Raw genomic sequence first — 57,671 nt, 5'->3', positions numbered from 1 at the left:
AAGCCTCGCAGAAAATTGCAACTTTGTCGCATCGCACGAAGCCGATCTTCCAGCGTCCCTTCGTACACGCGATCTTCGATTTCAACGCACACTGGCCCGTTGTAACCGGTGTCGGTCAAGGCACCAAAGAACTGTCCCCAATCCACCTGCCCCATCCCCGGTAGCTTTGGCGTATGCCACAAGTTTGGGTTGGCCAGCACACCAACTCGATCCAAACGATCCTGGTCCACACGCACGTCCTTGGCATGCACATGAAACAGCTTGTCGGCAAACTCACTCATCGGAGCCAGATAGTCCATCTGCTGGAAAATCATGTGCGACGGGTCGTAATTCAGCCCGAAATGATCGCTAGGAAGATCGTTAAACATCCGCTGCCAGATGTCGGGACTGTGCGCCAAATTCTTTCCACCTGGCCATTCATCATCGGTGAAGAACATCGGACAGTTCTCGATTCCGACTTTGACGTTGCGCTGCTCCGCCAGTTCAATCAACGGCTTCCAGACATCCAAGAACCGCGGCCAATTCGCATCCACGGTCTTTGTCCAGTCACGACCGACAAAGGTATTGACCACGCGAATCCCTAATCGGTCCGCGGCTTTGATCAGAACCTGCAAATGATCAATGGCCTGCTGGGACTCCGCCTGATCGGGCGACAAAGCGTTGGGGTAATAACCCAGCCCGCTGATCGAGACCCCGGTCTCCTCTTTCAACTGCTCAAGCGATTCGATCTGCTCTTGATCAAGATTGGCCACATCCAAGTGCGTCACCCCGGCATAGCGGCGTGTTGCCTTGCCAACGGGCCAACACATCACTTCCACACAGTCGTACCCAGACTGCGCGGCACTTTCCATCACGAACTTCAAATCCTGTTCTGGCAAGATCGCGCTGACATAACCTAATTGCATGATGATTGCATTCCTTCGTATGCTGAATAATTCGTATGCTGAATCAATGGACCCAACGCCTGGCAGGCAAAAGACTCCGCTGAGAGACCGCGTAAAGTCACTCCGTTGCCAGCGGAACAACGCTCAACCGGCGCCACGTCCCTCCGGCCCCTTTTTTTCCCATTTGGGCTGACGATACTTGGTGTGGGCGGGCCCCAATTTTGCTTTACTTTCCAACAGCCGCATTTGATCGGCGGGATAAAGATTGGGCACCAACTGATCCCCTCGTCTTAAGCGATATAAGATACAGCCTTTTCTCTGGATGTAATACATGCCCCAGATCGTGGCCACAAAACGCTCGCGTTCCAATCCCACGCCAACGGTTTCAACACGATCATCGATGTCGAAACCTTCATGAGAGACCTGCAACCACATCGCCGGCCGCAATCGAAATCCCAACGGCCCATAGCGGTAGTGATAATAGGTGCCATCAAATTGCGTCCGCTTCAAAACTCTGGGACTGGGCATCAACCGCCGGACGGTCGCCATGTCTTCGGGATGAATGAAGCCATGCCCATTTTCTGGCCACCGCAAGAAGCATCCGTAATCGGGAAATTGAGGCCATTGCATAACAAATCATCAGTCGCCAGAAAAGAATCAAACCAGAACCGACACGCGTGCTCCGTTCACCCACCACAAACCTCAGTCTGGATGCCGCAGCCGTGACAGGGACAGGCAGCAAGCGGAAAGGAGCCTGAAGCCTCAGCCGCGACAGCCAGCACGGGCTGACGCAGCGGCGGACGATTGAGACCGTTTGGCTGGGTGACAAACACCCCGCCCACAGCTGACATGAACCTATCTTTAGGTGGTTCGATCACCGTTCGAGGTGGTGCAATTTTAACGGATAAGACACTTCAACTGGGGCCTGATCAAGGCACTGAAGTCTTTCTTTTCGGCTTCCCGCCTAGCGAGGACAATGAAGCGGCGAATCCCCGGCGTTTTGGAGTACAATTGAGCCCCAAATGGCGTTCCCGAACGAAGTGTAATTTTCGATCACCGTGTTCGGTCACTGTACACTCACACAGTGCACTCATTCTTCACAGCGTCTCGGTCTTCACAGCGTCTTGTTTTGCGACAATCGATCACGTTGCAGACCTCAGATTGCCTCTTATCACAAACTCATGTCTGATTCAAAAAAACACCCTGCCATCGGCATTGACCTAGGAACCACCTTCTCTGCAGTTGCCTACTTGGGCCCCGATGGCCGTCCAGAAACGGTCCGCAATGCAGAGGGAGACCTGACCACGCCCAGCGCTGTGTTTTTCGATCATAAGCACCCGATTGTGGGCATCGAAGCGGTTGAGGCGGGACTGCTGGAACCAGACCGTTTGGCTCAGTTTGCCAAACGAGACATCGGCGAATCGTATTATGAAAAACGAATCTGTGGCAAACACTTGCCCGCCGAAGTGATCCAGGCGCTGATCTTGCGCAAACTAAAAGAAGACACCGAACTGACCCTTGGCGATGTCCAGCAAGCCGTCGTCACGGTCCCAGCCTTTTTCAATGAGCCCTGCCGGAAAGCCACTCAAGACGCAGGCCGATTGGCCGGGTTGGATGTCTTGGACATCATCAATGAACCCACTGCGGCGGCAATCTGCTACGGCGTGCAGCAGGGATTCCTTTCGCCTAGCGGTGAAAGTGAACATACCGAGACCGTCCTGGTTTACGACCTGGGCGGTGGCACCTTTGACGTCACCGTCATGAAAATCGAAGGGGGGCGATTCAACACCATCGCCACCGCAGGTGATGTTTACCTGGGAGGGATTGACTGGGACAAACGCATCGTTGACTTCATTGCCGAAACATTCCAAGAACAGCACGGTGTCGATCCGCGTGAAGACGTTCAAGCCATGCCAGAACTGATGCGCAAAGCCAACCAAACCAAGCATGCATTGACACAGCGCGAATCGGTGACAGTAGCCTTTGCCCATGAAGGCATGCGAATGCGTACCGAGTTGTCCCAGCAGGCATTCAGCGACCGCTGCATGGATCTGGTGGACCGAACCATCATGACCGTTCAATTGGTGCTCGATGATGCTGGGATCACATGGAAAGACCTGACCCGTTTAATTCTGGTTGGCGGCTCCACTCGCATGCCAATGATTCGCAGCGAGCTCGAATCCTGCAGCTCGATGGCACTGGACCGATCACTGTCACCCGATGAAGCAGTCAGCCACGGCGCTGCACTGTATGCCGGAATGCTGCTAAACGGGCAACAAGGCCAACCCGGTGCGATCTCGGTCAGCAACGTCAACTCACATGATTTGGGCGTTTTGGCAATTGATCCCAAAACTGGCGAGCCTCGTCGGCAGATCATGATCCCCCGCAATAGCTCTCTGCCCGCGCGGAAAACAGTTCGCTTCCGAACTCACTCAGACAATCAAGCGAACGTCAAGATTGAAATCGTCGAAGGCGGTGATGATCGCGGCACCAATGCAACCAAGATTGGGAAATGTGTTGTCGACGACCTGCCGCGCGGAACTCGCAAAGGCACCAACGTTGATGTGCAGTTCGATTATGCCACCGATGGGCGACTGAGGGTGCGAGCTGCACTGCCGGAGGTCGATCGCAAAATCTCCATGACGCTCAACCGAGCCGCTGGCCTGAGCGATGACGAAGTGGAATCCTGGATCAACGTCCTGGACACTGGATTCAGTGACGCAGCCTTGGCGGAACTGCCAGAGCTGGATCAAGCCTTTACAGACAGCGAGATCGAATCGAGCGACAAGGATCTTCCCGGCGACACGAGCCCCAGTGACACCATTCCTACCGAATTGGAAAGCGATCCCTTCGGCGGCGGTCTCCCCGAAACGGGTACCGCTACCGCCGCTGCGATCCCCTTCATCGAACTGGGAGATCCCGTCAAGAAGGAAACCGCGGCCCCACAAATCAATGTTGCTGGCAGTGCTGTTGCCGGCAGTGCTGTTGCCGGCAGTGCTGTTGCTGGCAGTGCTGTTGCTGAGACTCCCGCCTCCCCGGTTGAACTCCAGCCGCTCGATGCGTCACCGCCTGGCACACTGGGCACGATTCCGGCGGCACAAATCTTGCCAGAACCCGACAGCTCGCAGATCAATTCCGTGCTGGACTTCACTCCTGTCGACGACGCTGCGGCTGCCCCAATCCCAGCGACGCCAATCCCAGCGACGCCAATCCCAGCGACGCCAATCCCAGCGACGCCAATCCCAGCTGTCAAACAGGCACCTGCGGTAGCGCCAATGATTCAGCCGGCGGGTAAACAACCGCCGCCAGCAAAAGCTGCTCCACTCGGCGACGCCCCGTTACCGGATTTCATGGCGACCAAAAAGCCCGCGACCAGCACGGGACCAGCGATCAGCATTGGCGAAGAGACCAGCAAACCGAAGGCAAACTCATCCGACATTGCGGCACTGGCTTCACTCGGTGACGGGCAACCTCAAGTCAAGGCATCCGCTCCGGTGATTTTGACCGACTCAGGTGCTGCACCTGCGAAGAAAGCCAACGCAGCGCCAGTGATCTCGATTTCGGATGCCCCTCCGAGCGGCAAGAAAAAATCGGGTGGGCTGTTCGGCAAGAAGAAAAAGTAATCGCGGTCAATCCGCTTCAGGAACCGATGCAATGCAGCTTTGTTGATCGCAGGATCCGTGAGGCACGCGTGCTTTGACATTCCTTTTACAAAGTTTTGAACGCAATTCGACCATTGAATTGCCGTTTTATCGTTTACTTAGTGACAGGCAAGAGAGCCGGCGAAAAGGATTCGATACGCAATTGTGTGTATCACGCCTTTCTCTTGCAGTAAACACAACGTCCTAAGGGGAAAGAACGATGAGCGTAGCGATCGATGGCAGAAACTCTTCTCGCCGACTACTAGGCAAATTTCGAAACCGTTTGTTTCGAACGCTCGCCGCAAGCCTAGCGCTGACGAGCGCACTTGTCTCTAGCGGTTCAGCTCCAGCCCAAGCCGAACAACTGACACTGAAGGTTGGCGTTTCCAGCCCGACCATGCTCAGTGACGCCAAGAACCTCAACCACATTCGGGTTGCCTTGACCGGCTTCGCGATGCCGGGAACGGAGGCTCGCCCGCCGGTCAATACATCCATCGTGATTGACAAGAGCGGTTCGATGGGCGGCCAAAAGATCGTCCAAGCTCGTGAAGCGGCCATCGCAGCGATCCGTCGACTCAATGACAACGACATTGTCTCGGTGGTTCTGTACGCTGATTCTGCTACGGTTTTGGTTCCCGCCACCAAGGCGACCGATCGAGAAGCGATCATTGAAAAGATTCGCTCGGTCAATGCCGGTGGCAGCACGGCCCTCTTTGCTGGCGTCAGCAAAGGAGCCGCAGAGGTTCGCAAGTTCATGAACGAAGACTCCGTCAACCGCGTGATCTTGCTCTCTGATGGACAAGCCAACGTTGGACCTCAATCACCCAACGAACTGGAACAGCTCGGTGCCTCGCTGGTCAAGGAAGGCATCAGCGTTAGCACTCTTGGCCTCGGACTGGGCTACAACGAAGACCTCATGAGTCGCTTGGCGGCCGCGGGCAGCGGTAACCACATTTTCATCGAACGCGCCCAAGACTTGATGGCCGTGTTCCAAAAGGAATTCAATGATCTGCTGAGCGTCATTGCCAAGGACTTTGACATTCGCGTCAAAGTCGCCGACGGCATTCGCCCCGTGCGAGTTTTGAACTCGAAAGCTGACATCAGCGGAAAAGAAATCAAGATCCCGCTGGCACAGCTGTATGCTCAACAAGAGCGTTACTTCGTCATCGAAGTCGAAGTCCCAGCCAGTGAATCGGGCCAAACCCGTGACTTGGCTGCAGTCTCAGTGAAGTATCGCAACATGTTCAGCGAAACAAACGACCTGCTACAGAACTCGATTCAAGTTCGCTTCAGTGACGACCCCAAGAAGGTTGCCAAAGATCGAGATCCAGAAACCTATGCTTACTGCTCCATCCAGTTGGCAAACTCGCTTAACTGCATGGCAACCGAATTGCGTGACGCCGGAAAGGTTGACGAAGCACAGAAACTACTGCGTGGCAACACCGCCCGCTTGGCAGAAGTCGAAGATTCTTACGGTGCAGTTCTCCCTGCTGGGCTGACCAAAGAACTCAAACGCAATGTGTCGCTGAACAAACAACAAGCGACGATCATCAAAGATCCCAAGCAATGGGCTTATGGACGCAAAGCAATGCGTTATGAACAAGCCAAGAATGCCGCTCAACAACAAGCGGACTGATTGCCGGTCCTAGCTCGACGAGGACTTGCAGACAACGAATGATGACTCCAAAAGTGTGCGGCGTTGGGGCAAACGTCGCACACTTCTTGTGTTAAGATCATCGTTCACCTGCAGACCACTCGATTTTACATCTGGATTCAATCCATGCCACGCCGACTGCTACTTGCCTTGATCTTGCTGGTAGCTGCACCGTTGGTGTCGCTGGCATGGATCAGTGCCACAGCGGCCAAAGCTCAAGAGGTCCAGGCCCGCGAACGACTGGCCGAAACGCTTAGCAAACAACTTGCCACCGCTCGCGAACCGATCGACGAATTGTTTGCCGACTATCAAAAGCAACTGGACCGCGAGATCACTGATCCCAGTCTGACCGCTGAGTCTCTCAAACGCATGCGTCGCACGTTGCCTTTGGTCCGTCAGTGCATCTTTATCAACTCCACCGGACAACTGATCTATCCCGGTGCTGCAGACTTGGTTGACGATGAAGCCTTACAGTTACTGACCGGCTTGGTCGGCTTGGTCGATTCTCGGCCGGCAACGATTCGCAATCGACAGGTTCGACGTGAAGCAGCCAATGCTCCCAGCTCGGCGCCGCAAACTCCCAGCTCGGCGCCGCAAACTCCCAGCTCGGCGCCGCAAACTCCCAGCTCGGCGACCAATGCGCAGCAAAACGACATGCCACCCAATGATCCACGCCAACAAACCACCAACGTTCAGCGGTTGCCGATTCAATTACAGATTCAGCCTCCCGTCCAACAAACGCCCACACAATCGACTCCAGCTCCGCAATCACGATTGCAGCAATCGTTCATCCAACAGGCCCCTGCCCCACCGTCGCAACAAGCCGAAGCACTCCCTCAGCGGGCCTCCAGACAAAGCCGCCAAGTAACCCAAACGCCGGCGCCGACTCTCGAACCTGCCAACGCGATCGATACCAATGTGGGGCAACCACCCGACGCGGCGCTGTCATCTGCGAGCAACGCTTGGCAGCAGTGGTTCATGGCTGGAGGCGTACAACTGGTGTATTGGCGATCCTTGCCAGATGGTCGGGCAGTGGGTGTCTTGCTGCAACGTGGCCGCTGGATGTCGGACCTCTTGGCTGCTCTACCCGATTCTTCGGGCACGATCAGCCTGCAGAAAAATTCGTTGGGCTCGGCCCCGATGAAAACGGCGGCGATCGGTGGAATTGCCTTGGTCGATGAATCGGACCATTTGGTGTATCAGTGGGGAGAAGTCTCACGCATCGACCTCGAACAAAAAGCGCTTTCACAGCGCAATCTGCCGATGCCGTTGGCAAGCTGGCAACTGAAACTGTACGTCGACCCGGCCTTGATTCCCCAAGCGGACCCCAGCTCCATCTACTTCGCAATCGCAGCCTTGGCCGTCATCCTTGGCTCCATCGGTGCCTATGTCCTGACGGCTGTTCAGCGCCAGATCAACGCGGCTCGGCAACGCGTGAGCTTCGCTGGGCAAGTCTCACATGAGTTGCGCACGCCACTGACGAATATCCGCTTGTACACTGAACTTGCTGAATCAGATCTGGAGCAGCCGCCATCGGATCAACTGGTCTGTTCGCTCCAAAAGCGGCTTGGTGTGATTGATCACGAATGCAAGCGACTACAACGTTTGGTCGATGGAGTCCTGGAGATGATTCGACCGCAGGGCCAATCGAATCGGCTGCGACTGCAATCCACGGACATTCCATCGCTGATTCAGCGTCTTGAAGAACAGTTCCAACCGGGATTCCAAACCGCTGGCCTGAGCTTGAATGTCCAGTGTGATGTTCAGCAGTCTGCGATGCTGGACACAGACATTATCGAGATCGTCTTAGTCAACCTGCTGGGCAATGTTGAAAAGTACGTTCCCAGCGGGGGAACGTGTGCACTGACCTGCACCACGCACAGCGACCCACAGGGATCGGATCAGTTACAGATCGTTGTCGATGATGACGGTGCGGGGATTCCAAACAAACATCACCAACGAATCTTTCGCGCCTTTCAGCGTCTTGACGATTCCATCAACGCACCAAGTGGGACAGGACTCGGCTTAACGATCGCTCGCCGTGCGGCACAACGCCATCATGGCCAACTGGAGCTACTGACGAAATCCCCGCTGGGTGGAGCCGCTTTTCGCTTCACCGTCCCACTAGATCTGACCATGCCTTAATCAGACCACTGCTTTGAAGATCTTCGAGTCCGGTAGTGCGGAGGCGGAAAATCCACTCTATTGCGGCCCAACTGTGCGATGCCATTTCATTAGTGGTGCAAGCACGGCACCCTACGAACCCAGCCCCGTTTGATGAAAGCGCGATTGCCTAGAGAAAACCCGGGGAAACACAACATCAACCAGAATGCAAACCTGTTCAAAGCAGCGTTTAATCTGACCCACCGAGCTTACTGAGCGACCGAGATGGCACAGCACATTTTAATTGCAGAAGACGACCCTCACACGCGAGCCGCGCTCGTCGAACTGGTGCGCAGCGAAGGCTATCAAGTCACCGAGGCGGCCGATGGTCGACAAGCCAAGGACTTGTACGATCGAAACACACCCGACATGGCCTGCCTGGACGTGATGATGCCGGGACTCAGTGGCTATGATCTCTGCAAGTACTTTCGCAGCCAGACACCAACGATGCCCATTCTGTTCATCACGGCCAAAGCGGAAGAAATTGATAAGGTCGTCGGCTTGGAACTTGGTGGGGACGACTACATTGTCAAACCGTTTGGGACCAAGGAAGTGATCGCTCGGATTCGTGCTGTCGCCCGCCGCTGCTTTGCAGAAGCCGCCCCCCGCGATGACCAACAACCCAGTGAAGATCCGTTCACGATCGCTGACCTGCAGGTGGTCCCCAAGGAGCTTCGTGCCAGTCGTGGCGAGCAGACATTTAGCTTGACGCTTCGCGAAATGCTGATTCTGCAGACACTGGCTCAGCGGCCTGGCGAAGTCATCACACGAGCCGAATTGTTTCGATCCGCGTGGCGTGACAGCCATCTTCCCAACAGCCGGACGATTGACCAGACGATCAGCCAATTGCGCAAACGCATCGAAACGGACCCCAAGCACCCCAGCATCATTCAGACCGTCTACGGCGTCGGCTATCGCTACGACCCCCTCCAGTAAACGAGGTGTCCACCGGGCAGAAAAAGCGTCAGAAGACCGCGGCTACTTAGGCATTTCCCGAGTTATCCCTCAAAGGTTCTTTTTCTTCCCTAGCCGGCTAAGTTACACTATTGCATTCGGACGCTGACTTGCGAGCGTCATTCAATACACCCCATTTTGATTTCGGGCGACCATGACCAACCGTAGACAATTCCTGCAGTACGCCTCTGCCGCTGCTGCCGCCACCACTTTGGCCACCAAATCAAGCAGTGCGTTTGCTGCCGCCAGTGAAGCACCGTTCAAGATCTCGCTCGCTGAGTGGTCGCTACACAAAATGCTGTTCGACAAGTCCAAGAACGTGACCAACATGGACTTCCCAAAAATCGCCAAAGAGGAATGCGGCATCGAAGCGGTTGAATACGTCAACCAGTTCTTCAAAGACAAAGCGAACGACAAAAAGTACCTCGGTGAACTGAAACAACGCTGTGACGACTTGGGCGTCAAAAGCCTGTTGATCATGTGTGACGGCGAAGGTCGCCTAGGCGATCCCAACGAAGACGCCCGCACGAAAGCCGTCGAGAACCACTACCGCTGGGTTGAAGCGGCCAAGTTCCTGGGCTGTCACAGCATTCGCGTCAATGCCGCCAGCGGTGGGTCTTACGACGAGCAAATGAAACTGGCCGCCGACGGCCTGCGTCGACTCAGCCAGTTTGCTGCCAAACATGACATCAACGTCATTGTTGAAAACCATGGTGGTCTCAGCAGCAATGGCGCTTGGCTGGCAAGCACGATCGCCAAGACCGAAATGGATAACTGCGGAACCCTGCCAGACTTTGGCAACTTCACGGTTCGTCGCGGCAAAGATCCTGAAGTTTACGATCGTTACAAAGGTGTCAACGAATTGATGCCTTACGCCAAAGCGGTCAGCGCCAAGTCACATGACTTTGATAAAGACGGCAACGAAACTCACACCGACTATTTCAAGATGATGGAAATCGTCCTCAAGCATGGCTACAACGGCTACGTAGGCATCGAATATGAAGGTGGTAAAGTCAGCGAACTGGAAGGCATCAAGCTGACCAAGCAACTGCTCGAACGCGTCGCAGCAAAGATGGCGTAACCTGGCGTCGATCGTCAAACGATTGCTATTGAACGAAGCCCTGCACCCGCAGGGCTTTTTGTTTTGTTCAAGATCGCCAATTTACCCGCCGCTTCCAGCGGGGTGTCGCAACGGCATGCACTCGCGGCACTCCCCGAACGCCAACGCGGCACATCCTCGCACCCTCAAGCTTCACCAGCGGCTTGACGAAGCTTTGCCAACGCTCGCACCCACAGCATTCTGACAGCGGCCTCGCTACGGTCCATTTGCTTGGCAATTTCCGGATGGCTTAACTGGTCGAGATGCCTGAGTTCGATCACTTGGCGATAATCATCCGGCAACCGCTGCAAGATCGCAGCCAACTCCAAGGTCTGCTCATTCCGCTGGGCCACGAAACTGGGTGAAGAGTCATTCGCTGGCAGGATTGCCGCCAAGCGATCGGATGAAGTCGTCATCGATTGCTCAATCGACACCTCACGTTTAACATCCCGTTTCTTGGTGCCAGCGAAGTGTCGCGCTAAGTAAGCTAATTGATGCGCCAAAATCTTACGCAGCCATGCCAGTCGCTGCGTTTCTTCAGTGCCTCGGAACTGATCCCAGTTCTTCCAGGCCTCCAACAACGTTTGCTGGACCGCATCGGAGGCCGAGTACTTGCCAAGAAAACGGCTATCGATCTCGCGTCTGGCCAGATAGTGTAACCAGGGCTGATACCGTATCAACCACTCGGTACGATCAGAACCATCGCCAGGCAATTCCGTTGACATTCGACCTTTCCCTTTCTGCTACCGATCGTTGATCGCTAGATCGCCACCGTTGACCAAGTGCTTCCAAATCTTGAGTGTTGCGGGAGCTTGAAAGACCAACACCAAACCCGAGACATAGGCCCACATGGCCAGCAACCAATACCAGCCAGCGTAACTATAGTACTGTCCTGCGATGCCTGGAACGGTCGGTTCACTTCTCAACCACATGACCAGCAAAGCCACAAACAACGCGAGGCTAGTGCAAGTCGCCGACCAGATCAACAACGGTTTCCAACGCCCCAACAACAGCCAACTGCCCGCACAGAACAAAACAGCAATCAGCGGCGTGTAGATCACTCCCAGAAAGAACTTTTGCACGACCGTTAACTCATACAGTGAAGTCGGCCGCACCGCCAATGCCATCAACGCCAACGCGGCAATGACTGGCAACAGCAAACCAAATCGCAAGCTAAATTTGCGATGCCGGATCAGATGATTGATCCAGGCAATCGGACTGACAACCAGCAAGGCACAATAGATCAGCCCCAACCACCAGAAGCGAACGACCTCGCCGGCGATCTGTTGAACATCATTCTTCCCAGGCAGGGAGCGTTGCAGACGCGGATCCTGCAGACCAGCTGCATTGATTGGCGTCAGCGGACGGGCGGCAATGGCCGTCGGATCGGACATCACTTGTGCGTTGACCGCCGTGGGCCAAACTCCTTGTGCCTCGTCACCGAACTGAACAAACAGTTTTGGAAGCAGCGTTCCATCCAGCGGCGTCATTTCATTGATGCGATAGGCACCTTTGACGGAACTTGGCTCGGCTGTTTGGCGAAACCATTGCACCTTGCCAGTGGCGGCATCAATCCCCTGGAGACGCAGTCCCTTGAGGCTGCGATGCAATAAAACCGAGGGTCGATACAGGTGCCCGGGTTGAATGCCGACAACCGTGGCTTGATCAAATGCGAATCCCAATCGCTGTTGAGCTTGGCCAAAGGGAACCGACCAATCCTGCTGCATCAGCTGCTGATCTTGAAAACGCCAGCAAGACAGTGACTGGGGGGAATCCAGATACAGTTCATCCTGTTCATCGCCGTCGCCATCCAAGCTGTAAACCCGTGCTCCCCATTGTTTGGGCAACTCGATCGTCTGCACGACGCCCCCCTGATTGTTCAATAGATCCAGTGACTCATTGCTGGAAAACGGTGAACAGATCATGACCGACTCACCCGGATGTCGCAAAACCACGGGCTGTCGCCAATCGAGCGGGTTGTTGGTCATCTGCTGATAGATTGTCGGTGCCTTGGATTCATAATCCCACAAGCGTTTGCCATCTGAACGAATCGCCGTCAGGCAGAGCAATCGTTGGGTCGGCTTGCCAGCCCCCTGTGACTTTTCTTTGGGGTACATCGTCAGCAACTCATGAGTTCCATCTCGATCCAAGTCAACGGGAACCGCTGGCGAGACCAGCAAGAAAGGATTCTTGCGTCCGGCATCCTTGACGACATATTGCCACAACCTCTTTCCAGTCGCTCCATCGAAGGCTTCGTAGGCCAGTTCCGGCAACCGCTCAGTGGTGACACGATCCTCTCGCTCAGAGGGCAAAACCAAGTCGAAGACTCCGTCTTGATTTAGGTCAACGAGCGGTGTTTGAAAACTCAAGTCCTTGAACTGATACTGTCGCTGCAAGCCGGTGGCAGTCCCATAAGCAGCCGTTAGCGGCTGATCCCAACGTAGCTTGCCAGTCTGTCCATCAAGCACCAACAACCACAGCTGCAGATCACTGGTGCTGAATCCTCGACGCGCTGGATATTGATAATCCATCGCCGCGACCACGATCGCTTCCGGTCGATCATCCTGATCCAAATCAGCCCAACGCAATAGAGCCACGTGCTCGATCGTATGAACCGTGACATCAGCCTGCCAAAGCAAATCCCCACTTTGACCAGAGTAACATTCGATCGGCCGATAGGTCGCCGTTCCTGCGCCGGTACGGTACCAGCACAACAGATCCCCCACCTGGTCTGCATCAATGTCGATGGCAGTTTGCGGATTCGGATTGGACTGCAATCTGTCTGCCGCCGTTTCGGTGGCCCAGTGTCGATCATTGAAGTTCGTGGCTTGAAACTTCCATAGTGTCTCGCCGGTGCTGCCGGAGACCGCTGCCTCAAAACCATTGGCTGGCTCGTACAACAAATCACGAATCCCGTCTTGGTTCAGATCGTGAGCCACTTGCCAATCGGAATCCGCTAGCCGTCGCCAGTCGATGGACTCCTGCTCCAGGACCTTCGCGCTGCGACCTTGTCCCGGATTTCCCAGATCATGAACGACAACAAAGCGAGCGAGACTCGTTTCCGTCTCGGCCGTCAACCACTGTTCACGCGTCTTGTTGATGCGTTGCAAGAGGTCTCCGTTTGCCAAATCAACGACCAGGGAAACCGAGCGACCACCTTCTTCAGCATCTTGGTACTGAATCAGCACTTCGGTGCGTCCCGCCTGATTGATCGACGAATTGGAGCGTGCCTCGCGCGTCAGCAACTGCCCACCGGTTGCTTGTTCAGCCAATTGAGTTGGCAAACCCCAGGACGCCAAGGTGTTGCCGTCCTTCCCAGAAACAACGTCAAGATAAGGCTCAAAGCGTTCGCCCCAGAGTGTCGCGATCACTAGATCCGCCACGCCATCCTGATCAAAGTCAGCGACACGCTTGAAGTGATCGACTTGCATGTCCATCGTCAACTGCTTGCGACTCCACACCAAACCACCTGTGGCAGCATCGACGCAGATCAACTCGCTCCATGGCAGCGACTCACCCGTGCCACCCTGCTTGGAAGCCAACACGCATTCCGCTTTTCCATCACCGTCTAGATCGGTGACCAAAGGCCAATCGGCGTGCACGTCATACACCGCCAGATCTTTCTGCCACAGCAGCGTTTGTTTTGCAACCGACCAGACACTACAGCGTGTGCCGCCGCTGCCCGGTTGATCAATCAGAATCGCATCGTCTACTTGATCTCCATCACAATCCGTCCAACGAATCGATCGCGTTGGCAAACGCTGGGTGTCGTGCTGCCAGAGAACCTTCCCTGTCTGCGAATCCAAGTGCACCAAATGACTTCCCGCCATCAATGCAACTGACCCCGTTGGCAATCCTTCGGCAACACCGTTGATCACATGGCAGGCGTCGGGCATCATGACGTGTTCGCCGTGACGCTCTCGAATGGATTCCACATCGCGAAACACCAGGCCGTCGCGAAAGCTTGTGCCACCTGAACGCCCCTCGGTGACACTGAAGGAACCAGAGGGAAAGTAACGATAGACGTCAGGAACTTCCTGTGCCCCGACCGCAACCGATTGGCTGCCATCCCCTGAATTAAGTTGAGTCGCAAACCAGCGAAAATCCAATTCCGCTTGCCAGAGCAATTCGCCATCCGTTCCCGAAACAGCGGCTACCCAGCGTGCCGTTCCCGGATCACCGTTGACACAATCGATCGACACCGAGGGGGCGTGGCTGATCCCGGTGACAACGACATCCGGCACACCATCAGCGTTCAAGTCTGAAACCACGCGCGGGGGTTGAACCAATGCGGATTGAATCTCAGCAGTGTTTTTTGCAGCCTGCGCGGAATCTCGATTCGGCACCGTAACCGTTTGATCAAAACCATCTGCCCGCCACAACAAGGAACCATCGTCCCCGTTTAACACCAGCAATGCAGCCCGCTGGTCTGATGCAAGCACGAGATCCTCTTGGCCGTCTTGATTGAAATCACTACTCTGCCCGGCGGAATCTCCAGCCAGCGTGACTCCGCCAGGACGGAAACCATCCCCAACATCGGAAGCCTGCCAGAGCAACTGACCGCTAAGATCCCGCAACTGAATCCCCTGCGGATCAAAACAGACCAGCCTTGCCTGCTGCGTTGCCTGCCAGAGGGCATAAAAATTTGGCAACAACGGTGACTCATCACCGACGGGTGCTTCGCTAGGAATCTCAATTTCGTATTCCTGGCCCGGGATGAGGTCAAGCTGATAGGTCCTTCGCCCTGCTGCACCGCCCTGCACCTCGATTTGCCTGTCGCCGCTTTTGCTTACCGTTGCTTGCGGCATCGGTAAACTCACCGACTGCACGTCCACCACTGCTCCTGTGGCTTGGGTATCGTGAATGGTTGCCACAACGGAGGGCGCCCCTTCAAGACGCAACGTGCAAGCCTGAGAGCCTTGATAGGCCTGCCAGCCGAACACCACCATTGCCAACACCGCACAGGTCGCCAGCACAGTGGCCGCCGATCGCTTGACCCGGCGTTGATTCTGCCGCGCCCAACGCACTGCTTTTTGCAACACGTTGCTGCGCCGTGCCGAGATCGCCCGCCCATCCAAGTAGGCACGTAAATCATCGGCCAGCTGTCGTGCAGACGGATATCGCTGTGAAGGCTCCTTCTTGAGACACTTTAAAACGATCGTTTCCAAATCACGACTGATCTCAGGACGCAACTGACGCGGAGCAATCACAGCCTCGTTGCGAATCTTTTCAATCACCTCCCAATGACTAGAACCATCAAAGGCCGGTTGATCGGTCAACAACTCGTAAACCGTCGCTCCCAAGCTAAACAAGTCCGAGCGCGCATCGACATCATCGTGCCCCGCTGCCTGCTCGGGACTCATGTAACGTGGCGTTCCCAATACCGCGCCCGTCATACTGATCGCTAAGTCGTCATTGCGCTTCGCCAAACCAAAGTCCGTCAGCCAGATTTGATCGTCTTCGTCAAGGATCAGATTTGACGGTTTGACATCTCGGTGAACCACATTGCGCTGATGTGCGTGAGCCAACGCTTCGGCGGCTTGCAAAGCCCACTCGGCGGCGCGACGTGGCGATTGCAACTGTTCCGATTGCTCATTGACGACCGACAAGTCACGGCCCTGAATGAACTGCATGGCGTAGAAGTGAATCCCATTCTCACTACCCACAGAATAAATCGGGACAATGTTCGTATGGTGAAGGCGAGCGACGGTTTCCGCTTCGCGCTGGAAACGCTCCAACGCCTCACTACCGCCAATGGCACCAAACCCCAAAATTTTCAGTGCCACCTCGCGGCCCAATGAAACCTGTTTCGCCAGATACACCGCCCCCATGCCACCGCGGCCCAACTCACGAACGATTTCAAAATCCGACAGCTGACGCGATGAGGCTTCGAAAGCAAGATCGCTGCTGGAATGCTTCGATGACGCATCCGAAGTTGTCTCAAAAGCTGCCTTGGCAGGTGGAGCAACCTGACCGGCAATGAAATCCAAACCGCCCAAACAGGCGCGTAAGGCATCGGCGTCTTCGGGGTGCTCCGCGATGAAAGCTTCCTGATCAATTGACTGCCCGGCTTCAACTCTGGCCAGATAGTCATCAAGAATCGCGGCCAATCGTGCCTCGGAGACACCAGAGGCATTGGCGTCGGCCAGCGAGCCAGTTGGACCCAGCGAGCCAGTGGCATCCAGCGAGCCAGTGGCATCCGGCGAGCCAGTGGCATCCAGCGAGCCAGTGGCATCCGGCGAGCCAGTGGCATCCGGCGAGCCAGTGGCATCCGGCGAGCCAGTGGCGGCCAGTTCATCTGCCGCCTGCTTGGCGGGCAATCGGTCGTTTGATGTCTTCTCAGCAGTCATGAATTTGTCTTTCTGATGCAGGTCCGTAACGAGCGATTCAAAACGCTCCCACATCTCCAGTGACGCATTGACTTCCGAGTGTAACTGAGAAAACGAAAAAATGTTTTCCAGCGGACAGCAACCTGATCTCGGCCCCAGAATTCAGGCAGAAAGTCTCAAAAGGCGGCTAGCCGCAAGGCTGCGTCAGAGATTTCAACCGCAGCGTCTGTGGCTGGAAACGCAGCATGGAAACAATCCCTAAGAAACCTTTACCATGATCGTAGAAGACCTCAGGCAGCTCACCTCCCCTTCAGTGCGTGCTGCCTGGTCGGTCGAATCTGAATCAGGACACGACATGAAGAATCTGATCCTTGCCGGTGCAGTGCCACTGTTTCTTGTTGTGGCCACGGCTCGACCGCCAGCGGACGACGAAGCCGCCCGGCTTCGACCGAGTGCTGAGCCGGTTGCTGAGACTCAGCCGCCCCCGCCGCCAGCAGAATCACAGCCCTCCCAGCATGACTCGGCACCAGACGAAGCGGAGGCCTCGACGGTCAACGCTCGCAAGACGCTTCTTGACCAGCTCGATCGCGACTTCCAAACACTGGTCAACCGTTCACCACATCGGGACAAACTGCTGAAAGCCGAAGCCCATTTGGATGCTGTTAACGACAACTCGCACTGGACCGAGTACGCACGGGCAACATCAATCATTCGCCAAGTTCCCGATGCTGCGTCGATCCCATTGTTGATGCGGTACCTGGTGCTCCATGCCGAACGCAGCTCGCAACACGTGTACCTTCCCGAGTATCGCAAAACGCTGGAACAGATCACGGGGCGTCAGTTTGCGATCCATTATCAAGCGGGTCCCAATGTCCCCGAATTCATGACCCGACAAGTGGCTGAACTGAACCAGCAGTGGTGGCAGAAACAGAAAGCCACCCTTTCCTTGCGTCACGACAACATGACAGCTGACCAGTTGGCCATGATTGCCAAAAGCATCCGGCAGCGAGTCAAAAGCAGCGGGGACTTCTCCGGGTCCGGTGGTGGTCGTGACACCGCCTATGGCAGCTATCACAATGTCTACTATCGATTGCTAAAGAAGGTCGAGGGCGACTCACTGAATAGACTTCCGGTCGGCGGAAAAATGATTCCTTTGTTTTTAGGGATCGACTCCGATGACGACGAACAAGCAAACACGCGTCAAGCCGTTCACTCGGTGTTCCCGTACGAACTGGTCTGGATTTTGGCTGAGTATGCCAAGCAAGGGCATCGCAAACAAATTCAATCGATTGCCACGTCAACTCAGCACGACACAGCGACACGACTGATCTGCCATCTGGCTCTGTTTCGATCAGGAAGCCGTTACCCCACCGAGGCGATCATTGAGCTTCTCGATCAAGAACGCGACCTTGAACGACGCCTGATCGCGCTGGCGTCGCTTCGCTGGTCGAACCAAGCCGGCCAAGACAAACTTGCCAAGACTCTCGATGACCAGAATCAAGAAGTCGTGGCTATCGCAGCCTGTGCACTGAAAAGCCCTGTGACGACCGAGACGCTGCAAACACTTCAGCAGAAACTTGACAACAGCACCAGCAACACCCCTTCGATGCTGTACTCTGCGATGGGCAATCTGAATTCAGCCCGCGAGAAACGGGCCTGGCAGCAAGTCTTAATCCATTCACTCAAACGCAACCTGGACGACTCACATCTGGGTTACATCGTCAACGGATTCGTCGACAGCTGGGACATTCCCTACGCCCAATACAGCCCGACACGTGAAGAAGACAACCTGACCCGTGCTCGGCTAGCGCTGCAATACAGCAAGGATGAAATAGAAAAGCAAGCCGACGCCGTTGCCAATGCGAAAACACTGGTTCAGTCACTGCAAACACAACTGAACGCCGCAAACACGATTCACGAGATTCGACAAACCGAACTTCGCCGGTTGCTCGTGCTGCAAAGTGAAAACGTGATTGACTCTCAACAACCTCAGCGGGCTCAACAGCGTTTACAAGCCTGCGTTCAGGACGTTCAACAAATCAAACAGCAACTGAACACAGAAACGATCAAGCTGCAGTCACTGATCGAGCAACAAGTGGCACCGCACAAGGATGCTCCATGAGCGTGCCTGCAGGGACAGCGCGGCGACGCGATCAAGTTCTAAAACGCTGGTAACTAAAACGCTGGCGCTTCGTACTCTTTTCGCAAACGATGAAACTCGTCCGTCAAGGCCTGGCGCACCTTGGCGTACTCTGGCTTGTCATACACGCTGATCATTTCTTCGGGATCCGCGTTCAAATCAAATAGGTTCCATTCATTCGTCTTGGGAAAATAGATCAATTTATGGTCCATGGTCCGCACGCCAAAGTGCTGCGGAACAGCGTGTTCGCCAAGTTCGTAATAGGCATAGTAAAGCGACTCCCTCCAGCCATCACGCTGTCCCTTTAGCAATGGAACAATCGAGCGTCCCTGGACTTCATCAGGACACGGCAGCCCCGCGAACTCCAAGAATGTCGGCGCATAGTCAATGTTTTGAATCAGCGATTCTGACCGCGTCCCCGGCTTCACCACATTAGGCCAGCGAATGAGGAACGGCATCTCCAGAGACTGTTCAAACATCCAGCGTTTGTCGTACCAGCCATGTTCACCGAGAAAGAAACCTTGATCGGAGGAATAGATCACAATGGTATTCTCGGCCAATCCCTTCTCCTCCAGATAATCCAGCATGCGGCCGATGTTCTCGTCAACGCCTTTGACCGTTCCCAAGTAGTTTTTCATGTAGCGTTGATACTTCCAACGCACCACGTCGCGGTCTGACATCTCGCCGCTGGCAAACTTCTTGAGGAACGCTTGATTCAGTGGTCCAAAATGCGCGTCCCAAGCCTCTTTTTGCGCCGGGGTCATGCGATTGTATTCGGGCGTTCCATAGCGATCCGGAGCAGGCAACTTCACTTCACCGCGTTCGTCTTTGCGGACCTTGGCATCATAAGCCCAATCAAAGTGTCGATCGATTTCCATTTCATTCCCAGCGAGTGTCTTGCTGCGATTGGCATAGTCATCGAACAGATTCTCAGGCTCTGGAATGGTGACCGAATCAAACGCATCCAAGTGTCGCAATGCGGGCGAAAAGGTACGATGGGGCGCCTTGTGCTGGCACATCAGAAAGAACGGCTTGTCACTGTCCCGCTTTTCCAACCACGCCAGTGCTTTGTCTGTGGTCAGATCGGTTGCATAACCTTCAAAGCGTTGCTTGGAACCATCTTGTTGGATAAAGACCGGGTTGTAATAGTTTCCTTGCCCAGGCAGGACTTCCCAGTGATCGAAGCCAACCGGATCGGTGTGCAGATGCCATTTGCCAATCACGGCCGTGTTGTAGCCCGACTTGTGCAGTGCTTTGGCGACAGTCCACTGATCGGGGTTGAAACGGTTGCCGTTTCGCATGAACCCATTTTTGTGGCTGTGCTTGCCGGTCAAGATACAGGCCCGCGAGGGACCACAGATGGAATTCGCGCAAAACGAGTTCGTGAACACCGCACCGGTGCGAGCGAGACGGTCAATGTTCGGTGTCGGAGCGACTTTGGCCAGCGGACCACCATACGCTGAAATGGCTTTGGTGGCATGATCGTCAGAAAACAGAAACAAGATGTTAGGACGATCCTGTGCACTACAGCGTGATTGCTGAACACAGAGAACGCTGACGAAACAAACGGCAAGGACGAAGAAACGCATCAACTTTGACTCCAATTCAACGCACGACACTCTCAAGCTCAAGATCGAGACGTGAAAGCGATTCGTGAATGGGCTTAGGGAACGGACAAGACTCCGAGAGCAACAGAATACTCGATCTGCCGACAATTCCCAGTCGAGCAGGGCCGGTTCCTACCGGCCAGCTGCATTGTTTCGTTATCGGCGGCCGGCGGGAACCAGCCCTACGGGCACTTCCCCTGGGTACGCTGCGCCCAAGGCTCCACCTGTGATCATTTGTTGCGGCGACGGCGAACCAACGTCGCTCCCACGGTCAAACCGATCAATGCCAAGCACGAGGAAGGCTCCGGGACCGCGTGAGTGTCAAAGACCTGCACGTTATCGATCCCTGCATTGATATATCGATTATCAGCGCCCACTCGACCACCGATGCGAATCTCAGTCAAAGAATCCCCGGCTCGACCAACTCCGGTCCCAGTCCCTTGAAGCTGACCATCCACATAGAGAGACAGCAACACGTCGCCGCCAATTGCCTCCCCCGTCAACAGTAGGTCATACCATTGTTCGACAAGAAGTGGATCGCCTGAAGGAATATGCACTGAGCCTGGACCAGAATCACTGAAAAGAGCGATGGCATCATCGCCGGTACGTTCGAGATGCGCTCGTAAACCCGACGAAGTGCGCAAACCGAGATAGTCGTCCCACTTATAGAAAGCAGGGAAGTTGAGAACAGACAAGCGAATGGCAAAGTTGCCAAAAGAGAGATGATCGTCCACCACATTCAGGTTGATCGCGTCAGACGAGGATGAGTTCCCACCATCGAATCGCGCGTAGGCCCCACTGACGCCCCCCGGCGTGATCGTCGGTGTTCCCTGAACACTAACGCTCCCAATGCCCGATCCTTGATAATCATCCAGCGAAGAATCAAACGAGAAATCATAGACAACTCCGGCATCTACTTTGGATGCAATGAAAACGGCAAAAAAGACTACAAAACAGACTAAACGTTTCATGATTCTCTATCGTTGTTCAAAGTTGAATGTTCGTCGCCTCTAACCGACAAACGGCTCGTGGTTCAGAAAATCGTTCCCACAAACAAAGAATCAAGATTCAATTTCAATAACGCAGCAACTTTGATCCACATCTAGCATCCTGCGACACTGCGACGCTGGAGACCAACCGCCAGTGGTACCATTTCCACCACAGCCTAGACAGCGGCGAGGAACCCCACACAGCACCTGAGAAGGGATCGCAGCAGCTCGCTTTTCCTCGCCTAAACAGGGACATGACCCAGGGTTCTCGACCCAATGCTCAGAAGACAGCATGCAAGCTCCGTCACCCAATCGATCAACTGGTAGCGTTGGTTAACCTAGAGGTCGCCATCATGCCTGACGACAGGAATTCACACGACCGTACAAGACGCTCACACCGCACCGTCTCGGCAGCATGGCTACGCCTTTCGGCGAGAGCAGTTAGGCCTGCCAGCGAGAGTGGTAAGGCCTGCCAGCGAGAGTGGTAAGGCCTGCCAGCAATTTCCTGCAGCCGAACTGCAAAACGAAAAACGGCCCCGACAATCACTTGCCGAGGCCGTTTGATGAATTCAATTCAGGACGGGACTGGATCAGCCACCGGTTGGGAACAGTGGGCCTTCGCCGCTTCCCAAACCGCCTTTGAGCTCGCCGTCTTGACCTGGAACACCGTCGGTTTCTGCGGCTTCAGCTTCTGCTGCTGCACGCTCTTCCTCTTCGCCCCATTCAACTCGTTTGAGCGACAGGCCGATTTTGCGTTCGTCAGTGTCGACTCGCAGAACCTTGACTTCGATATCGTCGCCAACTTTGACAACTTCTTCAGGGTTCTCGACTTTGTGCTCAGCCAGTTCGCTGATGTGCAGCAAGCCTTCCAAGCCGTCTTCCAGACCGATGAAGACACCAAAGTTAGTGATTTTGGTGACCTTACCCTTGACCAGTTGTCCGGGCTGGTAGTTCTGAGGAATGTCAGTATCCCAAGGATCGCTATCAAGCTGCTTGAGACCAAGTGCGATTCGACGACGTTGCTCGTCGACGCTTAGCACGCGGCAGTTGAGCTCTTGGCCCTTTTCCAGCATTTCGCTGGGGTGGCCGATTTTGCGAGTCCAAGACATGTCGCTGACGTGCAACAGGCCATCGATGCCTTCTTCCAGTTCGATGAACGCACCATAGTTGGTCAGGTTGCGAACCTTTCCGGTCACATCGCTGCCCTCTGGGTAACGTTCCAGAACGTCGTCCCACGGGTTCTTTTGGGTTTGTTTCATGCCCAGTGAAAGCTGTTGGCCTTCGGGGTCGACACCCAAGATTTTGACTTCGATCTTGTCGCCGATGTTGACCAGTTCGCTGGGGTGATTGACGCGTTTGGTCCAGCTCATCTCGCTGATGTGTACCAGACCTTCGATGCCTGGTTCCAGCTTGACGAACGCACCGTAGCTCATCACGTTGACAACTTCGCCCTGATGGTTGGAGTCGACCGGGTACTTCTCCTCGATGTTCTCCCAAGGGTTGCGATCTTTTTGCTTCAGACCCAAAGCGATCTTTTGCTTTTCGCGATCGATGTGCAACACCTTGACTTCGATTTCCTGGTCGATGGATACCATTTCGGTCGGGTGCGAGATACGCTCCCAAGCCATGTCGGTGATGTGCAACAGACCATCGATACCGCCCAGGTCGACGAAAGCACCGAAGTCGGCGATGTTCTTGACAATCCCGCGACGGATTTGGCCAACTTCCAGTTCCTGCATCAAGTACGCGCGATCTTCTTCGCGTTGGTTCTCGATCAGTGAACGACGGCTGATGACGATGTTGCGACGGGTGTCGTCGATCTTCAGAACTTCGGCCTGAATCACGCGGCCAATGAAATCGCCGATGTCGCCAGGACGACGGATGTCGACTTGACTGCCAGGCAGGAAGACGTTGACACCGATGTCGACCAGCAAACCACCTTTGATCTTGCGGATGACGGTACCGGTGACGACTTGGCCTTCGCCAATCTTCTTGATGATCTCTTCCCATTCGATGATCTTCTCAGCTTTGTTCTTGCTGAGTGCGATCATGCCGTAGGGGTCATCGGCAGCGCCGTAGTTGTCTTCCATTTCCTCAATCAGGACTTGGACGACATCGCCAACTTCTGGCTTTGCTTCGGTAGGGCCCCATTCATTCAGATTGACGGTGCCTTCACTTTTGAAGCCAACGTCAATCAGCGCCCATTCATCATTGATTTCGACAATCTTGCCGTCGACGATGCGGCCTTGAATGTATTCCTGCTGAGGTGCAAATTGCAGGAATTCTAGAAGCCAATCTTCCGTTTCCTGCTCTGGCGCCATCGTCGCCAGCTCGCTCAGCATGCTATCGTCTTCGAGGGAACGGATAAGATTACGGTTAACCATAAGAGTTTCCGAGATTCTCCAGTCAGCCCTGGCAGCAATTCCAGCAACGATGCAGAGATGTGTTCGACAAACGGACCGCATTTCTGGGTCTCACGAACAGCAATTCACGTAGAAGGCACACCAAAGTGCCGATCAAACGTCCCGCCTTGATGGTTGCGTTAGAATTCGCTCGGGACAGATCCGGGGTTAGAGGAATGAAATACAAAGTAGCTGAAGAGTCATGACGCGTCGGAAGCTGCCAAATTGCCGGCAGACAAAAAGAATTGACGCAGTCTCTGAATCATTCAGGGGCGGGGAGACGACCCCACCATTTTTTTTCAAGCTCGAAACCATAGCCATCTCGACCCCGTGAAACAAGTTCAATTCATCACGTTTCAGGGGGAAACAAGGCCATTTCGTGGAATTAAAGCGACTTTCCATTGGGAGGGTGCCCCGGGGCACAAAACCCCCTCGCCGCCGACCAGCTGAGACGGTTCTCGCCCAGACTCAGCTCGCCCCCGTTTCCACACCGCTGACCGGTCCAGCGACCAGCAGACAGACACAGCCTGGGCCATCGAGTCCGCCTTCTCAGCCAACCGAGCGTCCAGCCAACCGAGCGTCCCGCCGCCAAACTGGACACATTATCCACCCCAGTGTTCCAAGACACTACAATCACCATTCCTTTCCAGCCGCTCACTCGACGCTCATCCCCCAATCATGCCCACTTCAATCGCTTGCAATGCTCTCCGCCTCATGCCCTTGTTACTGTGCTTGGCATCACTGGTATTTTGCCCAGGATCGACCGCCACAGCACAGGAATCGACGGCAGCAGCCAGCAAACTGGATGATGCCCCCAAATGGTTCAAAGGCAACCTGCACACCCATTCGCTCTGGAGCGATGGTGACCAATTCCCGGAAATGATCGCCCTGTGGTACAAGCAACGCGGCTACAACTTCCTGGCGTTGACCGACCATAACGTGCTTAGCGAAGGGCAACGCTGGATGAAAGAAAAAGACATCGTCGCCCGCAGCGACAAAGGCGTCGTCGATCGCTACCGCAATCAGTTTGGCGAAAACTGGGTGCAAACACGAACCAGCGGCGACCCAAAACTGACCGAAGTCCGACTCAAACCACTTAATGAATTCCGTGCTCTGCTGGAGCAGGCCGGTCAGTTCATCATGATTCAAGCCGAAGAGATCAGCGATCGCGCCGCAGGCAAGCCCGTTCACATCAACGCCACCAACATCGCCGAAGTGATCCAACCGGCTGGCGGTTCCACGGTCCGCGAGGCGATGCAGAACAACCTGCGCATGATCCTGCAGCACGAAAAAGAGCATGGCCGCGAAGTCCTGCCTCACATCAACCATCCGAATTTTGGATCAGCGATCAGCGCCGAAGACTTAGCCGCTGTGCTTTCAGAACGCTTCTTTGAAGTCTACAACGGGCACCCCGGAGTGAAGCACTTGGGTGATGACAAACTCCCCAGCATGGAACAACTGTGGGATCAAGTCAACGCAATCCGCTGCGGCACCGCCGGCGCTCCGCCAATCATGGGCATCGCCACCGATGATTCTCATGAATACCACGGCAAACCTGGCTCGCGTCCCGGTCGCGGATGGGTGATGGTCCGCAGTCGCTTTCTCTCGCCAGAGCATCTGATTCAAGCGATGAAACGCGGCGACTTTTATGCCTCCAGCGGTGTCACGCTGTCTGACGTGCAGTTCAACGAAGAAACCCGCAGCCTGCAAGTCGCCATTGAGCCAGAACCGGACACCAAGTACCAAATCGATTTCATTGCCACGCTCAAACATCACGCGGAAGGAAAAACAGACGAACATGATCACGTTGGCGTGACTGTCAAATCGGTGACAGGAACCCAGGCAACTTATCAAATGCGTGGCGATGAACTGTATGTGCGAGCACAGATCACCAGCAGCCAAGCTCACACCGATCCGTCGTTCAAAAACCAAAAGGAACAGGCCTGGACGCAACCGGTTGGCTGGTCCGCCGCCCCTGCCGGTCAATGAAACGAGTGATGACGCTAACGCTCATTGCATGAGTTCAGTCATGCGACCAGCATCAGGGCCGACTGCGACTGCCAGAAACCGCGGCTAACAACAAAGCGGCTGATCATCGATTCGCCGACAGGCGTTCGGCCCGGTTGAAAGGACTCGCTCGCCACACCCTGCAATGGCTTCTGAAGTACAATGGAGCCCCTGCCTTCCTCACCTGCCCTACCTTTCTCACCTGCCCTGCCTTTCTCACCTGCCCTGCCTTTCTCACCTGCCCTGCCTTTCTCACCTGCCGGTGCGGAGCCTCACGATGCTTCATCGCTGCCTTGTTCTATGCCTTTTGATGCTTTGCTCGCTCACCGCCGCGGCAGAACTTCCCGAATCCACACTGCCGCCGGATCGGAAAGTCAGCTACTTTACTGACATCGCTCCCCTGTTGCAGCAAAACTGCGTCGCCTGCCACCGCAAAGGAGATGACGAAGGCGGGGTGATGCTGGAATCGGTTGACGCGATGAAAACATCCGACAACGATGAGGTGTTGTTGCCCAGCAAGCCCGAGGAAAGTCGCTTATTCGTTGCAGCAACCCACGGCGATGACCTGGAGATGCCCCCGGCGAAAAACGGGGTCGGAGCAAAGAATCTAACCCCTCAGCAACTCGCCCTGCTGCGACGCTGGATTGCCCAGGGCGCCATCGATGACACGCCGAAGGAGGATCCCAGCAAGAACAACTGGCAACCGCTGCCGACAAGCAATCGCACCTCCTTTGCCGCAACCATGCATCCGAACAGACCGCTGAAAGCAATCAGCTTTGGCAATCGCGTCGGTCTCTTTTTGGGCGACAAAATGGTGACGGAGCTTCGCCGGCCCCAGACGACTGCTGACGCGTTGCCTCAATCAAACCGCAACAGCTCACCAGCCCAGCGCGACTTTGTTCATGCCATCGACTTCGATCCCCACAGCAACTTGATCGCAACGGCTGGTTATCGAGAGGTTGCGCTGTGGAAATACGAACCGCTGCAGGCTGTCACGTTGCCATCAACACCTCACAATGTGATCGCTCTGGCGACGTCAGCTCGCAATCACCACATCGCGGTCTTGACAGCGGATCACAGCGTTCACGTTGGAACGATTGGCAATCAAGCGTTCCAGTGGTCTGGCAACAGCCAACTGAATGTCACGGATGAAAAGAGCATTCCAAAGCTCGCACTGAGCCCCAAGGCAAACTGGGCAGCGATCGGCCACCAGCAGGCTCTTCATGTCCTTTCCGCTGATGGCGTAAAAAGCAAACTCAACACGCCTGCGATCATCACCTGCTGCATTGCAACGAGTGAAAATGAGCTGGTACTTGGCTTCCAGGATGGTCGCATTCAGGTCATCGGAATGGCCCCGCAAGATACGCTCACCGACCCCATCAAGGTCTCCGCGAACCCGATCCAACATCTGATCGCGACACCAACTTGGCTGGCCATCGACAATACAGGGCTAGTTCGATCGGCCGACCAAATAACGGGCACATGGGAGAATTTTGTCAAACTGCCTGCGCCCGCAACCGACACAAGCCTCAGTGTTGACGACAACAAACTGTTTGTTGTACTGGGCGGCTCCAAAACCGGGACACTGGGATCAATCGATCTAACGAGCAAGCAGTTCCAGGAACTTGCGGTCCATGATCCCGCTGCACAGGCGATTGCCGCCAATGCCAAGTGGCAGTTCGACGTTGGCACCAAGCAGTCGCTTGCCCTGACGGCCGAAAAGAACCAAACTGCCAGCGACGCCAAGGCGGAACAAAATAGCCTGGACAGCTTGATTAAGAAAACCGACGACTATGTCAAGCAACAGGAGACCGCCAAGCAAGCACTTGAAAAGGCCCAACAAGCCGACGAGACCGCTCTAAAAACGCTCCAAGAAAAACAAGCTCTGCAAAACGACGTCAATCAAAACCGGCAAACGCTCACCAAACAGATCGCCGGACTCACAACCGACGATCAAGCGGAACAAAAAGCAACACTCCAGCAACAACTCGCCAAGTTGACAAGCGAAGCCGATCTTGCCAAGCAAGTGAAAACGGCCATGGATGCACAAACGAAAACGGCATCTGACTTAGAGAGCAAACAGAAGGCCCTGAAACAAGCCGAAGGCAAAGTTGTCTTGGCTAAGGCGGATCGCGGCCGCATGGAAAAGCGTCTGTCCCGTTTCAAGGAACTCGAACAGACCCTGGCCGATCAACTCGCAGAAGAGAAAGCTCGGCAATCTGAACGCCAGGAACAAATGACAGCGAGCCAGACGGCGGCCACGCAGTCTCGCGCCGCCACCAATCGAATCGCGGTTGTGAGCACACCAGGAATCAAGGGGCAAACCCATCTGGCTTCGTTTTCGACAACTGCTGAAGCCATCACACTGTGGCCTGGCAAACAAGCGTTACCGACGATCCCTCTCGCTGGAAAACTCATTGAGCTTTCCCAGACAGAAACTCACCTGATCGGCGTGCTGGAAACTTCGACGGCACCGAACGAGACTCAAACCGAATTGCTGGCTTGGAAATTGCAAGCGTCTCCTTGGCAACTAGCAAAGCGACTGGGCGCAAGTCAGCCCAACCCGCTTGTCGATCGCGTGCTGTGCCTGGCCATTGATCCCAGCGGAAAACGGCTCGCCACTGGCGGCGGCCAACCATCACGCGAGGGGGAACTGTTGATCTGGAATCTGGAAACCGGACAGATTGAAACACGCATTGAACAACCACATGCCGACACCGTGCTTTGTTTGGATTTTTCGCCCGATGGCTCGCGATTGGCAACGGGATCGGCAGATGGCTTGGTCAAGGTTTGGGAGGTTGCTTCAGGGGCACTGCTGCAGACCTTCGAAGGACACACGCATCATGTCACCGCCATCGACTGGCGTGTTGATCAGCGAGAAATCAGCTCGGCTGCCAGTGATGCGATCATCAAAGTCTGGAACCTAAGCACTGGCAAAGCGTCCCGCACCATCACTGGATTAAAGGCGGAAGTCACCAGCCTGCGTTACCTGGGGATCGACAACCGGATTGCCATCACTGATGGCGATGGCTATGTCCGCATTTACCGCACCGACAACGGGGCTCGAGAATTGAACACGAAACCGTCCAGCAACTACCTGTACGCCCTGGAAACCTCGCAATCAGGTGACCGTATCCTGGCCGCTGATTCAGAGGGCCAAGCAGTGGAAATCGACCGCAAAGGCAAAGTGCTTCACCGTCATGAATTGATCGACGCCCCGGTTGCCAGCCAGTGAAACAAGAGGTTCATTCATCAGCCGCGCGATCACCCGACGGCTTGCCAGCCTGCTTTGAAACTGGCTTTGGTTCAGCTGACGGCGGTTGGTCACCGGGCTCTTGAAGGCGGTCAAACATTTCCTTCCAGATCAATTGAAACGAAACCAGCCCCTGCGGATCCTCGCCGCCTTCCCGATCGTTGATCGTGTAAGCTCGACTTTGAATGCCGACCAGTTTGCCGTCTTTTAGAATCGCTCCACCACTGCTGCCAAGCCGATAAAACCCCTTCGCAACACATTGCAACCCATCATGTGTTTGGGCGATCCCGACAACGCGAATTGGATTGATCAAAAACGTTGGATCAGCCTGCTGGTGCGGGAAACAATAGTGGCACAGATACAACGTGTCCCCGATTTCAAGCTCGGGTCGCTGCTGGGAGTAGAACTCCAAAACGGGCAACTCTCGTTTCGTCTCAATCTTGATGAGCGAAAGATCTTGTTGATCAATGAACCGTGACTGACCATCACGAATCAAATCCGCCTTGTAGTAGAACTCATAGAACTTGCGCTGTTCTAAATTGGAATTGATGGTTGCGTGAAGATGAGCCGCATCCTGAGGCAACTTGGGCCCCTTGCCACGAAAACTGACGCGAAACTTGTCCGCATAGTCTTCGCTTGGTGGGACCCAGTTGACGTGTCCCACCGTGAGCACCAAACCGCCCTTGCCAATCACGACTCCTTGAGCACGCGAAATCGCCTTTCCCTTCTTTGCTTCAACAATCACAAACGGCTTCTGCTCTGCTCCTGCCAGCGCCGCCAAGTCAGACAACTTGGTTTGGGCACCAACCGTGCTTGGAACAGCGAGAACGACACCGAAGCATGCCAATGCGCAACTTGCCAGCAAACGGGTGTGCAGTGAGTCAAACATTGTGTTCTGCGGTTTTGAAGGGACAAACGAAAAGCAAGTAGTTTACTTTTCCGTTTGACAAAACCAACCACAAAACTTCCCTGCCAGCAGGGCATGTGGCAACCGGCCTTGCGCGGCGCCCGCTTGGCGACTACGTGGCGGGCTATCGCAACGACTGCACTTCGGCCTGGGTCAACGTCACGTTGCCGCTGACGATTTTCTGAGCCATCAGCTTGGCAACGGGATCGATCACGGTGAAATGCTCATGCCCAGGAACAGGAAAAAACTGAATCTGCGGATTGGTATTTTCATCGGCCATCACGTCAATCGACCCTTCCCAATTGCCTTGCTCAGCGCCTTCCAAGACAAACATCGGCGACTTCACACAATGCAACCAATCAATGGGTGAACGCAAACGCATTTCCTGAGCGTTGTTGACGTCGCAATAAACATAGTCGCCGCCATACTGAACCGGAGTTGCAACCGGCCCTAGTGAAATGATCCCACGATATCGATCCGTCGTCGCCCCGATCAACATCACCATCGTTCCACCAGTGCTATGACCACCCAGGTAGATCTGATCCGGATCGACATAGTCCAGTTTGGCCAAAGTGTCGGTGGCCGCAATGACATCGTCAACTTCACCAAAGAAACCTTCTCGCTGACCGGGGTTATCGTTTCCGCCCCGTTGTGACGGGAACATCATCACGATGCCTGCTTTCCGAAAGGCGCTAGCGGATTGATCATTGTCCGGTGGCGAGGGTGACCAAACATCCCCAATCGTGTTGTTGTCGCCCCCCGTCACCCAAACAATGGCGGGATGCTTCTGACCATCACCGGGATCTTTGGTGACATAGGCCGACAACTGCCCGACGTCAGATGAATACTTGATCAAATCAAACGTCGTGCCGGGGGGCACATCGGGCGGCCCCCAATCTTCACCCTGCTTGGTGACCCGAGTCTGAAAGCCTTTTCGGGCATCCACAAGATTCTCTTTGGAGCTGCCACTCTCTGTCGCAACCTCAGTCCTGCAACCAACAACAACAACCAACGCAATCAGTAAAGCTTGACGCATTCAACTTGACTCTCTTATTCAGACCGAATTCACCGCATAAAATCCCCATCGGGCATACGTTCAGCCCGACAGTCCGCTGCTCATTGTAATGCTTTAACCACAATCGAGGGAGCAGCGTGAACAACCTGCGTCCCAAGGTTTGCGAACGTTCTGATAGAATGCCCCACACCGCCGGGCGACTCAGCACTATACTATTGCGTTGACCTGCCCGATAAATTGTTGCGTGGCTTTGCATTGGCATTGATCTCACACAGCCAACCAGCCAGGCCGGTCACCCAACCTCCCGCCACTCCATCCTTCCATCTCTTTTTGCTGCTCAGTTTTTGGCTAGTCGGGTTTTGGCTAGTCGGGTTTTGGCTACTCGGGTTTTGCTGAAAGGCCTTGCCTGATGGCAACCTGCTTGCCAATCGCGCCGCCAACCACTTCCCTCCGCACCGGCGACGCGCCCCTGAAAACGCAGCAAACACGCCTGTCGCACTGTTGATCATGTATCACCTACGCTTCCTACTGCTGCTGTCACTTTTCTTTGCGAGTGAGCTGGTTGCTGAGCAACCACAGCGGACAAGCTTCATCAACGACGTTGTTCCCATCCTGACCAAAGCCGGCTGCAATGCGGGCGTCTGTCATGCCAAAGCCGGCGGTGGACAGAATGGATTTGAACTGTCGTTACTGGGCTTTGAACCCGAACTGGACTATCGACATCTGGTGTATGAGTCACGCGGGCGACGGTTATTTCCGCTGGATCCCAAGCAGAGCTTGCTGCTCACCAAAGCCACCGCACAAGCGCCGCATGGTGGCGGCGTCCGACTGAAGCCCGACTCACCGGAGTATCAAACGATCTTGCAGTGGATCCAATCCGGCTCTCCCTACAAAATCGAGGACGATCGCCAACTGGCTTCCATCACCGTTGAACCCGCCAGCGGAATCTTGCAACGCGGTGCCAGCGTTCAACTGAAGACCATCGCTCATTACACCGATGGATCAACGCGCGACGTGACTCGCGATTCGCTGTTTGAATCCAACAACATCGCGATGGCCGAAGTGACTGATCAAGGCACCGTCACGGCGGCAGAAATCCCTGGCAATGTCTCCATCATGGTTCGCTACTTGGGCCAAGTCTCGGTGTACAACGGCGCGATCCCCCTGGGAATCAAAAACATCGAGTTCCCGGCCAACAAGAACTTTGTTGATGAGCTGGTGTTTCAGAATCTAGAGCGACTGGGAATTCCAGCGACGAAGGTTTGCGACGATGGCACGTTCCTGCGGCGCGTAAGCTTGGACATCACGGGCCGCTTGCCGACAGCCCGGGAAACACAGGCCTTTCTTGATGACCAAGCCCCGAATAAACGTGACACCGTTGTTGATCGCTTGCTGGCCAGCGCCGCCTACGCGGACTTCTTTGCCAACAAATGGGCTGCCGTTTTAAAGAACCGTCGCGACGACACCAAAGACATCAAAGCCAACTTCGCCTTCCATGCGTGGTTGCGTGACAACCTGCTGGCGGGCACACCGTATGACCAGATGGTTCGGCAACTGCTTGCAGCGACGGGAACCATTGTCGCCAACCCTCCGGTTGCCTGGTACAAACGGGTCAAAGAACCCAAGCAACAGATCGAAGACCTAGGGCAACTGTTCTTAGGTGTGCGACTGCAGTGTGCTCAATGCCACCACCACCCCTTTGAACGCTGGAGCCAAGACGACTACTACTCGCTGGCGGCGTTCTTTAGTCAAGTCGGTCGCAAGCCGACCGACACTGCGGGCGAGGATTTGATCTTCCACAAACGCGGTGTCGCTCAGGCAACGAACATGAAAACGGGCAAGCCAATCGCCCCGCGTGCTCTAGGTGATGATGTGGGAGAAATCCCAGCCGACGAAGACCCTCGCCTGCGTTTGGCTGACTGGATGGCCAGTCCGAAGAATCCGTTCTTCGCCAAAGCATTGGTCAACCGTTACTGGAAACACTTCTTCTCACGAGGGCTGGTCGAACCCGAAGACGACATTCGCGACACCAATCCCGCCAGCAATCCTGAACTACTAGCGGCCTTGGAGAGGCACTTCCTTGACAGCGACTATGACCTGCGTGAATTGATCCGAGTGATCGTTAAGTCGAATGCTTATCAACTGGACGCGATTCCGCTTCCAGACAACAAAATCGATCGCCAAAACTATTCACGCTACTACCCCAAACGTCTTCAAGCCGAAGTGCTGCTCGACGCCATCGATCAAGTGGCTGGATCCAGCACTTCGTTCACGAACCTTCCGCTGGGCACCCGAGCGGTCGCGCTACCGGACAACAGCTACAACAAGAGCTCACCCTTTTTGAAGGTATTTGGTCGCCCCGAAGCAGCCAGCGTCTGTGAATGCGAACGGGTGCAATCAGGATCGCTGGCTCAAAGCCTGCACTTGATGAACGCCAACGACATCAAGAGCAAGCTGCGTGATAGCAAGGGTCGCATCCAGCAATGGATCACCGACAAAGCCGAACTGGAGACGATCATCGACCAGCTTTACCTGGCCGCCTACGCTCGACTGCCACTGGCTGAAGAACGCCGCATCGCCAGCGAGTACTTGCGCACCAAAGCGGACGCAACCGTCGGCCAGCAAACGCCATCAGCCAGTGAACTGCGGTCCAATTTACAAGACCTCGCCTGGGCTCTGATTAACACCAAAGAGTTTTTGTTTAACCACTGATCGCCTGCGTCAAACTCGCCACACATTTCCCAACCACTTTTCTCGCACCACTGTGATTCTCATGAACGTCATCGCCACTGACAATCACCAACGGATAAATCCGACCCAACTGGCAGTCCGCGTGGCCATGACCGGCCTGATGTTGCTGTCCACCCTAAGCGTTGCCTGCGCACAGTCGGTCATCTTGCCTGCACCACGACTGCTGACCCTGACACCGATGGGCGGAACGGCAGGGACGGAACTGGAAGTAGTGATCAAAGGCGATTCACTGGACGGCGCAGAGCAACTGATTTTCTCGAATCCAGGCATCCAAGCGAAACCCAAGGTGGATGACAAAGGCAATCCCGTTGCCAATCACTACCTGGTCACGATTTCCGATGACTGCCCGGTGGGTGTCTATGACGCGCGTGTGATGGCGGCTCTCGGGATTTCGTCGGCTCGCGTTTTCAGTGTCAGCGACCAAGACGAAGTCACCCAAGCGAAGCCACCTACCACCGTCGACAATGCGATGCCAGTGCAAGTTGGCCAAATCATCAACGGTGTGCTGACCGCGCGAGCGATCAACCATTACAAGTTTACCGGCAAAGCGGGGCAGCGAATTGTCGTTGACTGCGCGGCCAAAGGCATTGACTCCAAGACTCAGCCCGTCATTGGCATTGCCGACGCCAGCGGCGGCGACCTGCAAGTCCAACGCACTGGCGGTGTGATTGATTACACCTTACCCGCGGACGGCGATTACCTGATTAAGGTTCACGACCTAACGTACAAGGGTGGCCAAGAGCACTTCTTTCGCTTGGCGATCAATCGACTTGCTGCAGACGCGGTGGTCCAGCGACTGCCCCGAATTCGCAGCGTGCAAAGCTTTTCCTGGCCGCCAGTGGGACTCGTTCACGCCGCCACCGCAAACGAACAAGAACCCAATGGCCCCAAGCAAACACCGCAGACCATTGCCCTGCCCTGCGACATCGCTGGTTCGTTCTATCCCGCCGCCGATGTGGATGTGTTCCAATTCGAAGCCAAACAAGATGAAACGTGGTGGATCGAAGTTGCCTCCGAACGGCTTGGACATCCCACCGATCCTTCGCTTGTCGTCCAGCGGATTGGGGACGATGGAACGCTAACGGATGTTGTGGAACTGAGCGACATCGCCTCGCCCGTCAAACGATCCAGCAACGGCTATTCCTATGATGGCCCGCCCTACAATGCAGGTTCGGCCGACATCCTGGGCTCCTTTACCATCCCTGCAGACGGGCATTACCAGATTCGCATGACGGACTCGTTTGGTGGCACTCGCAATGACCCAAGCAACCGCTACCGGATGGTGGTCCGAAAAGCACAGCCAGACTTTTCAATCGTTGGCTGGGCACTCCACATGGGACTGCGAAACGGTGATCGGAACGCCTTGAGCAAACCCATTGCCCTGCGTGGAGGCGCGCTGATCCCGATCGAAGTCGTCGCGGTACGGCGCGATGGGTTCGACGGCCCGATCGACCTGAAACTTGATTCGTTGCCTGAGGGAGTAACCGCGACGGGGCTAACGATCGGCAAAGGCAAAACACGCGGCATCCTGCTGATCGCTGCAGACGAAAACGCGCCGCGAGGTCTGGAGTTCACTCAGCTTTGGGGTAGCGCTGAAATCAATGGCGCGATCACTCGTCGCCAAGGCCACATGGCATCCATGAAGTGGCCTGTCCCCAATGCAGCATCTGAAATCCCCGACCCGCGCCTCCTGGACCAGTTTCCCATCAGCGTTGGAGGCGTCGAACAAGCTGGCCTGTCGATTGTCCCTGAAGTGGAAGGCGAATTGCAAGCCACAGTCGGCGACAAAGTGACCCTCCCATTAAAACTGATTCGACGTGGTGAATTCTCTGGAAGCAGCATGTCGCTGAAGACGTTTGGTAGTGGCTTTGAAAAAGCCGCCGCCATGGACTTCTCCTTGACCGACCCCAAAACTGACGTTGTGATCGATCTGGCCAAACTGAAAACGCCCGCTGGCAAGTACACGATTGCCTTCTATGGCGGAGCCGTCCAAAAATACGCCGCCGGTGGCTCGAAACCGAATGCCAAGACCAAGGACATCGTTGACATTTTTGTCTCTCAGCCGCTGACGATCAATGTCCAAGACAAAGAAGCCGCAGACAAGCTTGCCAACAAGACTCCCAGCAACTAGCTCCGCTGCAAACGCAACTTCCTTCAATCTTTACAGGACAAGTGTCATGAATCCTCACAACCAGACCGGCGACAAGATCGCACAGAAAGGTTCTCGGCGCAGCTTCATGCGGATGGGCTTGGCAGGCATGGGCAGCTTAAGCCTTCCCGGCTTGATGCGCTTGCGCGCCTCTGCTGCGGCAGTTGATGCCGAGACTCGTCCCGATGGGCGCACGGCAGTGATCATGGTTTGGAAACCCGGTGGTTGTTCGCACATCGACACCTACGATCCCAAGCCGCTGGCAACCAGTGAGTATCGCGGCCCATTTGGCACGATTGCCACCAAAGTTCCGGGAATGCAGTTCACCGAACTGCTGCCTCGTCAGGCTGCGATCGCTGACAAGTTCACCGTGCTTCGAGGCATGTACCAAAAGGCAGCCGGGCATCCTGCTGGATCAATGCAGTTGCTCTCCGGTGACAGCGACACTCGTGACAAACCCAAACCACGACTTCCCGACTGGATGTCGGTCGCCAATTACCTGCGAGCTCCGGATCGCGACCCCAACAATCCACTTCCTGCCTATGTCGGCGTGAATCCTCCGGCCACCTATAACGGGCCCGCTTACCTGGGCGATGCGTACTCGCCGTTCTCAGTCACTGGCGACCCTAACTCGCCCAAGTTCGTTGTTCCAAACATTGGCCTGACGGACCCCAAAGAAGTTGAACGCGTTCACCGCCGCGCCAGCTTGCGCCAAAAACTGGATCGACTGCAAAAAGCTTTTGAAGACCACGGTGAGATGGGAGCCTTGGATCAGTTTGAAGCTCAAGCCCTGACGCTGTTGACCAATTCCAAAACCAAAGAAGCGTTCGATCTCACTCAGGAAGACGACGCGACGCGAGACCGGTACGGGCGAAACTCATGGGGTCAACAATTGTTGCTGGCTCGTCGCTTGGTCGAAGCCGGCGTTGACATTTTGACAACCAGTTTGCGTGGTCCACTGTGCGGCCGCGTCAACAATTGGGACGACCACGCTGTGAACCATCACGTGTTCGATGCACTGCGATTCCGCGCCGAAGCCTATGACCAAGCAGTCTCTGCTCTGATCGAAGATCTGTTCCTCAGAGGCCTCGACAAGCGAGTGCTAGTCGTCGTGACCGGTGAATTTGGCCGCACACCAAAGATCAACTACCAGCCCAGTACCGGAGCAGGCAACGCCAGCGCTGCCGCGGGCACCAAACAACCGGGACGAGATCACTGGCCGCGAGCGTTTTCCAACATCTGGGCAGGCGGTGGCATCGAGAGCGGTCGCTTCATCGGCGGGACAGATAAGCGTGGCGAGGATGCAATTGATCGTCGCTGCGGACCAGGTGATTTCCTCTCCACGATCTATCACCACTTGGGAATCGATTCGTCCAAGATCTTGATCGAAGATTTTAATGGACGCCCCACCCCCATCGTCGATCACGGCAAACCCATTCCCGAACTGATCGGCACTGCTTAGCGAGAAACGCTTTAGAAAGCATTTGAAAGAGCCATTGCCACCTGCACACGCGGCGTCATGCCGCGTGCAAGGTTGATTATTCCGAGCCCTTGGGGACTACAGGCTCAGCTCGATGGTTTCGCCACCATCGACGCTTCCCAACGCTCCCCAAACACCGTAGGGACTGGGGCGACCAGGAGCGGTGAACGATGAGCCATTGGCGATCGAAGGACGAGTCAAATCACCGGTCTCGATCGAGTCCGTGATGAAGCTGACCGAACCATCGCCCAACAGCACATGGGCACCACCGCTGTGATTACTGGCCATGGAATAAACTGCATCATTGCTGTCTGTATTACGCAAGCAGGAAGGCGAGTTGGGTGGCAAGACAGTGCAGACGCCGCTGCTATGCGGATGGGGATCAGCCCAACGTCGACCTCGGGGCCATAACCCCCCCGGTGCATAAATGCGTGGTAACTCAGGGTCGATATGCGGACCCGATTTACATTGGTCAGGAGTTGGAACCCACCAGGCATTTCCATCCAAGTGATAAACATAGCCACCAACATTTCGGGCCAGGTTAGAAACGAGGATCTCACCCATGATCACGGTGTTCGACAAGCCATCACGCACATCTCGAAAACCACGCACCATGCTGCGATGGTACATGCCGCGGGCAAATCCTGTGACACCGGTGTGATGCCCACGTGTTCCTGCCATCGGAGCCCGTGACACGCCTCGGATGACGTCACCATAACAGTTTGCATAGTTCAGCTGACCTTGACCGCCTAAACGAGTCGGATCACTTGGGCAGCGAAACATGGGGACCTGCGTCCGCCAAGCTTCAAAGTTGGGAGCATCGGTCCCCGTATTGTTCCCCATCGGAGGAATCCCAGCATTGACGTCGCCGTTTGAGACCTGCTCCCACAGCGGCTGCTGCTCGATAAACGGCAAGATCCCCACGGTATTCAGATTCAAGCGAAAACCATTGCCGTCGGTTCCATCCCAGCCGCCTGGGACCACCTTGTAAGTGCTTTCATAGTTGTGGATTCCAATCCCAATCTGCTTGAAGTTGTTACTACAACTCATTCGTCGTGCGGCTTCACGAGCTGCTTGGACGGCGGGCAATAACAAACCAACAAGAATCCCGATGATTGCAATAACAACCAATAATTCAACGAGCGTAAAGCCCGTTCGGGTCGCTGCACGCGACTGATTTGATGACATAAATCAAACTCATAAAAAGAGGAATTAGCCGGTAAGAGCTAAATCATTGAAAAAAGTAGAAACAGATCGAGCGATAACGCTGGATCGCTAAAAATCATTAGGCCACGCGTATACGGGCCGACAGAACTGCAACCGCTGCCGCGACTGGGCAATTCATTACCGTCTCACTCCGGTGGAGTGGGGTCGGCATTTTGCATTGCCTCGTATTGGGCCGGATCCGTTGCCGAGGCATCCAAGCTCGGATCAACTTCCACCGCTTGATCAAGAACAGCGCTCTGCTCCGAACCACACCCGACGACGGCAAAAACGAACAGCAAAGCAAATAATTTAATGAAACGATTCATAACAACCAAAACACTGAATAGAAAACAGGAGAAGGAACCGGGGCAGAGGACATGATCCGCCCATGGACAATCAATCGGCCGGCAATCTTCGTTCAATTCATTGAACACGCAGGCAAAACTTAGGTTCCTCACGATCGACTGAATCCAGCCGAAAACTGGGACACCCTTAAGAAAAGCAATACGTCTCGTTATAACATCGGGAGTTAATGGGGCAATACCGCCACCAAGAATCCGCTAAGGCTAGACGACATATTTTACTTCGAGAAACGAAAAGGGGTCGGCATCCCGCCAAAAGCAACGCACTTTAGAGGAACAGTTAGCACACCCCCCGGCCAAACGTCAATAACCCGACCACCCCACCCCCGGCAGGGACTGCAGTCAACTCGCCCCCTGAAAAAAGGGACGCAAAAGTGCCATGCAAGGCGCACGATGAGCTCAGCAATTGAATGAGCCCAGCAAACCGAGAGCGATGGCAGACGGTGGCCTGGGAGGCCACGCAGAGAGAGGAGGCGTGGAGACGAGCCGCCTCGGCCATGACGCAGAGAGATGACCGGTGAAGCGAAGATGCTTTCGCTCCACTGGCCGCTACTGGATCGCTCGCTACTGGATCGCTCGCTACTGGGGCATCCATCATGACTCCCCAACGCAGCGAGCAAAACGCAGCGAGCAAGCGGGCAGACGGCGCTACGAATGACAAACTGATGGAATCGATTGCATCTCTGGGCATCAACCTGCTGGCAATGGGCATCAATCATCCAGCGTTGGCCTGCAATGGCAATGATTGGCAACAGTCGCGGAACGAGACTGTGCCCGGCGATGCAACGCCGCTGATCAGCCCTCAGCGATATTCATGTAAACCTTCAAGGCACTTTTGTCTTCGATCAGCAGACGCATCATTTCGCCAAAATTTTCCAGCCCATCGACGGGATTGGTCAGGATACGCTGCAAGACACCGGGGAACATCATGTCCCCCAGAGCGAGATCGCGAATGCCGCTTTCAAAGTGAGTTCGGTTAGCGTTCACGCTACCAAGCAACAACTTGTTCCCCAGCACCCAATTCAAATTGACACTATCAGCGGGCACCTCCATGTGATGATCCCCGCCCGTAATGCTGGTCCAAACCACCACACCGTTATGGCCGACGTGATTCATGGCATCAAATGCCAACTTGCTGCTACCGGTGGCATCGACAATCAAGTCTGGCTTGCCGGTTTGTTTGACAAGTTCTTCGATGGGGGTCTGACGAGTACTGACGTACTTGGCTTCCATGCCTTCGACGATCTCTGCTTTCAGGTTAGGAGCCTCGCCACGCGCCAAGGTGTAAACCTGCAATCCTTTGAGCTTGAGAATCAAAGTGGTCAGCAAGCCAATTTGGCCTGAACCTTGGACGTACGCCAACTTCGGGCGCCAGACTTTCATGCGTTGCTGTGCTTCAAACGCTTGTTGCACCGCCTTGGCCGCGCAACTCATGGGTTCCATCAAGACATGCAAGTGCTTTAGCCCTTGAGGAATCCGCACGATGTACTCCTCTTCGTCAACAAACTTCTCGGTCATGAAGCCGTGACGCAGGTTGATCCCTCGCTCGTAGTAGGTTTCCTCGCTGGTCATGTCGTTGGTGCCAATGATGTCATAGATGGAACCACCGGGCCGACGCACGGTCGCGGTCACGTAGTCGCCAGGTTTGACTCGCGTGACATTCGGACCAACCGCTTCAACAACCCCAAATGACTCATGCCCCATGACCAGGTAGTCGTCTCCTTCGGGAGCGTTACCGTACAGGGCCTCGTTGATTTCCCGATCGGTTGCATCAACACCAACCTTCAACGTCTTAACCAACACTCCGTCGCCAGCTGGAACAGCATCCAGGCTGGGTTCTGGGATGTCTCTCAGGTGAGCACTATTAGGAGTACCTGGGGTAACGGCGACGGCTTTCATATCAACTTGCTACTACAAGGGGGGTAAATCGGATGACAAAAGCTGGCCAAGTCGTGCCTCGGGTACCCAGAATCACACCATGGCTCAGCGATCCGCGTCAGATACTAGCATCCCAATCGACCGACGGTCAGGGGGGGCTTTGAAGGCGAAACGACATGGATTGAAGACATTTTTCGCGGCAGGCAAGCATTAAAAACAGGCTGTGAATCTGGCCGCATGATGGGTGAGCAGAATGCGCTCATCCGCCCACACCTCCGCAAAACAGGCGTTTATCGGCGACCTGCACGCCCTTATGGAGATCCCCCAAAAAAACGCCCGCCATTTTTCACAATGCCAGTTGTCAAAAATAGGTGCGGCGGTAACAGTAGTTTGTGACGTCACGACACTCCCGTGGCGGCTTAACGGAATTTTTGCACCTGCGATCCCCGAACCGCCCAGTACCGTGATCAACCAACCCCCTGCAACCACTGACACAAGCGTTCGCGATGTCGATCGCGATTTGCTGGTGGCAATGCGTGACGGGCAGACTGCGGGAATCGGCGAATTGACGCAACGTCTGCAGGTCACTGCGACCGCCATTCGCCAACGAATCGAACGTCTGCTCGAAGCCAGATTGATCGATCGAGAAAAGTCAGTCGCTGGTCGCGGCCGCCCGACTTACCACTACTGCATCAACGATGCGGGGCGGCAGGTCATCGGCGCTGACCCCTCGGACTTGGTTCAGGCGATGTGGGAAGAGATCCTTGCGATTGAAGACCCACAACTCCGTGACCTAATGCTGCAGCGTGTCGCCGAGCGTCTTGGGCGCGAGTACGCCGCACAGCTCGATGATGAAGCACCGCTGGACGAGCGCATGCAACGTTTGTCGGCTCTGCTGGCTTCACGTCGCGTCTCCAGTGATGTGATCTCCTCTGGCGAACTTCCCGTGCTGGACATCGGAACCTGTCCGTTTCCGACGCTGGCCGATGGGACCAACGATCACAGCATGTGCCGACTCGAAGAAAAAGTGCTCTCAGAAGCTCTCGGGGAACAGTTGCAGTTAAGCCAGTGCCGTCTGGACGGTGATGCCTGCTGCCAGTTTTCACCGGCAGAGCAAACAGCGAGCACCGATCAACCTCAAGCGACCAAGCAACCTGCTTCATCAAACCACACGGCCACTGGCAGCCACCATGCCAATGGCAAAGTCGGCTAACCGCCGACGACCTCCAACCCACTTGATTCATTTAACGTTTAAGAATTTAGCGAAACCATGACTCACGTTTTAAAGATTGAAAACCTTCACGTTTCCGTTGGTGACAAACCGATTCTTCGCGGCGTCAACCTGACGATCAACCACGGCGAGACTCACGCACTGATGGGGCCTAACGGAAGCGGCAAAAGCACGCTCGGCTTGGCAATCATGGGTCACCCGGGCTACGAAATCACCGAGGGATCCATTTCACTTGATGGCGAAGACGTCTTGGAAATGGAAGTCAATGAACGAGCACGGGCGGGCATCTTCATGGCCTTCCAACGGCCGATGGCGATTCCCGGCGTCAAGATGGCTGACTTCCTGCGTCACGCTTCAACCAACGTGCGACGCCCCGATCGCAAAGAAGGCGAAGACTTGATTCCAATGCGAGAGTTCCGCAAAGAGCTCAAAGACAAAATGTCTCACTTGCAAATGGATGTCGAGTTCGCTCGCCGCTATGTCAACGATGGCTTCTCCGGTGGCGAGATGAAGCGAGCAGAGATCTTGCAACTGGCAATGCTGCAGCCAAAGTTCGCGATCCTTGACGAAACAGACTCCGGCCTGGACGCTGACGCGGTTCGCTTGGCTAGCGAATCCATCGCCGATATCGGTCATCAGAAAATGGGCCTGCTGATCATCACTCACCACGACAAACTGCTTGAGCACAATCCACCAGAGTTTACCCACGTCATGTTGGGCGGCCGATTGGTCGAGACCGGTGGCAAGGAACTCGCTGAGGAACTGCATCAACACGGTTACGAGCGCATCCGAAACGCCTACCCAGACGCCGAAGCTGCGAACCAAGAGATGTTGGCTGAAGAAGCACTCGCTTAAACGCTTTTCAATGCTCGGCCGATCGCAATCGATCGGCCTGGCGCTGGCTCACCTGCAGCCCGCAACCGATCAAACGTCAGTCAATGCACGCTCGTTGACTTCATCTGTTTCTTCCATCCGACTGATGTAAATAAAGCCATGTCAACTGACACACCTGTCAAGGCAGACGAAACTGCCAAGCCAGAAATTGGTGAAATCAACAAGTACAACTTCCGCACGGAAACCACCGGCGTTTTCAAAGCCAAAAAGGGCCTGAATCGGGAGATCGTTCATCAGATTAGCGATATCAAGAACGAGCCCGATTGGATGCGTGAGTTCCGCTTGCGCTCGCTGGATATCTTCGAGTCCAAGCCCATGCCGAAATGGGGCGGAGACATCGATATCGATTTCCAAGACATCTTCTATTACTTGAAGCCGACCGAACAACAGGAACGCACCTGGGACGACGTGCCTCAAGAGATCAAGGACACCTTTGACAAGCTGGGCATTCCCGAAGCCGAGAAAAAGTTTCTCGCTGGCGTGAAAGCACAGTTCGAAAGCGAAGTCGTCTACGGGTCGCTGGAAGAAGACTTGGCCAAGCAGGGCGTTATCTTCACCGACACGGACACCGCCGTACGCGAACACCCTGAATTGTTGCGCGAATACTTCGGCAAAATCATCCCTCCAGAAGACAACAAGTTTGCCGCTCTAAACAGCGCAGTCTGGTCGGGCGGTTCGTTCATCTATGTGCCCAAAGGGGTGTCAATCGAATTCCCGCTGCAAGCCTATTTCCGCATCAACGCGGAAAGCATGGGGCAATTTGAACGCACTCTGATTTTGGTCGACGAAGGCGCCAGCGTGCACTACGTCGAAGGCTGTACCGCACCGATGTACACCACCGAAAGTCTGCACAGCGCTGTGGTCGAAGTCGTTGCCAAGCGAAATGCTCGCTGCCGCTACACCACGATCCAGAACTGGGCCAACAACATCTATAACTTGGTGACCAAACGTGCCTGGGCTTACAGGGACGCAACCATGGAATGGGTCGACGGCAACCTGGGCAGCAAGCTGACCATGAAGTACCCCGCGGTCCACATGAAGGAACCCGGTGCTCGTGGTGAGATCCTTTCGATCGCCTTTTCCAGCGCCGGCCAGCACCAAGATGCAGGTGCCAAACTGGTCCACGAAGCTCCCGATACCACGGGACAGATCATCAGCAAAAGCATCAGCAAGAACGGCGGACGCAGCAGCTATCGCGGCTTAGTCGCTGTCCAACCCGGTGCCACCAACAGCAAGAACAACGTGGTCTGTGACGCCTTGATCCTGGATCCTGAAAGTCGCAGCGATACCTACCCTTACATCGAGATCAGCGAGCAAGATGTGCAGATCGGGCACGAAGCAAGCGTCTCTCGAATCGGCGAAGAGCAAATGTTCTACCTGATGTCGCGCGGACTCAGTGAGCAAGAAGCCAGCACGATGATCGTGAACGGCTTCATCGAGCCACTGGTGAAAGAACTGCCGATGGAATACGCCATCGAAATGAACCGCCTGATTCAACTGCAAATGGAAGGCAGCGTGGGCTGATGCCCGCTGCTGCTCCTCTGCACATCAAATCAAACCATTTCACTGATCACTCAATCAAAATGACCTCCACAACTTTGCCAGCTTTTGATGCCACAGGCTTTGACGCGCTGACCGCAGGCGTCAGTGAACCTGATTGGCTAAAGCAACTTCGCCGCGAAGCGTTCGAACACGCCAATGCAATGCAGTGGCCCGAACGACGCAGCGAGGAATGGATTCGTACCGATATCCGGACGTTCCAACTGTCTAAATTCCATGCCCCTGTGGCTCTGGAAACCAAACCTGAAACGGACACCATCCACCAATTGGTAGACGGAGTCGATTTGGGTGGCCGCATCGAAACCATCGACAGTCAAATCACTCAGTGCGAACTGAGCGACGAACTGGCCGCTAAAGGCGTTGTCTTCTGCTCGCTTTCCGATGCTGCCAAGTCGCATAGCGAACTGGTTCGAGAGCATTTGTTTTCGACATTCGATCCCGATCATGATCGCTTTGCAGCCTTGCATACAGCGTTCGAAAAAGGTGGCCAGTTCCTGTATGTCCCCAAAAATGTTGTCGTTGAACAACCACTGCACATCGGATCAATCCTGACCGACGGCGGCAGCGACACCACGCACACCTTGATCGTGATCGAGGAAGGTGCTCAGGCCACGGTGCTGCACGAATACAACAGCGTCGACAGCAAAGCCGCTGGGCTACATCTCGGTGGCGTTGAACTGATCCAGAAAGCAAATTCTCACTTGCGTTACGTCAGCCTCCAGGAATGGGGACACAAGACATACCATTTCGCACAGCAGAAAGCTCTGGTTGGTCGTGATGCCACCCTGCAGTGGACCATCGCGGCGATGGGTTCACAACTGTCCAAGGTCAACCAGTCGGTCGACTTGATCGGCAAGCGTGCTGAATGCCAGGTCAATGGCGTGATGTTCACCGAAGCCCGCCAACATCTCGCGTATCACACCCAGCAGTACCACCGCGCACCGGACTGTCGCAGTGACTTCCTTTACAAGTCTGCACAACAAGATCAAAGCCGCTCCGTCTGGCGTGGGATGATCAAAGTCGATCCAGGTGCACAGAAGACCGACGGCTATCAACGCAACGATAACCTCGTGCTGTCAGAGGCGGCTCGCGCGGATTCTATTCCAGGCCTGGAAATCGAAGCCGACGACGTTCGCTGCACTCACGGTAGCACGACTGCAAAAGTCGATGAAGAACAAATCTTCTACGCTCGCTGCCGAGGCTTCACACGCAAAGAAGCCACGCGGATGATCGTGATTGGGTTCTTCCAGCAAATCTTCGATCGAATCAGTATCGAAAGTGTTCGCGACGCGCTGGGCGATGCCATTGCCCGCCAAGTGCGCGAGTACGATTGATTTACCCTGTCGTTGGATCCTGAAGATGTGCGTTTCGGCGCGCATCGCTGCACGCCCCCGCATCAAACCATGCATGCAAGGGGATGGAATGACTCGATCCGACTCCATTCAACCGCAGGGGTGATGTTGACGGCCCGAGACTGCCGTATAATGACAGCCTCTTGTCCGCTCTTAATTGATCTCCTGCTGGTGCTTACTGAAGTTGTGTGGCGAAACGGTCGCAACACAAATGGACCACCAGAGTGATGCACGACCCGATGTCGTGATGCCTCTTTCTTAGGAACAAGTCGCATGCTTGCTGAAGACAAAGTTCGCGAATCGCTGAAACAAGTCATTGACCCCGAACTGTTCGTCAACATCGTTGATCTTGGCTTAATTTATGTTGTCAGCGTTGGCGAAGAAAAAGAAGATGGTCGCCACGACGTGAATATTGAAATGACGATGACCAGCCCCATGTGCCCTGCTGGCCCGCAGCTGGTTTCCGGTTGTAAAAACGCCGCAGAAGAGCTGGAAGAAGTGGATACCTGCGAAGTCAAAGTTGTCATGGATCCACCCTGGTCTCCCGACTGCATGACGGATGACGCACGCGATCACCTGGGAATTTTCTAACCACCTTGTTTTGCAATCTGAACGATCAGATTGTCTGATCGTTGGAGGATGACGTTGAAAGTTTTTATCGGTGAATATGTTTGCGGCGGCGGCTTTGCCGACACGCCCATCAATGAACTTCCGGTTAGCTTGCGCCGAGAAGGCGAAGCGATGTTGCGTGCTCTGGCACATGACGTTTCGGAGTTTGCCGAGACTGTGGTCGTCCTCGATGAGCGATTCGAACTTCAGTGCGACAAATGCCACAAGCACCCCTTCGAAGCGGGCAAACCCGTCTGGGCTCAGTGGTTGCAGGCTGCGCAGCAATGTGACTATGCCTTGATCATTGCCCCCGAGATTGATGGCACGCTGGCCAAAGGCGTCTCGGTTTTGCGCAGCAGAGGCATTGATGTCGTGGCAAGTAGCGGTGACTTTCTGCGGGTCGCCAGCGACAAACTGCAGACGGCCCAACTGTTTCACGCCGCCGGAGTGCCTCATCCCGCCTATCTGTCGACCGACGACAATCGCTTGCTGGACGAATTGCAGGACCTGCCGAAGTATGTCGTCAAGCCACGTGATGGCTGCGGCACGACGGAGATCGCGACGTTCAGCGATTTTGCATCCGCACACAGTGCTCTAACACCTACGGACATTCTGCAAGGCTGGGTGCCGGGGCGCAGCATTTCAGTGTCCCTGATTAGCACTGGCAACACGCAGGTCTTTCTGCCCGCAGTTTCTCAATCGATCAATGACAACAGCTGCCAATACACTGGCGGTTGCGGACCACTGGACGATGATGCTCAGCGTCGCGCCGCTGCGTTGGCTGCCCGAGCCATTGCGGCGATGCCACCAACACCTCGTGGATTTGTGGGACTGGACCTCATCCTGGGTGATCAGCCTAGCGATGACTGTGTGATTGAGATCAACGCTCGACTGACCACGTCTTATGTCGGCCTGCGGGAAATGATCAAAGGCAACTTGGCCGCTCGGTTGTTTGACTTAGAATCAGGCCCCGTCAGTTGCAAGTATGGCGAAGACTCCGTTCGCTGGACATCTGATGGCTGCGTGTCGATTGACAAGGTCGCCAAAGCTGGCTGATCGCAACCATCCACCCAAATCTAAAAGCAACCCGCATGACCTTACCGGTCCTTGGCGTCGATCTCGGCGGCGCCAATCTGAAGTATGTCTCGCTAGAGGGACGGGCACACTGCACTGCGTTTCCAATGTGGACGGACTATCAACGTCTTGCGTCACAGTTGCAACTGGACCTTCAAGAGCACTATCCAGGCCGGCATCAAGTCGCTGCGACGATGACGGGCGAGCTAGCGGATTGCTTTGTCGATCGACAACAGGGTGTCGATCACATCGCCCAGGCACTGGTCTCGGCCTGTAAAGCACTGCACTGGCCCGCCCCTGCGTTCTATCATGTCGATGGGACATTCCATGACGAGGCAGAGACACGAGCGCATTGCGACCGAGCAGCAGCATCAAACTGGCACGGCTTGGCAAACTTTGTTGCCAAAGTCAGCCGCTGGGATGCCGTTGAGTGCTTGAGCGACCTGATGCAGCAACTCACCGCAGCGCCAACCTCGGCTCACTCCACTGCTCTGCTGATTGACATCGGATCAACAACCAGCGATTTGATTCCGCTCAAAAACGGTGACATTGCCAGCAGCAGTGCGACCGATTTCGATCGCCTAAAAGAACGCTCATTGGTGTACCTGGGCTGCCAACGCACCGCAGTGTGCTCGCTGATTGAACAACTGCCATTCGCAGGCACCATGGTTCCCGTCATGCGAGAACTATTTGCAACCATGGATGACGTTAGGCTGCTGACTGGCCATCAAGCAGAGAACAATCATGATTTCGATTCCGCCGATGGAAAAGCCCGCGGTCGTCTCGAAGCTGCCAATCGGATGGCAAGAATGATTGGCTTGGACCATCGCAACGTTTCGATGCAAGATGCCGAATCCATGGCGCATCACATTCATCAACAGGCCCAGTCGGTGCTTACGGCTGCGATCGACACATTGATTGCCAACGAACAGACCACTGAGAATGCCATTTGGTTAATCAGTGGACATGGCATGGACCTGCTATCCGAAGCCCGATCAAAGCACTCCGGCACACGGATGGTTTCTCTGCAAGATATCTTGGGACCGGAGGTTTCTCGCTCCGCGCCCGCCTTCGCCATCGCAGCGCTCTACCAGCACTCGCTTTAGTCGCCACTGATGATCCTGATGTCGGCATCAGGATGATTGTTGCGATTGACCAGATAAAACTCAAAGGCTGCGGAAGAAGATTTGAATTCGTAAGTGGTCTTGGTGGATGACGCCGACAGATCGAACTTTCGCGGCAGCAGACCTTCCAGCAGCACATACTGCAGGGCGACCATCATCCCGGCGCCGAGGATCACCATTGCTTTATCCGTTGCCTCCCAGTGAGGAATCAAGAGTGACACACCCCAGATGACAACGGCGATGGTAGCCCAAGCCACTAAAGATCGCCCCCAACGCTGCAGAAAGAACCGGCCACGACATCGCTTGCACACCGGCACTTTGATGCGACTCCACCCAGAGAACATCAACACTGGCAGCAACAACACCAGAAAAGAGCTTCGTGAATGCACGTACAGCTCCGCGCAGCTGTCCGGTTTACAGGAACAAACCACACAGCAATCGGGAAACTCCGGTTGCACATCGTTAGGCAAGGACACGTCAGTCGAAAGCAACATCTCGACGTTCTCCAAATCTGCCGGTGAGTGAATTCACGGTGACTACATGGTCGGCGGTGAATCAAGGGCGCCTCGCTGGCAAGTAATGCCTTGCAAGCTTCGACTGGTCAGCAAGAACGCGCCATTTTCCTTCTGCGTTCGATGCTCTGCGGTCCAGTCGATGGTCGCGGTTCGCATTGCGGCAAACAAACACAAACCTCTGTCCCAATAGGGGCGAGCGAGAATCCTAAAGTCACTCCAGCCCTCGTCAATCCCGCAATAAAATAATCAACATCTGCACGTTGCCTGAACGCCACGCAGGTTGCCTTGAGGATGCAAGCACAGCACTTTCCTGGGTGATTGGGCTTGAAAAACAGAGCCCAGAGAAAGCCCGCTCACCACGCTGACGTCTCCGCGCCACGCAGGTGAACGCCCAGAGACCGATAGTGACAACAGATGGATTGCCAGAACGCTTGGCCAGACCGGCTAACGATCAGAGGCGTCCTGTGGTGAAATCTCAACCACGACGCCTTTGAATGCCGGGGTCTTACTTTTGGGGTCAGCCTGTCTGGCAACCAGAACATTGGCCTCTGGGTAATACATCAATGCGTTCCCGCTACGAATCGAATCGTATGCTCGAGCATGAATTCGCTCCAGAGCCCCAGTTTCGCTAGTGACCGTCACCAACTGGTCATGCTCTAACCCCAAACGCTCCAGGTCATCGGGATGCATGAGGATGATCTCTCGTCGATCTTGATTGCGATACAAATCCTCTTCTTCGTAGACAACCGTATTGAATTGCCCCTCACTGCGCACCGTCATCAAACGCAGTTGATTATTGCTGGTGCCTTTCAAGCTTGGTAGTTGATGGCAATGCATGACGCCCTTGCCGTCTTCGGTACCAAATTTTGGCTCATGAAAGGTGCGTCCTTCAATTTGGAATTCTTCTTTGGTGGATTCAATGTCAGCGATCTTGCCGTAACCTGGCACAACTTTGGAAATCCATTTGCGAATGGTCGACGGTTTCTCCAAATCCTCCCAATCGATTCCGTTGACGTTGGGCAACAAACGCTTGCCGATGTCGGCAATCACCGAGACCTCGCTACGCGGCCCTGGCAAACGTCTTGGCCCACCGTCGCTGAGTCGGACGAAGTTGAACATCGATTCCTGCGTCGTCGGCTCTGGCTCTTCATCTCTTGCCAACACGGGCAGAATGATCGTTTCCTTGGCCAGTCCGAAGGCATGCCCAGTGTTCATCGTGGTATTGATCATCACGTTCATTTCGAGATTCGACAACGCTTGATCAGCAAAGGTCGAATCGGGGTTGGAACCATAAAGATTTCCCCCCAGACAGACACCGACTTTGATTTCGCCGCAATTAGCAGACTCCATGCAGGCCAACGTGTCTTTCCCCGTCGTCGTTGGCAGCTCCACATCAAAGTTCTGTTTTAATGCATCGAAAATCTGCTGCTTCAGCTTCGGCGTCACACCCACAGACCCAATGCCTTGCACATTGCTATGGCCGCGAATTGGCATGAGGCCGCAACCCGGTCGCCCCACCATGCCTCGGGCAAATGCCAAGTTAGCGATCGCTTGCACGTTATCAACGCCATGAGCGTGGTGCGTGATCCCCATCGTCCAGGAGAACACGCAACGTTTGCTTTCTGCATACACCCTAGCGATCGATTCGATTTCACTTCTGGCAACACCCGACTTGGTTTCAATCTCTTGCCAACTGAAAGCCTCCACCGCAGCCAGCCACTGCTCGGATCCCTTGGTGAACTGCTTTAAGAAATCACAATCCGTGTCGCCTGTTTCGACGATCGATTTGGCGATGCCCCAAAGCAAAGCTAAATCGCCACCGATATGCGGCTGCACATAGTGACTGGCGATCTTTGTGCCGAACATCAATGACATGGGATCGCTGGGAATCCGGAACTTGACCAGCCCGGTTTCCTTGACAGGATTGATCACAATCACTTTGCCGCCGCTGCGCCGGACGCGCATCAGACTGGTCATGATGCGCGGGTGGTTACTGGCCGGATTCCCTCCGATCAGGAATACAGTGTCTGCCTTTTCGAGGTCGTCCAAGACGATCGTCGCCGTGCCACTGCCGATGCTCGATTGCAGACCAACACCACTGGCTTGATGACAGTAATAGCTACAATTGTTGACGTTGTTCGTTCCATAAACCCGCGCTAACAACTGCAACAAGAAACCGGCTTCATTGCTACTGCGACCGCTGAAGTACCAAAACGATTCGTCAGGTTTGACCGCCCCAAGCTTACTTGCGATGGACTCAAAAGCCTCTTGCCATGTGATCACTTCATAGTGAGTCTCACCGCGCCGATAACGCACGGGGTGAATGATGCGGCCAAGGTTTTCAAGTTCACGAGGTGACAGTCGCTGCAGTGCTTCGACGCTGTTCTGTTTCCAAAAGTTTGGATCAATCCCTGGCTGCATATCAGCAACCATCGCTTGCATGCTTTTCTTACAGACTTCAAAGGCATGTCCTTGCTCATTGACCATGCCGCCCTTCTGCCCACCCATTCCGACCGCACAGGTCTTGCAGGTGTTGCGAGTTCGCATGGCACGAAAAAGCTTCCAAACACCACCCGCTTCACGCCCTTTCTTGAAGGTGTAAAGAATCGCTCGAAAGCCACCACCACTCTTGACTACCACTGCTTCATTTCCCGTTGCAACTAGGATGCTCTAATCCCCACATATTACCAACGAAAGCGGCGTCCTGGGAGTAAAGGCAGGAAACTTTCCAGAGTGACGTTGAGACCGATCGTGGAACCATCCCACCGGTTCAAGAGCAATGCTCGCGCCGCCCAACGCATGACGGCTCACCCGTTCGTTTGCTTGGCCGTTTGCTTGGGCGCCCGTTTGAAGATCGGCCATCGCAATCGATGCCCCCCTCTCAGAGATCGCTTCGGCCTCCCCAATGCCGGCGACACCAAGTGCTTGCATGCATTCATGGACGACTGGTTCTAGATGAATGAGCAGCCATTGGCTTGACTGGCAAACGAATCCATTCCCAAGCGGACGATGGGAGAACAGCGGACTTTCTGGACGCTCTGGAACGACAGCCGCCTCAATGCCGACAAGCGGTCCAAAATGACTGTAGCGGGGCTGATCGAAATGTCGATAAAGAGCTATCTTTTGACGCAATGATTGCGACATGACCGATATCCAAGGCGTTTACGTGGGGAGCATGCGATGCCACTTCGCAAACTGTGGAACTCATTTCGCGGGGAAAAAGCCCCCCTCGACCAAGCCGCCCCAGAACCACAATCGCCCCCCAAGTCCACAAGCTCTTCAGCAAGTGATGGACTTCAACCGCAGCCAGTGGCTCTCAAAGCACCGGCAAAACGGTCGACATCGAAACGCAAATCACTTTCCCGTGACGACCAACGGTGGCTTGACCGGTTAGTCAAGGCCGAACCACACTCCATTCTGGAAATCGGGATTCACGATCGTTCCCTGGACATCCTGGATCAGCTCACTCGCCCCGGCCACAGCACACCGATTCGTTACATCGCGGTAGACGAATTCGAAATGGGCGATAGCCAGGTGACGCTTCGTGAGTACCACCAACAACTGCGTGAGTTTCCAGCCAAAGCGCATTTAGTGCCCATGCCCGTTCAACAAGGCTTGCAACGAGTACTGACCACCTACGGGCAGATGGATCTGGTGTTTTGGAATCATCAAGAAGCTCCCAACCAAACGCAGCTACAACTGCTGTCGCGACTTGCGAAGCCAAAGACGTTGCTGCTCACTCGCACCAATGATCGCTGGGAAGATTCGCTAAGCCAAGCCATGCTGGATCCCGTGAAGCGAGCCGCTTAGGCTTGGCGGATTCCATCCGAATCGGGCTTTCAGAGAGATGAGCAGACTGCTCCGTCCCATTTATTGATTAACAATTGGGCCAGATGCATCGAAGCGATGTCCGTTTGAAAGCTGACGAACCTTTCGACCGCAGAGTGGCGTCTCAACTGGGAAGGTTTTCGCGGCGAGTGCTTTTAAGCGTTGATCGTGAGACTGACCACAAGCCGGTTGTCACGTGCTGGAATTCTCTGTCCACATGAAACCAGAATCAATCGATCCGGTGACGTGCGAGGCAGCTGAACGCCAACTGCAACGATCGTTCACTCTCTCATTGCAAAAACCGGCCCAACAGGCTGGGAAAACTGCTGACTCTGGCGAAACGGTGGGCCTTAGGCATCGCAGAGGGTTTCTTCCTGGACTGTTCTTCCGCTGAATTGATGAATTTGCTATGTCCCAATCATGGCTGCAGATTCTCCATCTATCGACACCCTTGACTCGACCGGCGCCGCTGGCAACAAGCTGGCGGGCATGCAATGGGTTCGTGCGTTCGCTGCGTTAGCGGTGGTCCTGCTACATGCCTCTGCACCCTATGCGCAGCACGCTATGCCGGGGTTGGTTTGGTCAGCACGGCAACATGAATCGGCCTTGGCAGATTGGGTCATGTGGCCGATTGAGCTCATGATCATGCCGCTGTTTTTGATCATTGCGGGATACTTTGCCTATCGCTCTGCGAAAAAACAGAGTGGCTGGGGACTGGTGACGAGCCGTGCGAAGCGGTTACTGATTCCCTTTGCTGTCGCTGGAACGGTGTTGCTAACGATCAATCTATATGTTTGGACCATCGGTCTGGTGCATGACGGGATTGTCTCACCGAGAAAGCTCAAGAGCTTTAAATTCGACGATGAACTTGCTGGTCAGATCTGGGGTACGGGACATTTGTGGTTTCTGCTTTATGTTTTTCTTTACGTTGCGTTGTTAGCTGCGGCGAAGGCATTCATACAGCGCCGCCCGCAGGCGTCTTGGTCCGATCGAGCTAGGCTGGGTCAACGTTTGAAACGGATGCTGATTTGCCTGCCGGTTGCAGCTGTGATCTGCCTTGCAGTGGCGCCGGAGGTGGTTTGGGGGTTTCAGCACTCACCGTTTCCAGTTCCCAGCAAGTGGATTTATAGCGGGCTATTTTTTGCGGCGGGCTTAGCCTTGGCTCACCTGGATCCAGGGCTTGAGCATTTGAAACGTCGCGGCAATCGACTCACTGGTCTAGCATTGGCGGTGATTCCGGGAACGATCTTGCTGGGTCTTTGGCGATTGGATGCCGTCAGTGAACGATCGTCGCTGGTGATTTTGTTAGCCCTTTCAACGCTGACCGTTGCCAGCGCAGCCTTGATCTCATTTGGCGTGATTGGCTCGGCGGCGCGCTATGCTCGTTCGATTCCCAAGAGCATCAATTACTTGGCGGGTGGATCGTTTTGCCTGTATTTGGTGCATCATCCGATTTTGGGGCTGATTCACTTAGACCTTGAACTGGTTTGGCCTGCGGGTTCAGCGAGTACCAAACTGGCCATTTCCTTCGTCGCTGCGGTCGGAATCAGCATCTTGATTTATGAAGCTGCGATCCGAAAAACCAGCTTCGGGCGGTGGCTACGTCTCGGTCAGCCGCATATAGCGACGTCAAAGACAGCAACGTCAAAGACAGCGTCTGCACCGACGATTCTAAAAGTCGCAGAACCTGAGGTTCCTTTTGGCAAGCCAGAGAGTCGTGGCGAAATAGCGAGCCAAAAGCGTGCCGCGTAGCAGCGGTTTGCAATTAGAAACGCCGGCAAAATCCTCGCGACCCAAATAATCCACAAACCTTGCCAGGTTTTACTCACCCGCAAGGTGGTCAACTGTCGACCAAGACCAGTGAGTAAACGCGCTGCGATGGAGCAATCCGATTCGCAGTTGCCCCCAGCAGGCCACGACAGTTAGTTGCAAACATGAAGTTTCACGTTGAGAACGAACCCATCCGAGACGTAGAGCAAGCCCGTGCATCGCGACCGAACGGGTCCATGACAACGCTTTGCCTGTGCTTTGGCTTTGTTGCGATCGCTTTGAATGCAGTCCAAGTTTCGGCGCAAAACCCTTTGCGGCAGCGAACCCCTGATCGCGGCAGCTACCGGGTGAATCATCAAGAACACCAAGTAGCGGAATCGCTCGATTCAACTGGGACAGCACCTGGCCTGATCGAAAGGGTGTCAGAACCCGTGGTCAAGCTCGTCGACCATCAGGTGGAGATTAATTCAGCGACCCTCACTCAGGCGCCTCTTGATTCGTCGCAGCCTCCTTTGCCGATGCCACTGACGGATCCCAACCATGTTGCATCGCCAAGCGATTCTGCGGCTCCTGCGTCCGTTGTTTCCTCACAACCTACCGCGTCGCAACACACTTTGGGCTGTGGCTGCACCAAGTGCAAGAACACTCAATACTTCACGCCTGAGATAGTGATTGCCGATCCGAGCTATGATAACTCTTGTGATTCCTTTGGTTGTGATTCAGGTGGCTGTGACAGCATGGGTTGCAATGGATGTTGGCGATGCTTCGTCCAGCCCAAGAAGTTTTTCTGGTCGGCTGAGTTGATGTTGTACTTCCGCAAAGGTTCCCGGCTACCGCCTTTGGTGTCGACGGGAGCACTCGATGATGCGAACACGACGATCCTTCTAGGCAATGAGCATTGGTTCCGGGAAGCGCAGGCGGGTGCCAGAATCACGCTAGGAACGTGGCTAGACAACTGCAAGGATCGGCATGTCGTTGGTCGCTTTTGGTTCTCTGGAGACGTTTCCAATGGTTTTAGTCTCAACAGCGGACAGCAGGCATTGATTGCCCGACCGTTCTTCAACGTCACCGATGGGGAAACGCCAGCTCAAGACACATTGATTGTCAGTGAGACTGGATTGGCCACGGGTGACATCACGGTGATTGGTGACAGTCGCGTATTCGGTGGGGACATATCGTTCCGACAATTGACCTACAATCAAATTGGCACCGTCGACTGGCTTTATGGTTATCAGTTCATGCGATTGGACCAGTCGTTGCATCTCAACAATCGATCGATCTCCTTGGACTCATCCTTTGCGGATGTTGGAGCGGTCCTGGAAACCACGGACTCGTTTGGCGTTGAGAACGAATTCCACGGCGCTCAGTTTGGTGCAGTCACAAACTACCGCCAAGATCATTGGTCGTTATCCACGATGTTCAAAATTGCGTTTGGCGCGGTCACGCGTCGGGCGAACCTTCGAGGTGAGACGTTCATCAGCAATGGGGGTGTCAATGTCACCGATCCCAACGGATTGCTCGTTCGCTCGACCAATGCAGGCCAGCACAGCGACACAACTTTTGGTGTTGTTCCGGAACTTAGTCTTTCGGTAGGTTGGCATCGATTCCCTGCGGTTGACGTCACCTTTGGATATGACCTAGTTGTCATGACGGATGCCCTGGATGTCTCGGGAGCGATCGATCCCGGCTTGGCAAGTAATTTGGCAGATCCGGCAGTCGGATCACAGAGTCCAGCGTTTAGCTTCCGATCGGACACGTATTACTTGCAAAGCATTCACTTTGGTTTGGCTTACATTTACTGATTGGTAACGATGGCAACTGGAAAGCAATACAAAGGCTGTCAGCGTTACATCGACATGTGGGCACTGCCTGGCGTGCATCCCAGCAACATTGAACTCTTGCAAAAGCTGAAAACGGCTGACACCAATCACTTCACGACGCACATGGATTGCGTGGGCACCGTCAGCACGTTGGATTCAAAAACCGAGCAGTGGGAAGAGTCTCACATGGTCGGATTGCGAACCGATGTTTGGAAACCGGACGCCGAGGAACTGCACAGTTCCATTCGTTCACTTAAAGACAAGCGGCGTCGCGAGATCAAGCAGTCAATTAAGGGATCGGGGCGTCTTTCGGAGCAGCAGAAGCAGCGGCTAGAGGAAGACCTTTCGGAAGATGAGATCATGCAGATGCAATCTTCCGATTTGTTATCCCGACGATTGGTCATGAAGTTATTTCGGACGACCGGAGATCGCATGAGTTGGGTCGGGACGATTGAGGAGGTCACGACTACTGAAGTGCACAACTCGATGGGGACCAAGAAATCGCTTTTGACGATGGCTGTGATGCTGACGCGGATGCAGCAGGTCAGTTACATCCAGCAGAATCATCGCACCTTTCGAATCCCATCATTATTCAGTTTTTGCTTTCATGATTCGCAGCGGATGTGGAACGTGCTGTTGCGTCGGCATTGGGTCTCGATTGGAGCGGACTTTGATGTTGAAGCGGATGGCGAAGCGATTGGGGAAGTCGACGGCAAGCTATTCACGTTTGGCAGCGACAGTCATTTGGTGATTGATCCTCATCCGTTATCAGAACAAACGCGTTTTGTTGACTTAATGACCTTGTTTGCGGCATCGGTTGGCTATCATCGTGCGATGCGACGCAGCGTTGAGGCGCGGGTACAAGCGACGCTTGATGGACAATGGCAGCGCAACATGATTGAAGACGAAGAACTTCGCCTTCGCCACAACGGCCGCGCCGCAGCCTAGCACCCATCCCCACGGGGACAGTCCCAGTTCCTCAAGATCGCTTTTCTTCACTCCGGGGACAGTCCCAGGTGCGAAA

The 57,671-nt window shown here is 54.8% G+C and carries 37 protein-coding genes (1 of these 37 only partly in view); 23 read left to right on the top strand and 14 right to left on the bottom strand.

Translation table 11 applies throughout. The features are described 5' to 3' along the window. On the bottom strand, window positions 1-905 hold the 5' portion of the coding sequence (locus SV7mr_RS03260; protein WP_145269178.1) for a sugar phosphate isomerase/epimerase family protein. The gene continues 10 nt to the left of window position 1, outside the view; 905 of the gene's 915 nt are visible here — the first part of the coding sequence; its start codon is at window positions 903-905; its stop codon lies off the left edge, out of view. A 123-nt stretch (window positions 906-1,028) separates the two neighbouring features. Next, window positions 1,029-1,514, bottom strand: coding sequence for a hypothetical protein (locus tag SV7mr_RS03255; RefSeq protein WP_419188035.1), 486 nt, complete (start codon window positions 1,512-1,514; stop codon window positions 1,029-1,031). Between the two features lie 551 nt (window positions 1,515-2,065). Here SV7mr_RS03255 and SV7mr_RS03250 point away from each other — a divergent pair. From SV7mr_RS03250 to SV7mr_RS03230, 5 genes are all read left to right on the top strand, one after another. Continuing rightward, window positions 2,066-4,507, top strand: a complete 2,442-nt coding sequence (locus SV7mr_RS03250) for an Hsp70 family protein (RefSeq protein ID WP_145269176.1) — start codon at window positions 2,066-2,068, stop codon at window positions 4,505-4,507. A gap of 238 nt (window positions 4,508-4,745) precedes the next feature. Further along, a complete protein-coding gene (locus tag SV7mr_RS03245) occupies window positions 4,746-6,161 on the top strand; it encodes a vWA domain-containing protein (RefSeq protein ID WP_145269174.1) in 1,416 nt (471 codons plus the stop codon). Window positions 6,162-6,305: 144 nt separating this feature from the next. Further along, window positions 6,306-8,324, top strand: coding sequence for an ATP-binding protein (locus tag SV7mr_RS03240; RefSeq protein ID WP_145269172.1), 2,019 nt, complete (start codon window positions 6,306-6,308; stop codon window positions 8,322-8,324). A gap of 243 nt (window positions 8,325-8,567) precedes the next feature. After that, entirely contained in the window at window positions 8,568-9,278 is a 711-nt protein-coding gene (locus SV7mr_RS03235; protein WP_145269170.1) for a response regulator transcription factor, read from the top strand. Window positions 9,279-9,450: 172 nt separating this feature from the next. Continuing rightward, entirely contained in the window at window positions 9,451-10,377 is a 927-nt protein-coding gene (locus SV7mr_RS03230; protein ID WP_145269168.1) for a sugar phosphate isomerase/epimerase family protein, read from the top strand. Between the two features lie 164 nt (window positions 10,378-10,541). Here SV7mr_RS03230 and SV7mr_RS03225 read toward each other — a convergent pair whose 3' ends face one another. Next, window positions 10,542-11,120 carry a sigma-70 family RNA polymerase sigma factor gene (locus tag SV7mr_RS03225; RefSeq protein ID WP_145269166.1) on the bottom strand — a complete coding sequence of 193 codons (579 nt, stop codon included), beginning with the start codon at window positions 11,118-11,120 and terminating at the stop codon, window positions 10,542-10,544. 18 nt (window positions 11,121-11,138) lie between these two features. Next, window positions 11,139-16,745 carry a serine/threonine protein kinase gene (locus tag SV7mr_RS03220; RefSeq protein WP_145269164.1) on the bottom strand — a complete coding sequence of 1,869 codons (5,607 nt, stop codon included), beginning with the start codon at window positions 16,743-16,745 and terminating at the stop codon, window positions 11,139-11,141. 334 nt (window positions 16,746-17,079) lie between these two features. Between SV7mr_RS03220 and SV7mr_RS03215 the strand changes: the two genes are divergently transcribed. Continuing rightward, complete coding sequence (locus tag SV7mr_RS03215; RefSeq protein ID WP_419188034.1) at window positions 17,080-18,846, top strand: hypothetical protein; 1,767 nt, start codon at window positions 17,080-17,082, stop codon at window positions 18,844-18,846. 53 nt (window positions 18,847-18,899) lie between these two features. Here the strand turns inward: SV7mr_RS03215 and SV7mr_RS03210 are convergent, their stop codons facing one another. From SV7mr_RS03210 to SV7mr_RS03200, 3 genes are all read right to left on the bottom strand, one after another. Continuing rightward, window positions 18,900-20,453: a sulfatase family protein gene (locus SV7mr_RS03210; RefSeq protein ID WP_145269160.1), complete on the bottom strand. Its 1,554-nt coding sequence runs from the start codon at window positions 20,451-20,453 to the stop codon at window positions 18,900-18,902. A gap of 248 nt (window positions 20,454-20,701) precedes the next feature. Continuing rightward, window positions 20,702-21,442, bottom strand: a complete 741-nt coding sequence (locus tag SV7mr_RS03205) for a LamG-like jellyroll fold domain-containing protein (RefSeq protein ID WP_145269158.1) — start codon at window positions 21,440-21,442, stop codon at window positions 20,702-20,704. A 608-nt stretch (window positions 21,443-22,050) separates the two neighbouring features. Next, on the bottom strand, window positions 22,051-23,844 hold the full coding sequence (locus SV7mr_RS03200; RefSeq protein WP_145269156.1) for a 30S ribosomal protein S1: 1,794 nt from the start codon (window positions 23,842-23,844) through the stop codon (window positions 22,051-22,053). 696 nt (window positions 23,845-24,540) lie between these two features. On the opposite strand from SV7mr_RS03200, the gene SV7mr_RS03195 reads away from it, so the two are divergent. Both SV7mr_RS03195 and SV7mr_RS03190 read left to right on the top strand, forming a co-directional pair. Next, window positions 24,541-25,851: a PHP domain-containing protein gene (locus tag SV7mr_RS03195; RefSeq protein WP_419188033.1), complete on the top strand. Its 1,311-nt coding sequence runs from the start codon at window positions 24,541-24,543 to the stop codon at window positions 25,849-25,851. A gap of 328 nt (window positions 25,852-26,179) precedes the next feature. After that, window positions 26,180-29,104: a WD40 domain-containing protein gene (locus SV7mr_RS03190; RefSeq protein WP_419188032.1), complete on the top strand. Its 2,925-nt coding sequence runs from the start codon at window positions 26,180-26,182 to the stop codon at window positions 29,102-29,104. A gap of 10 nt (window positions 29,105-29,114) precedes the next feature. Here SV7mr_RS03190 and SV7mr_RS03185 read toward each other — a convergent pair whose 3' ends face one another. Continuing rightward, entirely contained in the window at window positions 29,115-30,011 is an 897-nt protein-coding gene (locus tag SV7mr_RS03185; protein WP_145269150.1) for a S1 family peptidase, read from the bottom strand. Between the two features lie 142 nt (window positions 30,012-30,153). Continuing rightward, window positions 30,154-31,065, bottom strand: coding sequence for an alpha/beta hydrolase family protein (locus SV7mr_RS03180; protein ID WP_145269148.1), 912 nt, complete (start codon window positions 31,063-31,065; stop codon window positions 30,154-30,156). Between the two features lie 381 nt (window positions 31,066-31,446). Between SV7mr_RS03180 and SV7mr_RS03175 the strand changes: the two genes are divergently transcribed. The 3 genes from SV7mr_RS03175 (at window position 31,447) to SV7mr_RS03165 (ending at window position 37,406) form a co-directional block, all read left to right on the top strand. Beyond that, window positions 31,447-33,756 carry a DUF1549 domain-containing protein gene (locus SV7mr_RS03175; RefSeq protein WP_419188031.1) on the top strand — a complete coding sequence of 770 codons (2,310 nt, stop codon included), beginning with the start codon at window positions 31,447-31,449 and terminating at the stop codon, window positions 33,754-33,756. 61 nt (window positions 33,757-33,817) lie between these two features. Then, window positions 33,818-35,926 (top strand): PPC domain-containing protein, encoded by a 2,109-nt coding sequence (locus SV7mr_RS03170; protein ID WP_419188030.1) that lies wholly within the window; start codon window positions 33,818-33,820, stop codon window positions 35,924-35,926. Between the two features lie 46 nt (window positions 35,927-35,972). Next, complete coding sequence (locus tag SV7mr_RS03165; protein WP_419188029.1) at window positions 35,973-37,406, top strand: DUF1501 domain-containing protein; 1,434 nt, start codon at window positions 35,973-35,975, stop codon at window positions 37,404-37,406. A 96-nt stretch (window positions 37,407-37,502) separates the two neighbouring features. Here the strand turns inward: SV7mr_RS03165 and SV7mr_RS03160 are convergent, their stop codons facing one another. Together SV7mr_RS03160 and SV7mr_RS03155 are read right to left on the bottom strand one after the other, a co-directional pair. Next, the gene (locus SV7mr_RS03160; protein WP_145269146.1) at window positions 37,503-38,612 is read right to left on the bottom strand and encodes a DUF1559 domain-containing protein; all 1,110 of its coding nucleotides are present in this window, start codon (window positions 38,610-38,612) and stop codon (window positions 37,503-37,505) included. A 164-nt stretch (window positions 38,613-38,776) separates the two neighbouring features. Next, on the bottom strand, window positions 38,777-39,064 hold the full coding sequence (locus SV7mr_RS03155; RefSeq protein WP_145269144.1) for a hypothetical protein: 288 nt from the start codon (window positions 39,062-39,064) through the stop codon (window positions 38,777-38,779). A 445-nt stretch (window positions 39,065-39,509) separates the two neighbouring features. On the opposite strand from SV7mr_RS03155, the gene SV7mr_RS25035 reads away from it, so the two are divergent. After that, window positions 39,510-39,650 carry a hypothetical protein gene (locus SV7mr_RS25035; RefSeq protein WP_419188028.1) on the top strand — a complete coding sequence of 47 codons (141 nt, stop codon included), beginning with the start codon at window positions 39,510-39,512 and terminating at the stop codon, window positions 39,648-39,650. Window positions 39,651-39,787: 137 nt separating this feature from the next. Here SV7mr_RS25035 and SV7mr_RS03150 read toward each other — a convergent pair whose 3' ends face one another. Then, entirely contained in the window at window positions 39,788-40,891 is a 1,104-nt protein-coding gene (locus SV7mr_RS03150; RefSeq protein ID WP_145269142.1) for a glucose 1-dehydrogenase, read from the bottom strand. A 442-nt stretch (window positions 40,892-41,333) separates the two neighbouring features. On the opposite strand from SV7mr_RS03150, the gene SV7mr_RS03145 reads away from it, so the two are divergent. The 7 genes from SV7mr_RS03145 (at window position 41,334) to SV7mr_RS03115 (ending at window position 48,696) form a co-directional block, all read left to right on the top strand. Then, window positions 41,334-42,083, top strand: a complete 750-nt coding sequence (locus SV7mr_RS03145) for a helix-turn-helix transcriptional regulator (RefSeq protein ID WP_419188027.1) — start codon at window positions 41,334-41,336, stop codon at window positions 42,081-42,083. A 57-nt stretch (window positions 42,084-42,140) separates the two neighbouring features. Next, window positions 42,141-42,956: a Fe-S cluster assembly ATPase SufC gene (gene sufC / locus SV7mr_RS03140; RefSeq protein WP_145269140.1), complete on the top strand. Its 816-nt coding sequence runs from the start codon at window positions 42,141-42,143 to the stop codon at window positions 42,954-42,956. A gap of 138 nt (window positions 42,957-43,094) precedes the next feature. Beyond that, window positions 43,095-44,519, top strand: coding sequence for a Fe-S cluster assembly protein SufB (gene sufB, locus SV7mr_RS03135; RefSeq protein WP_145269138.1), 1,425 nt, complete (start codon window positions 43,095-43,097; stop codon window positions 44,517-44,519). A gap of 59 nt (window positions 44,520-44,578) precedes the next feature. Continuing rightward, window positions 44,579-45,889: a Fe-S cluster assembly protein SufD gene (gene sufD, locus SV7mr_RS03130; protein ID WP_145269136.1), complete on the top strand. Its 1,311-nt coding sequence runs from the start codon at window positions 44,579-44,581 to the stop codon at window positions 45,887-45,889. 291 nt (window positions 45,890-46,180) lie between these two features. After that, a complete protein-coding gene (locus SV7mr_RS03125) occupies window positions 46,181-46,498 on the top strand; it encodes a metal-sulfur cluster assembly factor (protein WP_145269134.1) in 318 nt (105 codons plus the stop codon). A gap of 48 nt (window positions 46,499-46,546) precedes the next feature. Next, window positions 46,547-47,572 (top strand): ATP-grasp domain-containing protein, encoded by a 1,026-nt coding sequence (locus SV7mr_RS03120; protein WP_145269132.1) that lies wholly within the window; start codon window positions 46,547-46,549, stop codon window positions 47,570-47,572. Between the two features lie 35 nt (window positions 47,573-47,607). Continuing rightward, complete coding sequence (locus SV7mr_RS03115; protein ID WP_145269129.1) at window positions 47,608-48,696, top strand: hydantoinase/oxoprolinase family protein; 1,089 nt, start codon at window positions 47,608-47,610, stop codon at window positions 48,694-48,696. Here SV7mr_RS03115 and SV7mr_RS03110 read toward each other — a convergent pair. Both SV7mr_RS03110 and SV7mr_RS03105 read right to left on the bottom strand, forming a co-directional pair. Further along, the gene (locus tag SV7mr_RS03110; RefSeq protein WP_145269126.1) at window positions 48,693-49,208 is read right to left on the bottom strand and encodes a hypothetical protein; all 516 of its coding nucleotides are present in this window, start codon (window positions 49,206-49,208) and stop codon (window positions 48,693-48,695) included. The two genes, SV7mr_RS03115 and SV7mr_RS03110, sit on opposite strands and share 4 nt — an antisense overlap. Window positions 49,209-49,673: 465 nt before the next feature. After that, window positions 49,674-51,869, bottom strand: coding sequence for an FdhF/YdeP family oxidoreductase (locus SV7mr_RS03105; RefSeq protein WP_145269124.1), 2,196 nt, complete (start codon window positions 51,867-51,869; stop codon window positions 49,674-49,676). 540 nt (window positions 51,870-52,409) lie between these two features. On the opposite strand from SV7mr_RS03105, the gene SV7mr_RS03100 reads away from it, so the two are divergent. From SV7mr_RS03100 to SV7mr_RS03085, 4 genes are all read left to right on the top strand, one after another. Further along, window positions 52,410-53,039, top strand: a complete 630-nt coding sequence (locus SV7mr_RS03100; protein ID WP_145269122.1) for a hypothetical protein — start codon at window positions 52,410-52,412, stop codon at window positions 53,037-53,039. Between the two features lie 438 nt (window positions 53,040-53,477). Further along, entirely contained in the window at window positions 53,478-54,809 is a 1,332-nt protein-coding gene (locus tag SV7mr_RS03095; protein ID WP_145269120.1) for an acyltransferase family protein, read from the top strand. 182 nt (window positions 54,810-54,991) lie between these two features. Further along, complete coding sequence (locus tag SV7mr_RS03090) at window positions 54,992-56,629, top strand: BBP7 family outer membrane beta-barrel protein (protein ID WP_145269118.1); 1,638 nt, start codon at window positions 54,992-54,994, stop codon at window positions 56,627-56,629. Window positions 56,630-56,638: 9 nt separating this feature from the next. Then, complete coding sequence (locus SV7mr_RS03085; protein WP_145269116.1) at window positions 56,639-57,595, top strand: hypothetical protein; 957 nt, start codon at window positions 56,639-56,641, stop codon at window positions 57,593-57,595. The last annotated feature ends 76 nt before the right edge of the window (window positions 57,596-57,671 follow it).

The organism is Stieleria bergensis (assembly GCA_007745635.1).
In the GTDB taxonomy this organism is placed as follows: domain Bacteria; phylum Planctomycetota; class Planctomycetia; order Pirellulales; family Pirellulaceae; genus Stieleria; species Stieleria bergensis.
Note: the sequence above shows the minus strand (reverse complement) of the source record. Positions and strands in the feature narration are given on the sequence as shown.

Excerpts from the sequence above, each read along its gene's own strand:
- SV7mr_RS03230 (WP_145269168.1), top strand. The coding sequence starts at position 9,451 with ATGACCAACCGTAGACAATTCCTGCAGTACGCCTCTGCCGCTGCTGCC.
- SV7mr_RS03195 (WP_419188033.1), top strand. The coding sequence starts at position 24,541 with ATGCCCACTTCAATCGCTTGCAATGCTCTCCGCCTCATGCCCTTGTTA.
- SV7mr_RS03250 (WP_145269176.1), top strand. The coding sequence starts at position 2,066 with ATGTCTGATTCAAAAAAACACCCTGCCATCGGCATTGACCTAGGAACC.
- sufB (WP_145269138.1), top strand. The coding sequence starts at position 43,095 with ATGTCAACTGACACACCTGTCAAGGCAGACGAAACTGCCAAGCCAGAA.
- SV7mr_RS03110 (WP_145269126.1), bottom strand. The coding sequence starts at position 49,208 with ATGTTGCTTTCGACTGACGTGTCCTTGCCTAACGATGTGCAACCGGAG.
- SV7mr_RS03190 (WP_419188032.1), top strand. The coding sequence starts at position 26,180 with ATGCTTTGCTCGCTCACCGCCGCGGCAGAACTTCCCGAATCCACACTG.
- SV7mr_RS03170 (WP_419188030.1), top strand. The coding sequence starts at position 33,818 with ATGAACGTCATCGCCACTGACAATCACCAACGGATAAATCCGACCCAA.
- SV7mr_RS03180 (WP_145269148.1), bottom strand. The coding sequence starts at position 31,065 with ATGCGTCAAGCTTTACTGATTGCGTTGGTTGTTGTTGTTGGTTGCAGG.
- SV7mr_RS03220 (WP_145269164.1), bottom strand. The coding sequence starts at position 16,745 with ATGACTGCTGAGAAGACATCAAACGACCGATTGCCCGCCAAGCAGGCG.
- SV7mr_RS03225 (WP_145269166.1), bottom strand. The coding sequence starts at position 11,120 with ATGTCAACGGAATTGCCTGGCGATGGTTCTGATCGTACCGAGTGGTTG.
- SV7mr_RS03245 (WP_145269174.1), top strand. The coding sequence starts at position 4,746 with ATGAGCGTAGCGATCGATGGCAGAAACTCTTCTCGCCGACTACTAGGC.
- SV7mr_RS03090 (WP_145269118.1), top strand. The coding sequence starts at position 54,992 with ATGAAGTTTCACGTTGAGAACGAACCCATCCGAGACGTAGAGCAAGCC.
- SV7mr_RS03215 (WP_419188034.1), top strand. The coding sequence starts at position 17,080 with ATGAAGAATCTGATCCTTGCCGGTGCAGTGCCACTGTTTCTTGTTGTG.
- SV7mr_RS03200 (WP_145269156.1), bottom strand. The coding sequence starts at position 23,844 with ATGGTTAACCGTAATCTTATCCGTTCCCTCGAAGACGATAGCATGCTG.
- SV7mr_RS03165 (WP_419188029.1), top strand. The coding sequence starts at position 35,973 with ATGAATCCTCACAACCAGACCGGCGACAAGATCGCACAGAAAGGTTCT.
- SV7mr_RS03240 (WP_145269172.1), top strand. The coding sequence starts at position 6,306 with ATGCCACGCCGACTGCTACTTGCCTTGATCTTGCTGGTAGCTGCACCG.
- SV7mr_RS03085 (WP_145269116.1), top strand. The coding sequence starts at position 56,639 with ATGGCAACTGGAAAGCAATACAAAGGCTGTCAGCGTTACATCGACATG.
- SV7mr_RS03100 (WP_145269122.1), top strand. The coding sequence starts at position 52,410 with ATGCCACTTCGCAAACTGTGGAACTCATTTCGCGGGGAAAAAGCCCCC.
- SV7mr_RS03210 (WP_145269160.1), bottom strand. The coding sequence starts at position 20,453 with ATGCGTTTCTTCGTCCTTGCCGTTTGTTTCGTCAGCGTTCTCTGTGTT.
- sufC (WP_145269140.1), top strand. The coding sequence starts at position 42,141 with ATGACTCACGTTTTAAAGATTGAAAACCTTCACGTTTCCGTTGGTGAC.
- sufD (WP_145269136.1), top strand. The coding sequence starts at position 44,579 with ATGACCTCCACAACTTTGCCAGCTTTTGATGCCACAGGCTTTGACGCG.
- SV7mr_RS03185 (WP_145269150.1), bottom strand. The coding sequence starts at position 30,011 with ATGTTTGACTCACTGCACACCCGTTTGCTGGCAAGTTGCGCATTGGCA.
- SV7mr_RS03235 (WP_145269170.1), top strand. The coding sequence starts at position 8,568 with ATGGCACAGCACATTTTAATTGCAGAAGACGACCCTCACACGCGAGCC.
- SV7mr_RS03115 (WP_145269129.1), top strand. The coding sequence starts at position 47,608 with ATGACCTTACCGGTCCTTGGCGTCGATCTCGGCGGCGCCAATCTGAAG.
- SV7mr_RS03095 (WP_145269120.1), top strand. The coding sequence starts at position 53,478 with ATGGCTGCAGATTCTCCATCTATCGACACCCTTGACTCGACCGGCGCC.
- SV7mr_RS03255 (WP_419188035.1), bottom strand. The coding sequence starts at position 1,514 with ATGCAATGGCCTCAATTTCCCGATTACGGATGCTTCTTGCGGTGGCCA.
- SV7mr_RS03160 (WP_145269146.1), bottom strand. The coding sequence starts at position 38,612 with ATGTCATCAAATCAGTCGCGTGCAGCGACCCGAACGGGCTTTACGCTC.
- SV7mr_RS03205 (WP_145269158.1), bottom strand. The coding sequence starts at position 21,442 with ATGAAACGTTTAGTCTGTTTTGTAGTCTTTTTTGCCGTTTTCATTGCA.
- SV7mr_RS03150 (WP_145269142.1), bottom strand. The coding sequence starts at position 40,891 with ATGAAAGCCGTCGCCGTTACCCCAGGTACTCCTAATAGTGCTCACCTG.
- SV7mr_RS03120 (WP_145269132.1), top strand. The coding sequence starts at position 46,547 with ATGACGTTGAAAGTTTTTATCGGTGAATATGTTTGCGGCGGCGGCTTT.
- SV7mr_RS03125 (WP_145269134.1), top strand. The coding sequence starts at position 46,181 with ATGCTTGCTGAAGACAAAGTTCGCGAATCGCTGAAACAAGTCATTGAC.